The 42,426-nt window shown below is 72.9% G+C and carries 38 protein-coding genes; 13 read left to right on the forward strand and 25 right to left on the reverse strand.

Annotated features, from left to right (window positions below; genetic code table 11):
* Positions 1-603: 603 nt before the first annotated feature.
* Positions 604-2,715 carry a putative bifunctional diguanylate cyclase/phosphodiesterase gene (locus ACLBYG_RS28495; protein WP_100253594.1) on the reverse strand — a complete coding sequence of 704 codons (2,112 nt, stop codon included), beginning with the start codon at positions 2,713-2,715 and terminating at the stop codon, positions 604-606.
* Between the two features lie 246 nt (positions 2,716-2,961).
* Here ACLBYG_RS28495 and ACLBYG_RS28500 point away from each other — a divergent pair, with 246 nt between their 5' ends.
* The gene (locus ACLBYG_RS28500; RefSeq protein WP_056529812.1) at positions 2,962-3,318 is read left to right on the forward strand and encodes a VOC family protein; all 357 of its coding nucleotides are present in this window, start codon (positions 2,962-2,964) and stop codon (positions 3,316-3,318) included.
* Between the two features lie 39 nt (positions 3,319-3,357).
* Here the strand turns inward: ACLBYG_RS28500 and ACLBYG_RS28505 are convergent, their stop codons facing one another.
* Positions 3,358-3,654, reverse strand: coding sequence for a hypothetical protein (locus ACLBYG_RS28505; RefSeq protein WP_234081578.1), 297 nt, complete (start codon positions 3,652-3,654; stop codon positions 3,358-3,360).
* 95 nt (positions 3,655-3,749) lie between these two features.
* Here ACLBYG_RS28505 and ACLBYG_RS28510 point away from each other — a divergent pair, with 95 nt between their 5' ends.
* Complete coding sequence (locus ACLBYG_RS28510) at positions 3,750-4,208, forward strand: hypothetical protein (RefSeq protein ID WP_447683695.1); 459 nt, start codon at positions 3,750-3,752, stop codon at positions 4,206-4,208.
* Between the two features lie 26 nt (positions 4,209-4,234).
* Here ACLBYG_RS28510 and ACLBYG_RS28515 read toward each other — a convergent pair whose 3' ends face one another.
* The 14 genes from ACLBYG_RS28515 to ACLBYG_RS28580 all read right to left on the reverse strand — a co-directional run bounded on the left by ACLBYG_RS28515 (position 4,235) and on the right by ACLBYG_RS28580 (position 16,710).
* Positions 4,235-4,927: a response regulator transcription factor gene (locus ACLBYG_RS28515; protein WP_020096040.1), complete on the reverse strand. Its 693-nt coding sequence runs from the start codon at positions 4,925-4,927 to the stop codon at positions 4,235-4,237.
* Positions 4,924-5,457, reverse strand: a complete 534-nt coding sequence (locus ACLBYG_RS28520; protein WP_056529803.1) for a hypothetical protein — start codon at positions 5,455-5,457, stop codon at positions 4,924-4,926. The genes ACLBYG_RS28515 and ACLBYG_RS28520 overlap by 4 nt, the downstream gene beginning before the upstream one ends.
* Positions 5,454-6,404, reverse strand: coding sequence for a YncE family protein (locus tag ACLBYG_RS28525; RefSeq protein WP_447683696.1), 951 nt, complete (start codon positions 6,402-6,404; stop codon positions 5,454-5,456). The genes ACLBYG_RS28520 and ACLBYG_RS28525 overlap by 4 nt, the downstream gene beginning before the upstream one ends.
* Positions 6,405-6,412: 8 nt before the next feature.
* Positions 6,413-6,967: an SRPBCC family protein gene (locus tag ACLBYG_RS28530; RefSeq protein ID WP_447683697.1), complete on the reverse strand. Its 555-nt coding sequence runs from the start codon at positions 6,965-6,967 to the stop codon at positions 6,413-6,415.
* 2 nt (positions 6,968-6,969) lie between these two features.
* The gene (locus ACLBYG_RS28535; protein WP_447683698.1) at positions 6,970-8,037 is read right to left on the reverse strand and encodes a vWA domain-containing protein; all 1,068 of its coding nucleotides are present in this window, start codon (positions 8,035-8,037) and stop codon (positions 6,970-6,972) included.
* On the reverse strand, positions 8,034-8,663 hold the full coding sequence (locus ACLBYG_RS28540) for a hypothetical protein (protein ID WP_056529792.1): 630 nt from the start codon (positions 8,661-8,663) through the stop codon (positions 8,034-8,036). The genes ACLBYG_RS28535 and ACLBYG_RS28540 overlap by 4 nt, the downstream gene beginning before the upstream one ends.
* Positions 8,660-9,724, reverse strand: a complete 1,065-nt coding sequence (locus ACLBYG_RS28545) for a vWA domain-containing protein (protein WP_447683699.1) — start codon at positions 9,722-9,724, stop codon at positions 8,660-8,662. Before ACLBYG_RS28545 ends, ACLBYG_RS28540 begins: the two co-directional genes overlap by 4 nt.
* A gap of 4 nt (positions 9,725-9,728) precedes the next feature.
* Positions 9,729-10,721 carry a nonribosomal peptide synthetase MxaA gene (locus ACLBYG_RS28550; protein WP_447683700.1) on the reverse strand — a complete coding sequence of 331 codons (993 nt, stop codon included), beginning with the start codon at positions 10,719-10,721 and terminating at the stop codon, positions 9,729-9,731.
* Between the two features lie 2 nt (positions 10,722-10,723).
* A complete protein-coding gene (locus ACLBYG_RS28555) occupies positions 10,724-11,578 on the reverse strand; it encodes a DUF58 domain-containing protein (RefSeq protein WP_447683701.1) in 855 nt (284 codons plus the stop codon).
* Positions 11,575-12,606, reverse strand: a complete 1,032-nt coding sequence (locus ACLBYG_RS28560) for an AAA family ATPase (RefSeq protein WP_026605375.1) — start codon at positions 12,604-12,606, stop codon at positions 11,575-11,577. The genes ACLBYG_RS28555 and ACLBYG_RS28560 overlap by 4 nt, the downstream gene beginning before the upstream one ends.
* A 102-nt stretch (positions 12,607-12,708) precedes the next feature.
* Positions 12,709-12,999 carry a methanol dehydrogenase [cytochrome c] subunit gene (locus tag ACLBYG_RS28565; protein ID WP_012321128.1) on the reverse strand — a complete coding sequence of 97 codons (291 nt, stop codon included), beginning with the start codon at positions 12,997-12,999 and terminating at the stop codon, positions 12,709-12,711.
* Positions 13,000-13,085: 86 nt separating this feature from the next.
* The gene (gene moxG, locus ACLBYG_RS28570; protein ID WP_020096029.1) at positions 13,086-13,673 is read right to left on the reverse strand and encodes a cytochrome c(L), periplasmic; all 588 of its coding nucleotides are present in this window, start codon (positions 13,671-13,673) and stop codon (positions 13,086-13,088) included.
* 82 nt (positions 13,674-13,755) lie between these two features.
* On the reverse strand, positions 13,756-14,664 hold the full coding sequence (gene moxJ, locus ACLBYG_RS28575) for a methanol oxidation system protein MoxJ (protein WP_056529785.1): 909 nt from the start codon (positions 14,662-14,664) through the stop codon (positions 13,756-13,758).
* Between the two features lie 162 nt (positions 14,665-14,826).
* Positions 14,827-16,710: a methanol/ethanol family PQQ-dependent dehydrogenase gene (locus tag ACLBYG_RS28580; protein WP_026605374.1), complete on the reverse strand. Its 1,884-nt coding sequence runs from the start codon at positions 16,708-16,710 to the stop codon at positions 14,827-14,829.
* 381 nt (positions 16,711-17,091) lie between these two features.
* On the opposite strand from ACLBYG_RS28580, the gene ACLBYG_RS28585 reads away from it, so the two are divergent.
* The 4 genes from ACLBYG_RS28585 (at position 17,092) to ACLBYG_RS28600 (ending at position 23,120) form a co-directional block, all read left to right on the forward strand.
* Positions 17,092-17,955, forward strand: coding sequence for a S1 family peptidase (locus ACLBYG_RS28585; RefSeq protein ID WP_331297497.1), 864 nt, complete (start codon positions 17,092-17,094; stop codon positions 17,953-17,955).
* A gap of 168 nt (positions 17,956-18,123) precedes the next feature.
* A complete protein-coding gene (locus ACLBYG_RS28590; protein WP_447683702.1) occupies positions 18,124-19,593 on the forward strand; it encodes a cytochrome P450 in 1,470 nt (489 codons plus the stop codon).
* Positions 19,594-19,618: 25 nt separating this feature from the next.
* Positions 19,619-22,090, forward strand: coding sequence for a putative bifunctional diguanylate cyclase/phosphodiesterase (locus tag ACLBYG_RS28595; protein WP_447683703.1), 2,472 nt, complete (start codon positions 19,619-19,621; stop codon positions 22,088-22,090).
* A gap of 88 nt (positions 22,091-22,178) precedes the next feature.
* Entirely contained in the window at positions 22,179-23,120 is a 942-nt protein-coding gene (locus ACLBYG_RS28600; RefSeq protein WP_447683704.1) for an NAD(P)-dependent oxidoreductase, read from the forward strand.
* A gap of 83 nt (positions 23,121-23,203) precedes the next feature.
* On the opposite strand, the gene ACLBYG_RS28605 is transcribed toward ACLBYG_RS28600, so the two are convergent.
* From ACLBYG_RS28605 to ACLBYG_RS28635, 7 genes are all read right to left on the reverse strand, one after another.
* On the reverse strand, positions 23,204-23,443 hold the full coding sequence (locus ACLBYG_RS28605) for a hypothetical protein (RefSeq protein ID WP_020096021.1): 240 nt from the start codon (positions 23,441-23,443) through the stop codon (positions 23,204-23,206).
* Positions 23,444-23,555: 112 nt separating this feature from the next.
* Positions 23,556-25,001, reverse strand: coding sequence for an adenylate/guanylate cyclase domain-containing protein (locus ACLBYG_RS28610; protein ID WP_026605372.1), 1,446 nt, complete (start codon positions 24,999-25,001; stop codon positions 23,556-23,558).
* Between the two features lies 1 nt (position 25,002).
* Positions 25,003-26,400 (reverse strand): TAXI family TRAP transporter solute-binding subunit, encoded by a 1,398-nt coding sequence (locus tag ACLBYG_RS28615; RefSeq protein ID WP_447683705.1) that lies wholly within the window; start codon positions 26,398-26,400, stop codon positions 25,003-25,005.
* A gap of 12 nt (positions 26,401-26,412) precedes the next feature.
* Complete coding sequence (locus tag ACLBYG_RS28620) at positions 26,413-27,333, reverse strand: DMT family transporter (protein ID WP_020096018.1); 921 nt, start codon at positions 27,331-27,333, stop codon at positions 26,413-26,415.
* Positions 27,334-27,364: 31 nt separating this feature from the next.
* Positions 27,365-28,633, reverse strand: coding sequence for an arsenic transporter (locus ACLBYG_RS28625; RefSeq protein ID WP_020096017.1), 1,269 nt, complete (start codon positions 28,631-28,633; stop codon positions 27,365-27,367).
* Positions 28,634-28,700: 67 nt separating this feature from the next.
* Positions 28,701-29,924, reverse strand: a complete 1,224-nt coding sequence (locus tag ACLBYG_RS28630) for a metallophosphoesterase family protein (protein ID WP_447683706.1) — start codon at positions 29,922-29,924, stop codon at positions 28,701-28,703.
* A 345-nt stretch (positions 29,925-30,269) separates the two neighbouring features.
* Positions 30,270-30,512 carry a hypothetical protein gene (locus ACLBYG_RS28635; RefSeq protein ID WP_427510446.1) on the reverse strand — a complete coding sequence of 81 codons (243 nt, stop codon included), beginning with the start codon at positions 30,510-30,512 and terminating at the stop codon, positions 30,270-30,272.
* Between the two features lie 537 nt (positions 30,513-31,049).
* Here ACLBYG_RS28635 and ACLBYG_RS28640 point away from each other — a divergent pair.
* From ACLBYG_RS28640 to ACLBYG_RS28665, 6 genes are all read left to right on the forward strand, one after another.
* Positions 31,050-31,850 carry a MetQ/NlpA family ABC transporter substrate-binding protein gene (locus tag ACLBYG_RS28640; protein ID WP_447683707.1) on the forward strand — a complete coding sequence of 267 codons (801 nt, stop codon included), beginning with the start codon at positions 31,050-31,052 and terminating at the stop codon, positions 31,848-31,850.
* Positions 31,850-33,016, forward strand: a complete 1,167-nt coding sequence (locus ACLBYG_RS28645; protein ID WP_091683304.1) for a methionine ABC transporter ATP-binding protein — start codon at positions 31,850-31,852, stop codon at positions 33,014-33,016. Before ACLBYG_RS28640 ends, ACLBYG_RS28645 begins: the two co-directional genes overlap by 1 nt.
* 78 nt (positions 33,017-33,094) lie before the next feature.
* On the forward strand, positions 33,095-33,748 hold the full coding sequence (locus ACLBYG_RS28650; RefSeq protein ID WP_020096012.1) for a methionine ABC transporter permease: 654 nt from the start codon (positions 33,095-33,097) through the stop codon (positions 33,746-33,748).
* Between the two features lie 208 nt (positions 33,749-33,956).
* Entirely contained in the window at positions 33,957-35,201 is a 1,245-nt protein-coding gene (locus ACLBYG_RS28655) for an SfnB family sulfur acquisition oxidoreductase (protein WP_447683708.1), read from the forward strand.
* Between the two features lie 10 nt (positions 35,202-35,211).
* The gene (locus tag ACLBYG_RS28660; protein WP_234081597.1) at positions 35,212-36,450 is read left to right on the forward strand and encodes an SfnB family sulfur acquisition oxidoreductase; all 1,239 of its coding nucleotides are present in this window, start codon (positions 35,212-35,214) and stop codon (positions 36,448-36,450) included.
* Positions 36,450-37,823 carry an LLM class flavin-dependent oxidoreductase gene (locus tag ACLBYG_RS28665; protein WP_447683709.1) on the forward strand — a complete coding sequence of 458 codons (1,374 nt, stop codon included), beginning with the start codon at positions 36,450-36,452 and terminating at the stop codon, positions 37,821-37,823. The genes ACLBYG_RS28660 and ACLBYG_RS28665 overlap by 1 nt, the downstream gene beginning before the upstream one ends.
* On the opposite strand, the gene ACLBYG_RS28670 is transcribed toward ACLBYG_RS28665, so the two are convergent.
* Positions 37,824-39,011, reverse strand: coding sequence for a transporter substrate-binding domain-containing protein (locus ACLBYG_RS28670; RefSeq protein ID WP_447683710.1), 1,188 nt, complete (start codon positions 39,009-39,011; stop codon positions 37,824-37,826).
* A 1-nt stretch (position 39,012) separates the two neighbouring features.
* The gene (locus ACLBYG_RS28675; protein ID WP_447683711.1) at positions 39,013-40,068 is read right to left on the reverse strand and encodes a helix-turn-helix domain-containing protein; all 1,056 of its coding nucleotides are present in this window, start codon (positions 40,066-40,068) and stop codon (positions 39,013-39,015) included.
* 380 nt (positions 40,069-40,448) lie between these two features.
* On the opposite strand from ACLBYG_RS28675, the gene ACLBYG_RS28680 reads away from it, so the two are divergent.
* Positions 40,449-42,426 (forward strand): S8 family serine peptidase (locus tag ACLBYG_RS28680; RefSeq protein ID WP_447683712.1); only part of this gene is annotated, 1,978 nt, incomplete at its 3' end.

Genomic DNA, 42,426 nt, shown 5'->3' on the forward strand with positions numbered 1-42,426 from the left:
TCGCCGCTCCGACGAGTTCGCCGTCGTCCGCGCCGGCCTGAACTACAAGTTCGGCTCCTACTGAGACCGACAAGCGACGGTCGGGGTGCGACGCTCGCACCCCGACCGTCGCACCCGACCCGAAACGCGAAGGGGCCGCTTCCCACAGGAGGCGGCCCCTTCGCCGTTCGGGCGGGCCGAACGCGGCCCGCCGTCCTCGCGAGCGCGGCGGCGCGGAAGCTCGACGGCCGGCCGACGATGCGGCCGGCCCGGGATCGAGCCTCAGCCGATCGCCCAGAAGAGCGGCAGGGCGCCCGCCAGGAACAGCGCGGAGGAGATGAGCACGGCGACGCGCTCGCGATGGCGGAGGATGAGGGCGTGGGGCTGGGCGAACATGGGATGGCGGAGCTGAGGGAGCCGGATCGGAGGTGCGCGGTCACGCTGGCATCCGAACCTTGACGGATCGGGGGCAGGTCGCGTCATCCACAGGCGGTCGTCGGCGGGTGTCGCGGCCGTGCCACAGAGGCCGGCGGCAGGGCCGCCGCTCGGCGCTCCGCACCGGTACCGCGACGGGCGTCCGGGCGTCCGGGCCGTCGCCGGATCGCCGGGGCGTCGCGGCGCGCCTCAGGCGACAGCCGAGTCGGGGCGGCCGGGCGGCACGAACGTTTCGGACGCGTCGATCTGCGCGGCGAACCGCTCGATCGGCTGCGGACTGCTGATCAGGTAGCCCTGGACCTCGTCGCAGGCCTCCGCGGCCAGGAAGCGCATCTGCGCCTCCGTCTCGACGCCCTCCGCCACGACGCTCATCCCGAGGCTGCGGCCGAGCCCCAGAACCGCCCGCACGATCACCGCCGCCTGCGGACTGACCTCGACATGGCCCACGAAGGACCGGTCGATCTTGATCTTGTCGAAGGGGAAGGCCTGCAGCGTCGCGAGGGACGAGTAGCCGGTGCCGAAATCGTCCATCGCGATGGACACGCCGAAGGCCTTCAGCCGGCGCAGGATGCCGAGCGCCCGCGCCATGTCGTTGATAATCAGGGTCTCGGTGATCTCGAGTTCGAGCCGCGTCGGCGCGAGGCCCGTCTCGGTCAGGATGGCCAGCACGCGCTCGGGCAGATCCGCCTGCTGGAACTGGCGCGGCGACAGGTTCACCGCCACCTTCAGCGGGTGCGCCCAGCGGGCCGCCTCGCGGCAGGCGGCCCGGAGCACCCACTCGCCGAGCGGCAGGATCAGCCCGCTCTCCTCCGCCAGGGGGATAAAGGCGTTCGGCGGCACGAGGCCGCGGGTCGGATGCTCCCAGCGCACGAGCGCCTCGAACCCGAGAAGCCGGCCGGTGGCGGTGCTCACCTGCGGTTGATAGTGCAGGATGAGCTCGTCGCCCTCGATCGCCTGGCGCAGGTCGCGCTCCAGATCGCGCCGGGCCGCCTCGGCCGCGTCCATCGCGGGCTCGAACACCCGGTGGGTGTTCCGCCCCTCGGTCTTCGCCCGGTACAGGGCGAGGTCGGCGCGGCGGACCAGCGTCTCGCTGTCGAAGCCGTGGCCGGGTGCCCGGGCGATGCCGACGCTCAGGCCCACCTTCAGCCGCCGCTTGCCGAAGGGGATCGGCGCCTGGACGGCCGCGATCAGGCGCGCCGCCAGGGCCTCCGCGCGGGCAGGGTCGTCCGCATCGGCCACCAGCACGGCGAACTCGTCGCCGCTGAAGCGCGCCACCATGTCGTCGGCCCGCAGCACCGCGCGGATGCGATGGGCCACCGCCCGGAGCAGGAAGTCCCCGGCCGCGTGGCCGAGGCTGTCGTTGACGGCCTTGAAGCGGTCGAGGTCGAGGCACAGCACCGCGCAGGTGCCGCCGTTCAGATGCAGGTCGGCGAGCCGGATCTCGAGCCGCTCGTAGAACAGGGCGCGGTTGGGCAGGTCGGTGAGGCCGTCGTGGCGCGCCATGTGGGCGACCTGCCCCTCGGCGGCCTTGCGGGCGCTGATGTCGATCTGGGTGCCGATGAAGCGCACCGCGCGGCCGTCGGCGGCGCGCGCCACCACCTTGCCGCGCGTCATCATCCAGGCCCAGGAGCCGTCCTTGCGGCGCATGCGGTGCTCGGACATGTAGGTCGGCGCCCGCCCGCTCAGGTGCTCGATCAGCGCCCGCTCGGCCGCGCCCGCATCCTCCGGGTGGAGCAGGGCCCGCCACGTCCGCGCGTGGCTCGCCAGTTCGCCGGGCTCGTAGCCCAGGACCCCCCACCAGCGGTCGGAGGACCACGCCTCCCCGGTCGTGAGGTCGCAGTCCCAGAGCCCGTCGCTGCCCGCATCCTGCGCCAGGGCGAGGCGGGTCTCGCTGACCTGCAGCGTCTCCTCGGCCCGCTTGCGCGCGGTGATGTCCGTGAAGGTCCGCACCGCACCGCCGTCGGGCAGCGGCACGGTGCGGATCTCCAGCACGGTGCCGTCGGGGCGCTCGCGCTCGTAGGTGTGGGCGCGGCACTCCAGGCCGCCCGCGGCCACCCAGCGCTGCAGGGTCTCGCTCGCCTTCCCGAACTCGCCCCGCGCGATCTGGTATTGCCGCACCGCCTCGAAGGTCGGGCGGGACCGCATCAGGTCCGGCGGCAGGTCGAGCAGCGCGAGGGCACGGGCATTACAGACCTGAACGACGCCGGCGGCGTCGATCATCATCAGCCCCTGATCCATCGTGTCGAGAACGGTGTCGAGGAGCTTCGCCTTCTCCCGCAGCGCGACCGTCCCACTGTTCATACCCGGGGATCCCAATCGTCCGCCTGGGCGAACATTCTGCTGGACGGTGCGAGGTCCCACCGGCGCGGACGGTACCATCGGGGAGCTTTCCGGATTCTTTCCGGAGGCCCGCTTTCAATCGCTGCGTGCACTTCCGGGCGGCGGACCGCGACGAGGCCGGGACCCGGATTCCCGAGGCGCCGTCCCGGGCCTTGCCGGGCCGCCCGCGGAGCCCTCTGATAGGCGGCGCGCAGCGGGGACCGGGCCATGGCCGTGAGGCGGATCGTCACCAACATCCGGACCACGCAGGTCGAGGCGGCGCGGTCCTTCTACGCGGAGGTGCTCGGCCTGGAGGTGGTCATGGATCACGGCTGGATCCTGACCTTCGCGGCCCCCGGGATGTCGGCGACGCCGCAGATCAGCGTGGCCAGCGCGGGCGGCTCGGGCACGCCGGTTCCCGACATCTCGGTCGAGGTCGACGACCTGGCGGAGGTCCTCGCCCGCGTGAGGCGGGCCGGCCTGCCCGTGCTGTACGGCCCGGCCCGGGAGCCCTGGGGCGTGGAGCGGTTCTACGTCCGCGACCCGTTCGACCGGCTGGTCAACATCGTCGCCCATCTGGCGTGAGGCCGCGCGCGAGGCCCTCCGTGAGGCCGGGCCGGCCGCTCACTCGGCCTCGTCCCGGACCAGGGAGATGCAGGTCCGCACCATCTCCTCGAGCCGCAGGTCCTTGGTGTCCCCGATATTGGCGGTCTCCTCCAGACAGCGCATGAAGTACGCCGCGTCCAGCTTGGGCGACAGCGTGTGGAAGGCCCGGCCCATCCGGGTCGAGAAATCGATCTTGTCGGTCGCGCTCGCCCGCGGCCACAGCGAGGCCTTGTCGTCCACGGTCAGGCGGGCGGCCTTCGCCGGCAAAGTCGCGCAGGCCAGAGTCACTAAGACGATTATAAGCTTGGTCTGCATTGTAAATCTCCGATCCAGCGGCATAGAACTGCGCGACTCTTCGCAGCGGTGACGGTCGACGGACGCGCTGCTCCTGCGACTGGATGGGAGAAGCGATGCGCGCGATCCGTCTTTCCGGCCCGATCTCGGCCGGCCTCCTGGGTCTTCTGACGGCCCAGGCCCACGCTCAGGCGCCCCCCCCCGCGCAGCCCATCCCGCAACCCCCGATCCAGCCCCAGGGACAGCCCCAGGGACAGCTCCAGGGACAGCCTTCGATGCAGGCGCAGGACCCGGCGGCCGCCGATCCGCGGCGCAATCAGGCCGCGAAGCTCGCGGGGCTCGCCGGTTTCGTGAACCTCGAATGTCCCGGCCTGCGCAGCGATCCGGCGCGCCTCAAGCAGACCGTCGAGGCCCTGGGCGTCGACGCGGCGAGCCTGGAGACCGGCGACCTGCACCTGACCGCGACCCGCTACATCGCGGCCTACCAGAAGGACGTCGCGGCCAATTGCCGGAAGGCCGAGGCGACGTTCGGGCCGCAGGGATCGATCGTTCCCGGCCTGATCGTGCCGCGGTAGCCCCGGCCCGCTGACGGCGGTCGTCGTCACACCGGGCGCCCGTCCCGCGACAGGGCGATGCGCAGGAGGTCGGCGAGGCTGCCGGCGCCGAGCTTCTGCTTCATGCCCGAGACGACGGCCGACACGCTCCGGTGGCTCATCGACAGGCTGTCGGCGATGGCCTCGTTGGACTTGCCCGCCCCCAGCAGCGACAGCACCTGAACCTCCCGCGCGGTCAGGCGTGCCAGGGGCGATTCCAGGAGCCCGGCATTCAGCATCGCGATCTTGGTCGCGACCTCGTGCGGCAGGTAGCTGTGCCCGGCCGACACGGTCGCCAGCGCCTCGTGGAAGCGCGTCACCGCCGTGTCCTTCAGGACGAAGCCGTGGGCCCCGCCCTCGATGGCCCGGGCGACGATCACCGGATCGTCGTGCATGCTGAAGGCGAGGATCCGGGTCGCCGGCTCGAGGGCCCGCACCCGGCGGATCAGCGACAGGCCCGACAGCCCCTGGTCGCGGAAGCCCAGGTCGGTCACCACCAGCCCGGGCCGGTGGCGGTGGAAGGTGCGGTAGCCCGACACCACGTCCGCGGCCTCGTGGACCGCCCGGACGCCGGCATCCTCGGCGAGATGGCGGAAGCCGCGCCGCACGACCGGATGGTCGTCGACGATCAGCACCGCGTCGAGAACCCGCGGGCCGTCCCGCCCCGCCGGACGGTCGGCCGAGGCCCGGGCGGCGCTCACGGCGTCCCCTCGCCGACCGGGTGCGGGCCGGCGAGGCGCGCCAGCGCGGCCGCGTGGTCGGCCCCCTGCATCCGGGCGTTGTAGTAGTGCTGGCACATCTCGCCGTAGAGGCTCTTGCGGCGGCCGCGCTCCGCCGCGATGCCGCCGAGACCGTCGAGGATCGCGCCGTAGCCCTCGCCGATGCCGGCCTCGGCCAGCATCTGGCCGAGCTGGACGGTGCGGTTGGCGATCATGCGCGGGTCCTCGATGAAGCCGTCGCGGGCTCCGGCCAGCGCCGTCGCCATCGCGCGCACGCGGGGATCGTCGGCCGGCAGGGCCTTGCCGGCCTCGCGGCCCGCGAGCCAGCGGGCCGGGTCGGTCCCGTCGGTCGGCGCGAGCCAGGCCGGCAGGGTGCCCTCGGCGGTGGTGGCCACCACCGCGCCGGCCTCGTCGGCGCGCGCGTCGGCGCGCTCGTCCGCCCCGCGGTCGCAGGCGCCGAGGGCCAGCAGGACCAGCCCGGACGCGATCCCGATGCGGCCAGCCCGTCTCATCGCGCGGGCTCCCCCGCCAGGACCGTGCGCGGGCCCTCCGCCACCTTGATGCGCGTCGTCTCGCGCCACGTGGCGAGATCGATCACCGAGACGTCGTCCGAGAACCAGTTCGCCACGTAGGCAAGCGGACCGGCCACCGCGATGCCCTCGGGATAGGGGCCCACCGCCACGGTGGCGACGATCTCGAGCCGGGCCGCGTCGATCACCGTCACGGCGGCGGCGTGCTGGTTGGTGACCAGGATGCGGCTGCCGTCCCCGGTGACCGCCACGCCGTAGGGCATCCGGCCGGCCGGAACCGTGGCGCGGGCCCGCAGCGTCGCCGTGTCGATCACCGTGAGGTCGCCGCTACGCACGTTGGCGACGTAGAGGCTCGCCTCGTCCGGTGCGAGCGCCAGGGCGAAGGGCGCCTCGCCGGTCGGGACCACGGCCACGCGGGCCATCGTCCCGGTGTCGATCACGCTGACCTGACGACTCTCGCGGTCGGCGACGTAGAGCCGCCCGCGCCGGTCGAGGACGAGGTGGGCCGGGTCGCGGCCCACCGCGGCGGCGCCCTCGGCGGCGCCGGTCGCCGCGGAGATCTTCAGGACGCGGTCGCCCGACCAGTCGCCGACGTACAGGTGCGCCCCGTCCGGGCTCGCCGCGAGGCCGAAGGCCTGGCCGGGGACGGGCAGGCGGCGGGGCGGCGCGCCGGGCGCGACGACGGTGACGGCGTGCCCGTCCGGGTGGGTCAGATAGAGGCGGCCGGCCCGGTCGGTCGCCGCCGCCACCGGCGCCGGTCCGAGCGGGATCCGCCCGGCCACTTTCCCGGCCTCGATCCGCGCCAGCTCGGCCCCCTGCTGGCTGACGACCCAGACCGGGTCGCCGGCCGCGGACGCGTCACTGGTCCCGGCGCCGGTCCCGGCCGCGACCGCGACCGCGAGCGTCGCGATCAGCCACAGGTGGCGCATGCGGGGCCTCAATGGGTCGTCCGGCCCTCGACGGCCGCCTTCAGGCCCTTGAGCCCGTCCGCGAAGTAGCGGTTCATCGCCGCGCGCCCGGCCTCGTCGCTGAGAGTCTCCGGCGGCTCGTTGCCGGTGTCGCCCCGGTAGAAGCGGCCGATCCACGACACCTTGGAGCCGGTCCCGTCCGGGGTCACGGTGAGCGTCGCCGAGTAGGAGGAGACGGGGAGCGCCTTCAGGTCCGGGTCGGACATCCGGTACGAGTAGGTCCGGCCGTCGGCCAGCCACTCGTCCAGCCCCTCGACCAGGGTGCCGCCGGCCTTGAGGGTCACCCGGCGGGTCGTGCCCTCGACGTTGCCGCCACTGGCCTCGGCCTTGGCCACGTCCGGGTGCCAGCGCCCGATGCCGCCGAAATCGCCCACCACCTTCCAGACCGCCTCCGGGGGCGCCTGGATAGTGATCGACTGGTCGATCTTCTGCGGCGTCGGCCCGTGGGCCAGCGCCGCGCCGGCGAGGCCGACGACGGCGAGGGCCGGGGCGAGGGCCGGAAAGAGGGCGAGGGGCATCCGCATGGTCAGGTCCTGATCGCTCCGGTTGGAGCAGGGGTTGGAGCAGAGTGGCCCGCGCGCCCGCGGAGCGCGCGAAGGGCGCGGGCGAGGGGTCCCGCCAGGAGGGCCAGGAGCGTCAGAGCCAGGGCCGCAGCCAGGAGGGCGGGCCGCGGGTCGAGGCGGCCGGGCAGCGGGCGCGGCGTCGCCGCGGCGCGCAGAGGGGCGGCGAGACCGCCCGGGCTGTCGAGATGGACGTAGCCGAGGCCGGTCTCGGCGGCGAGGCGCTTCAGGTAGGGCTCGCGGACCGACGAGAGGTGCTCGGTGCCGTGGGCGGCCTGGGCCCCGAAGGGGGCGTTGCGCGGGTTGTAGCCCTCGCGGGATTCCGCGTCGGCCGGGGGCGGCCCGGAGCGGTTCTCCTGCTGGACGTCGCTCTCGCCGAGGAAACCCGTCTCGCGCCCGCGATCGTCGAAGCGCGGGATCGGCGACAGGCCGTAGCCGCCCGCGCCGACGATCAGCCCGCGCACCGCGCCGGGCCTGCCGTCGAAGGTCGGGCCGCCGGAGGCGGGCAGCGGCGGCGTCTCCTGGCCGTCGGTGAGGAACAGGAGGTCGGCGTCGATCTCCCCCGCCATGGCGATCGACCGGAACAGGCCGGCCGCGATGCGGCTGTCCCCCTCCCAGGCCATGCGCGGGTCGAGGGCCGCGATGGCGCCGTCCAGCGGCGCGAAGTCGGCGCAGACCTCGACCGGCGTGAACAGCAGGAACGGCCGCCGGTCGGTGAACAGGCCGACCGCCACCCGCGAGCCGCAGGGGAGGTCGGGCAGCGTCGCCCGCAGCGCCGCCTTGACGGTCTCGAGCCGGCTCACCGACCCGCCGGCGGCGGGATAGTCGCGCACCGCCATGCTGCCGGTGATGTCGACCACCGCCAGCACCGACACGCCGGTGCGGGTGACCGGGATCGGCGGCGCGACCAGGGCCGCCAGCGCCAGCGCGAGGGCGGCCGCCAGGGCGCGGAACCGCCCGTCGCGCAGGTTGCGGGCGACGAGGGTGGGCAGGACCGAGGGCAGGACGGGGGGAAGGACGCGCCGCGGGCTCACGGGCCGCCCCGCGGCTGGCCGGGGATGTCGGTCCAGATCTTCTTCGGCTCGGCGCGGAGCTCGTCCCCGGTCTTGCGGTCGAATTCCGGGTAGTCGCGCACGAGGCGCGAGGCGACGTCGAGGTTGTACTTGGCGTCCCAGAATTCGGGCCGGGCCTGGAGGGCGCGGCGGTAATCCTGCCGCGCCAGCGTCACCTGGGGCGCGGCCTTGTCGAGGTCGCCCCGGCCGATCAGCGCGAAGGCCTGCCGCATCCGCGCGTTGCCGATGACGTACCGCGCCCGGGCCGCCTCCCGCACCGCGCCGGCGCGGTCGAGGGCGTCGAGGAGGGGCTCGGTCTCGCCGAGACGGTCCCGGGCGGCGAGGAAGCCGATCCGCGCCGCCAGGAGGGCCGGCCGCGCATCCGGCTCGACCGGCCGGTCGCGGCCCGCCTCCAGGGCGGCGATCCGGTCGTCGTCGCGCGCGGCGCTCCAGCCCGAGACGGCGAACCACAGGGCGGCGGCCGCGAGGACCAGCGGCAGCGCGACCAGCAGGGCCGGCCGGACCCGGCGCCACGCCGCCGCCAAGCCGAGGCGGGGGCGGGCGGTGCGGCGCGGGGCCGGGCCGTCGAGGAGGGCGCCGGCGCTCATGCCGCCCTCCGCGCCGCCGCGCCCGCGGTCTCGGTCTCGGCCTCCGTCGCAGTCTCCGCATCCGCCGGTGCCGCCGCGAGGTCCACCTCCGCGAGCTTGGCCAGGACCAGCAGCGCGAGGCCCAGGGCGGCGAGCGCGGCGGCGAGCCCGGTCAGGTCCCGGCGCGGGCGCTCCTCGACGTAGGGGATCGGGTCCCGCTCCAGGGCCTCGATCTGCCGGATGGCGGCGGCCACCGCCTCGGCGCCCTCGGCCTCGAAGGCGCGGTAGGGCACGCCGAGGCTCTTGAAGAACAGGTCGAGATGGCGCTCCGGCGCGGCCTGGGGCGTGTCCTCGCCGGCCGGCCGGTCGGCGATGCCGGGCGATCCCTGGGTGCGCAGGAACAGCCAGTACAGGTTCGGCCGGATCCGCGCGACCGCGGCGCGCAGCTGGTCCTGGATGCGCGGGTCGATCACCGCCGCGCCGTCGGAGACCAGGAGGAGGACCCGCGAGGCGCCGACATCGCTTCCGAACTGCGACAGGGCCATGCCGAGGCCCCGGCCGATATTGGTGTAGTCGAGGCCGGGCCGGTCGATGGCGGCGATCGCCGCCCGCACGGCGTCGTGGCGGTCGGTCATCGGCATGACCAGCATCGGCGCGGTGGAGAAGGCCGTCACGGCGAACAGGTCGTGCGCCCGGGCGCCGACGAAATCGGCCAGCAGGCGCCGGGAGGCCGCGGCCTTCGATTCCTCGGCGCCGGAGGGCTGCCGGCCCGCGAAGGTCTCGTTCATGCTGCCCGAGCGGTCGATCAGCAGCGAGACCTGCGCGCCGATGCCGAGGCGCTCGATCCGCGCGCCCGTCCGGTAGGGGCCCGCCAGGGCCACGATCAGGCCGGCGACGGCCAGGACGCCGGCGAGCGTCAGCGCCCGGCCGAGCCAGGCCGAGAGGGGGTCGGCCGGGGCGGCGGCGACCGCCGGCACGGAGGTCCGGCGCAGGGCCGAGCGGGCCAGCGGCAGCAGCGCCAGCGGCAGCAGCCACAGGACCCAGGGATCGGTCGCGCCGAGGCGGGCGAGGAGATCGGTCACGGCCTCACGCGCTCCGCTCCGCCGCCGCGAGCCGCGCCAGGAGCGCCTCGGCCTCGGCGCGGGGCCAGGCCGCGCGCGCGGCCGGCAGCCGGCCGCCGAAGAACGCGAGGCGCGAGGCCTCGAAGAAGCGCGCGAGCCCCGCCGCCTGGCCCCGGAAGGCCCCGTGCCGGGCGAGGAAGGCGCCGAGATCGTCGGCCAGCACCCGCCTCCCGTCGGTCAGGTCGAGGCCCCGGTGCAGGGCCAGCAGCGCCGCCCGGTAGGCCTGATCGGGCCCGGCCCCCGCTCGCTGCCGCCGGAGCGCGCGCAGAGCCGCCGCGAAGGGCCGGCCCCGCCGCTGCCGGAACGGTCCCCAGGCCCGATCGTGCGCCAGCGCCAGCGCGGCGAGGCCCGCGAGGGCGCCGAGACCCGCCGCCGCCGCGACGTCCGGCCCGGGATCGATCCGCCCGCTCCAGCCGTCCGGGCGCAGGTACTCGGCCGGATCCTCGCGCCGCTGCGGCTGCACCTCGCGCAGGGGCGAGACGCCGAGGCTCCAGCCCGGCACCTGGACGGCCGCGGTGGTGAGCCCGGTCGCCGCCTCGCTCGCCAGCGTCAGGGGGAAGCCCGGCACCTCCAGGGTGCGGGCGTCGAGGGCGGCGTAGAAGCTCTGGTAGGTGAGGCGCAGGCGCACCCGCCGGCCGCCGGCCGCCGGGGCCTCGTCGACCGCGACGGCGCGCAGGTCGAGCCAGTAGGTCACCGGACCGGGCCGGGGCAGGGTCGCGCGCTGCAACCGGAAGTCGGGATCGGCCAGGATCTCCACCTGCGCCTCGACCAGGTCGCCCAGGAAGATCCCGAAGGGCCGGGGGCTGCGCACCTCGACGGAGCGCACCTGCGCGGCGGCCGGGCCGGCCGTCAGGGCGAGCGGCGCGGCCAGGATGCCGGCCAGGACACCGGCGAGGACGCCGGCGCGGAGGCTGGCGAAGAGGCCGGCCGGCAGGAGGGCGGGACCGCGCGCGCCCATGCTCAGGTCGTCATCAGGTGGCGGGTGAGCGCCTGGGCGTCGAAGCGCCCGGTGAGCTGGAAGACGCGGCGGGCGAAGGGCGCGGCGGCGCGCTCCAGGGCGGCGATCCGGTCCCGCTCCCGGGCGATCCAGGCCCGGCGCAGGCTCGGGCGCAGCAGGACCACGCGGCGGCCGCCGCCCTCGAGATCGTCGAGTTCGACGAGGCCGAAGGCCGGCAGCGCCTCCGCCTCGGCGGGGTCGGCGAGCAGGATCGGGACCGTGTCGTGCGGCGCCAGGGCGGCGAAGACCCGGGCGATCAGGGCCTCCGGCCAGCGGAAGTCGGAGGCGAGGAAGACGAGCTTCGGCCGCCCGGCGAGCCGCCGCGCGGCCTCGAGCATGCCGGCGCAGCCGCGCCCCGCGCGCGGCGCGCCCGCGACCCGCTCGGCGGCGGCGACGGCCGCGCCCCGGTGGCGGGTGGCGGGGAGGGTGAGGTCGTCGCGCAGGGTCTCGTCGCAGCCGATCAGGCCGAACCCGTCGCTGATCCGGGTCGCCGAGACGGCCAGCGCCCGGCAGAGATCGCCCGTGAGCCGCGCCCGGTCGGCCGTGCCACGGAAGCCCATCGAGGCCGAGAGATCGACCAGGACCCAGGTCTCGACCGCGGTCCGCGCCTCGAAGCGGCGGACATGCACGCCCTCGAACGGGTCGCGCAGCGTCGCGCGCAGGTCGATGCGGCGGGCATCCGGCAGCTGCAGGAACGGCACCTGATCGCGGAACGGGCCGGCGCCGCCGGCGTCGCGCCCCCGGTGAAGGCCGGCCCGGCTGCCGCGCGGCCGCCAGCGCGGCAGGTAGACGATGTCGGCCGTGCGCGGGTCGCTCACGGCGCCGGCACCGTCTCGAACGCGGCCCGGCACAGGGCGGGCACGATCGCGCCGCGCTGCAGCTCGTGGACGGGCTCGAGGAAGACGCGGTGGGCCATCACCTCGGTGAAGACCGCCCGCACGTCCTCCGGCACCAGCCACTCGCGGCCCTCCAGCCACGCCCGCACCCGGGCGGCGCGCACCAGGAAGGCGACGCCGCGCGGGGAGGCGCCCCCCTGCACCAGGGTGGCGGTGTCGAGGCCCGGGAGCCGGATCCCGGCCTCCGCGGGGCGGACCAGCGCGTCCCAGAGGGCCACCACGTAGGCCTCGATCGACGGCTCCGCGCGGACGGCGTGCTGGATCGCGGCCGCGATGCCGCCGATCCGGGCGTGGTCGAGCACGCCCTCGGCGACCGCGCCGACGAGGGCGTCGGTGTCGTGGAAGCGCGGGTCGAAGACCAGGCTCCGGCGCACCGCCGCGTCCCGGGGCGCCTCCAGCCCGATCTCCATCAGGAAGCGGTCGCGGGCCGCGGCCGGCAGCTCGAAGGTCTCCTCGCGCTCGACGCGGTTGCGGTCGGCGAAGACCTGCAGGTTCGGGAACGTGTAGGTGCGGCCGAAGGCCTGGACGCTGCGCTCGGCCATCAGCCGGAGCAGCAGGGCGTGGACCTGCGGCCGCGCCCGGTTGATCTCGTTGAAGAAGAACACCGAGAGATCCTCGGCCCGGGCCAGGACCGGGCCGGGATCGACCCGCGGCCGGCCGTCGGGGCCGAGATAGGTGTGGTAGATCAGGTCGGTCGGCATCATGTCGACCGTGCCCTCGACGCGCTCGTAGGCCCCGCCCAGCGCCCGGGCCACCGCCCGCAGCAGGGTGGTCTTGCCGACGCCGACATCGCCCTCGAGCATCACGTGGCCGCGGGCGAAGATCGCGATCGTCACGAGGCGGATCGCCCGCTCCTGGCCGACCACCGCCTTGGCGACCTCCGCCTCGAAGCGGGCCGCCGCCGCCCGCCAGTCGGTGAGCATCGTGTCTCCGGAACGGAGGGTGTTCATGAGGCGGTGCCTGCGCGTGTCGATGCGGCGTGCGCTGCCGAGCGTCGCTGTGGGCCGGCGCCGCGGCGCGGGCCGGCCCCAGGACGGTCGGATCGGTCGCGATCAGTTCGAAGAGATCTTGGCGACGTCGTACTCGAACTTGCCGGTCTTCTTGGCGTTCTCGATCCGCTTCCTGTTGCGCTCCTCCATCTGCTTGATGGATTCGGCCTGCTTGCTGACCTCCTTCGGGTCGTGCTTGGGATCGTACTTGGTCCCGGCGACCTTCTCGGGGAAGCCGGGCTTCGGCTGCCAGCAATTGCCCGGCGCCTTGCAGGTCTGACCGTCGTAGGCCAGCGCCGGCACCGCGAAGGCCGCCCCCGCGATCAGCATCGCCGCCGTGATCACTGTGCGCATCGTAGATTCCTCCGTCTCTTCCTGGGGCGGCCGGTCGGGCCGCCGGTTCGCCCCGTCTTGCGCGGGGCGCGACTTGCCGAGAACGGCTAGTCCAGCGGCTTGCACTGGCCGGGCACGTCCTTGGCAAAGGTCTCGCCCTCCTTGAAGGGCTTGTAGGTCTTCTTCTGCTCGTCGGTGAGCCACTCGGCATCCTTCACCGGGCCCGTGTAGAGATGACGGATCCAGGCGATGACCTGCAGCATCTCGTCGGGATTGAGATCCTCGTTGTGCGGTCCCATCATGCCGTTGGCGCCGCCCCAGAGGGTCGCGAACAGGCCGACATCGGTCGTGTTCGCCGGGTAGGTCCAGTAATCGTCGTTGAGGCCGGGCCCGACCTTGCCCTCGCCGAGATGGCCGTGGCAGCCGGAGCACGAGGTCAGGAACAGGCTCTCGCCGTTCCGCAGGCAGGACTTGTCGTCGATGTAGAGGTTCTTCCCGGTCTGGAAGAAGGTCTTGACCGCCTGCGTGTCCCGCCCGCCCGGCTTGCCCTCGGCCGTGTCCATCGCCTCGCCGGTGATGGTGTTGCGGAAGACGATGCCGGTCTGCGGGCCGGACTGGGGCTGCGCGCGGGCCGCGGCGGGCATCGCCACGGCGAGGGTGAGAAGGGCGACGCGGGCCGAACGTACGATGTGCATCTGTTGAGCGGGTCCTGATGTCCTGATCGATGGCCCGGACGCGCCGGGCCGGTCTCGGTGGGGCGGTCTCGGTGGGGCAGCCTCAGTTCGAGGCGACGACCGGCACACCGTCCTGCTTGAGGATCGCCGCGATGGCGGGCCGGGCCTTCTCGATCCCGGCGTCGAGGGCCTTGCGCAGGGCCTCGTCGTCCTTGCGCACGCCCATCGACTGGTCGAAGACCTGCGGGACCTTGCGGCCGTCGCTGCCGACCGTGTCGGCCGGGACCAGCGTCATGCGCAGCGGCGTCGGGGAATCCTTGACGTAGCGGGCCACGTCCGGGCCGAAGGCGACGCCGACATCGGCCTTGTCGTTGGCGACCTCGCTGACGATGCGGGCCGGGTCGATCTGGGTGTACTGGTTGCGCGGCGAGCGGAAGTTCACCAGCGAGTAGAGGTAGGCCATGTCCTCCTCGTAGCGGCCGATATCCTTGAGCATCGCCTCGCCGGGGGAGCCGAACGGCACCACCATGTGGTCGAGGGTCTTGAGCCGCGGGTCGGACCAGGACTTCACGTCGAGATCCTTGTCGGCGCGGGTGATGAAGACGTAGCCGCTCCGGTAGTACGGCCGGGTGGTCAGCACCCGCGGGTCGTCGCTGTCGAGGCCGACGACCACGTCGCAGGTCCGCTTCTCCAGACCGTCGCGGACGAGGTAGATCGCGGGCTTCTCGAGCCAGACGAAGACGGGCTTCTTCCCCATCGCCTCGGCGACGGCGACCGCGACGCGGTTCTCGAGCCCGGAGCCGTCCTTCATCGAGAGGGGCGGCTGCTTCTCGGAGGCGCAGATCCGCAGGGTCGCGGGGTCGGCCGGCGGGGCGGCCGGGGCCTTGCCGGGATCCGACTGGATGGCCTGGGCCTCGGATTCCTGGGCCGCCACCGGCCCGGCGGCCAGAGTGGCGAGCGTCAGGACGGCGGCGAAGCGGGCCGCCAGGATGCGTGCGCGCGGGCGCGGCATGGACGTTGATCCCTGTTGTCGAAGCGTTTCTTGATGGCGTGTCCGGATGGCGTGTCCGGAGGGACAGGCGGGGCGCCAGAGGGCCCCGCCTGTCGGGATCTGATCCCAGAACCCCGCCGGCCGAGGGGCCGACGGGATGAAGGCGGCGGTTACCGGGGGCCCTTACTTGGCGGCGTGCTGCGCGTACTCGCCGACGTTCGGGTCGTCGTACGGGCCCTTGCCGTCCAGCGAGAACACCATCACGCCGCCGCCCATCTGGGTGTAGTTGGCGAGCTTCTTGAAGGCGCCCACCGCGCCGAGACCGGCGGTCGGGTCGGCGAGGTCGAACACCAGGCCCACGCCCGGCCAGCCGCCGACGCCGTAGTAGATGGCGACGTACTGCGTGCCCTTGTGGGTGTAGGTGATCGGGTAGCCGATGGCGCCCGACGGCAGCTTGAACTTCCAGAGGAGGTCGCCGTTGTCGGAGTCGCGCGCCTTGATGAAGCCGTCCAGCGTCCCGTAGAGGACGAGGTCGCCGGCGGTGGCGGTGGTGCCGCCCCAGACCGCGAAGCGCTCCATCTTCTCCCAGTTGAACTTGCCGGTGATGGCGTTGTAGCTCTTGATCTGGCCGAGGCCCTCGTAGTTCTGCCGGTCACCCTTCGGGCCCGGATACATGTTCAGCGTCGCACCGACGAAGAACTGACCCGCCCGGTAGGGCAGCATGAAGGGCTCCCAATCCATGCAGATGTGGTTGATGCCCATGTAGAAGGCTTGCCGCTTCGGGTCGTAGGAATCGTGACCCTGGTTGTGGTAGCCCATCGCCGAGGGGCAGATGTCCTTGGCGAGATGGTCCATCCGGGTGCCGTATTCCGGATCGCGCACCGGCGTGCCGGTCTTCAGGTCCACCGACTTGAACACGTTGACGGTGTCGTCGATCTTGTTGGCCGAGACCAGCGTGCCGTCCGTCCTGTCGAGGGTGTAGACGATGCCGTTGCGGTCCGGGTGGGTGAGGAGCTTCCTCATCTTCCCGTCCTTGTCCTTCTGGTCGGACAGCATCATCACGTTGACGCCGGCATAGTCCCACTCGTCGTGGGGCGTCTTCTGGTAGCCGAACTTCGCCTCGCCGGTGTCGGCGTCGCGGCCGAAGATCGTCATCGTCCACTTGTTGTCGCCGGGACGCATGGTCTCGTTCCACGGCGCCGGGTTGCCGGTGCCGAAATAGATCAGGTTGGTGCCCGGATCGTAGGCGTACCAGCCCCAGTTGGTGCCGCCGCCGATCTTCCAGGCGTCGCCCTCCCAGGTCGAGGTGCCGAGGCCCTTCTGGCCGTAATGGGCGTTGTGGATGTTGAAGTCCTTGGCGAGCAGCAGGTCCTCGTCCGGGCCGGTGGCGTAGGCGCGCCAGACCTGCGCGCCGGTCTTGACGTCGTAGGCGGTGAGGTAGCCGCGTACGCCGAGCTCGGCGCCCGAGGAGCCGATGATCACCTTGTCCTTCACCACGTAGGGGGCGATCGTGAGGGTCGAGCCGACCTTGATGTCGGAGTTCTCGACCTTCCACACCGTCTCGCCGGTCTGGGCGTTGAGGGCGGCGACGTTGCCGTCGAGCTGGGTCTTGAGGATCAGCGCCGGGGTCTTGCCGTCGCCGGGCCAGTAGGCGAGGCCGCGGTTCACGAGATCGCAGCAGGCCACCGAGCGCGCGGCCGGGTTCTGCTTGGGCTTGTCCTGCCAGAGGATCTTGCCCGGATCGTCGAGGCCGAGGGCGAAGGTGTTGTTGGGGAACGAGGTGTGGATGTACATGACGCCGTCGACGACGAGCGGCGCGCCCTCGTGGCCGTTGAGCAGGCCGGTGGAGAACGTCCAGGACGGCTTGAGCTGCTTGACGTTGCTCTTGTTGATCTGCGTCAGGTCGCTGTAATTGTTCGAGTCGTAGTTCTTACCGGGCATCACCCAGTTCTCGTCGCTCTTCGATTTCTCGACGAGCTTGTCGTTGGCCTGCGCCACGCCCGCCATGGCGACCGGCGCGAGCGCCATGATCGCCAATGCCGAGACGGAATTCCGGAGCCTGATCATCCTGCGTCTCCTCGCCGGACTGCCACGCCGTTTGGCCTCGCAGTCATCGTGGTGTTGATTCGATGGCGACACGACTTTCACCGACAAATCCGCCTCCAGCGTCGCGATAACCGGGCTATTTCCAGTATTCGCTGAGCTTATGAAAGACTTATTATCGTTGTGCGCCACTTGATTATTCGCACGGCTTGTAATGCGTGTCTTTGCAAAACGAAACATTTCTTTTCGGGATGATTTGGCAACAGAACACCGGAGATCTGGTAAGATCACGGAGACCTTGACCGAGAGCCGGCCGCTATCCCAGACAGGTGGGCCAGACAGGTGGGAACGATACGCGGGCGTGCGGGCCCGGAGCCGTCCGCCGACCCGTCCCGGGAGGACGCCATGGGTCATGTCACGGGCTGCGCGGCCCGCTCTCCGGCGCTGGCCGCCTGCTGGGCGGCTCTCGCCCTGGCGCCTGCGGCTCTGGCACCCGCGACCTTGGCGCCTGCGGCCCTGGCGGCCGGGACCGGCGGGGAACGCCGTCTCGCGGCGCTCTACCAGCAGGACGGGCGGCGCGAGCTGACGGGGGCCGACCTGGAGCGCTTTCCCGGCGCGGGCGTCCTGTGGTGCCGGCGACCGGACGGGATTCCCCAGAAGGCCGCCGCCGCGTGGCTGATCGGGAGCCGGTCCCTCGTGCTGATGAACGCGCACAATTTCCGCAATCGACAACTGGAGGTTACTCGAAACGTCGCCGACTGCTACTTTCAGATAGCAGGTCGGAACTACGCCTTCGTGCCCGAGATCCTGGAACTCGGCGTCGAGCCCGAGGCGCGGCGCCTGCACATCACCGACGACTGGGCGCTGCTGCGCCTCGCCGAGCCGGCCGAGGCGCGGCCGCAGCCGATCCCGGACCCGCCCACCCTTCCGACCGGCGACCTGACGCTCCCGGTGACGATGGTCTCACCGGCCGGGCACGAGAACTACCGGGGGCAGAGCAGCCGGGAATCCTGCGCCGTTCGGCGGATCGATCCGCCGAGCGAGGGCGCGATCCGCCGCGCCCGCCACGATTGCAACGACGGTTACGGCGGATCGGGCTCGGGCCTGTTCGACGCGGAGGGCCATCTCATCGCGATGCAGAGCGCGTCGCTCTCGATGAACCAGCGCCACGCCTTCGACATCGAGTTCCACTACGGCTCGGCCCTGCTGATCGAGGGCCGGCTCCACGAGGCCCTCGAGGCTCAGGCCCGCGCGACCCGGGACCGCTAGGGCGGGCCGCCCCCGGGTGTCCGCGGCGCCTCCCCGGGAATCCGGTAAGCTCCCGGTAAGCAAGGCGGCGGTTTCCGCCCCGGCGCCGGGGGAAGCGCTCGACGGCGCCGCGGCGGCAAGCCAAAACTTAACGTTGAACCTCGAATCTGGTCCCGCGAGGGAGCCGGTATGCCCGCTGTCGGAACGTTCAGGGTCTGCGCGCCGGGACGGCCGCCGTTCGCGGCGGCCGTGGCAGAGGGCGTGGCCGAGGCGGTCGCGCTGCCATCCGTGCTCGTCACGATGCTGGGCAGCCTGATCGAGGCCTGGCCCCGGCAGATCTACACACAACCCCTGGTGACCACCCGCTTCCTCGGCCAGCGGACCACCTACGTCTGCGATCCCGGTCACATCCGCGGCCTGATGGTCGACCAGGCCGAGGCGCTGGAGCGGGAGCCGTTCATGCTCCGGGCGCTCGCCCCGGCCCTCGGCGCGGGGGTCCTCACCGCGGACGGGGACCACTGGCGGCGTCAGCGCAGGACCGCGACCCCGATGTTCCGCCCGGACCGGGTCCGGAGCTTCGTGCCGGCCATGGCCCGGGCCGCCGCGGCGACGCGGGCGCGCTGGCGCGACACCGGTCCCGCCGGGAGCGAGCGGGACATCCTGCGCGAGATGATGCGCACGACGTTCGACGTCATCGTCGCCACGATGGTGTCGGGCGATCCCCACCTGGAGGTCGGGCCCTTCGGGGCCGCGATGGACGCCTATCTCGGCCAGACTAGCTGGAAGATCGCCCTGGAGATGCTGCGGGCGCCGGCCTGGGTCCCGCATCCGGGGTCCCGGGCCGGGGCGGAGGCGGTGCGCTACCTGCGCGGCGAGGTCGCCCGCACGATCGCGCGCCGCCGGTCCCGCGGCGAGCCCGGCTCCGACCTCCTCGGCCTCCTGCTGCAGGCGCGGGACCCGGAGACCGGCGCGCCGCTCACCGAGGCGAGCCTCGTCGACAACCTGCTGACCTTCGTGTCCGCCGGCCACGAGACCACCGCCCTGGCGCTGGCCTGGACCTTCCGGGTCCTGGCCGAGCACCCGGAGGTGGAGGAGCGCGTCGTCGCCGAGATGGCGCGCCTCGGCGCCGATCCCGAGTCCGATCCCGGTTCCGTGGACCGGCTCCCCTACACGCGTCAGGTGCTCCTCGAGGTGATGCGCCTCTATCCGCCGGCCCCGCTGATCGTGCGGCGGACGCGGGCCCCGGTCCGGCTCGGGGACACGGTCGTGCCGGCCGGGCAGTCGGTCCACGTGCCGGTCTACGCCCTGCACCGGCACGCGCTGCTCTGGGACAGGCCGGAGGCGTTCGACCCGGGCCGCTTCGCGCCGGAGCGGGCCGCCGCGCGCGACCGCTACGCCTACCTGCCGTTCGGCGCCGGCCCGCGGGTCTGCATCGGCATGGGCCTCGCCCTGACCGAGTGCCTCGTCGTCCTCGCGACGCTGCTGCCCGCCTTCCGCCTCCGGCCGGTGACGGCGGAGATGCCGGGGGCGCAGTTCCGCGTGACCCTGCGGCCCAGGGGCGGCCTGACCATGAGGGTCGCGCCCCGCCACGGGACCGGGCAGGGGGCCGGGCAGGGGGACGGGCACGGGGCCGAGCAGGGGGCGGCCCATGCCGCCTGAGGTGCCGCCTGAGGTGCCGCCTGAGATGCCGCCCGAGGTGTCGCCCGAGATCTCCGCGGGCGCGACCGGGCCGGGCGCGCGGCGGGGGACCTGGCCGGACCGCCGGCCGGGATCGCTGCTCGGCCGCCTCTTCGGTCCCGACGCCGACGACGCGCTGCCGAGCCGCTACCGCCTGCAGGTGCGCGCGGGGCTCCTCGACGAGACGCTGAAGCTCGCTACCTACTCGGCGGTGACGCACCTGATCATCGCGCTGGCCGTCGCGTACTTCTTCTGGGGTTCGGCCTCGCACACCTACCTCCTCGGCCTGCTCGCCGTGGTCGCGGTGCTGATCACGGCGGCGACCTACGCGACCTGGCTCTACTGGCGCACCCACGGCGACACCGCCTCGGCGCACACCGTCCGGTGGGGCTGCCGGATCTCCGCCGGCCTCGCCTTCGCCCTGGGCCTCGCCTGGGCGACGCTGCCGGTCGTGCTGTTCGCCCCCTCCGGCGGCGACGCGCGGCTGCTCGTCGTCGCCATCGTGGCCGGCCTGATCTCGGACGCCTACGTGGTCGGCCCGCTCCTGTCGGTCTCGTACCTGTTCGCGGTCCCGGTCATCGCCGGCAGCTTCGTCGGGCTGGCCCGGTCCGGGGAGCCGGTCGCGCTCAGCATCGGCTTCCTGCTCGCCGTCTACGCGATCTTCGTGGTGACGAGCGTGAGCCGCATGAGCCGCCTGTCGCGCCAGCGCATCCTCGACCGCGTGCGGGTCGAGGACCAGAGCGAGACGATCGGGCTGCTGCTCAACGCCTTCGAGGCGAATGCCAGCGACTGGCTGTGGGAGACGGACGGGACCGGACGGTTCCAGCACGTCTCCACCCGGATGGCGGACGTGCTGGCCTGCCCGGTGCAGAGGCTCCAGCACGCCTCGTTCCCGGCGCTGCTCGCCGGCCGGGCGGAGGCGCCCCCCGAGGCCGACCAGAGCGCCGACCTCGTGGACCGTCTCCGGCGGGGCGTCGCCTTCCACCAGCACCTGATCGCCATCGACACGCCGGCCGGCCGGCGCTGGCTCCGGCTGAGCGGCAAGCCGTTCCTCGACCAGAAGGGGCGCTTCGCCGGGTTCCGGGGCGTCGGCTCCGACGTGACCGAGGCCCGCCGGGTGGAGGCGCACATCGCCTATCTGGCCACCCGGGACCCGATGACCGGCCTGTCGAACCGGGTCATGTTCCACGACGTCGCGTCCGAGGCCTGCGCGGCCGCCGCGCAGAACGCGCCGCAGAACGCGCAACCGGCCCCGGACGCGACGGTCAGCCTGCTCTACCTCGACCTCGACGGCTTCAAGACCGTCAACGACAGCATCGGCCACGCCGCGGGCGACGCCCTGCTGGGGCAGGTCGCCGATCGCCTGCGTGCCCTGCTCCCGGCCGACGCGCAGGCGTTCCGTCTCGGGGGCGACGAGTTCGCGATCCTGCAGCGCGGCCGGGACGGTACGGCCGCGCAGACCCTGGCCGAGGCCACGATCGCGACTCTGCGCGAGCCCTACCTCATCGACGGCGTCCGGGCGGAGATCGGCGTCAGCGTCGGGATCGCCTGCGCCCCCGCGGACGCGACCGAGCCCGAGGACCTGCTCCGGAAGGCGGATCTCGCGCTCTACAGCGCCAAGCAGGGCGGCAAGGGGCGCTGGCGGGGCTTCGACCGCGACCTGGACGTGCGCGTCCAGCGCCGGCACGAACTCGACGAGGCGATGCGCCAGGCCCTCGCCGACGGCGAGATGGCGCTGCACTACCAGCCTTTGGTCAGCCTGCAGGACGGCCAAGTGGTCGGCTGCGAGGCGCTGCTCCGCTGGACCCGGCCCGGTCTCGGCCCCGTCTCGCCCGCCGAGCTGATCCCGATCGCCGAGGGAACCGGCTTCATCCTCGCGCTCGGGCGCTGGGCGCTGCGGCGGGCCTGCGCGGAGGCGCTGACCTGGCCGGCGCGCCTGCGCGTCGCCGTCAACATCTCGTCAGTCCATTTCCGCCGGCCCGACTTCTTCGCCGACGTCGCGGCGGTGCTGGGCGAGACCGGCCTCGCGGCGGACCGCCTGGAGATCGAGATCACCGAGTCGATCTTCCTGGCCAACACGCCGCACGTGCTGGACAATCTCCGCTCCCTGCGGGCGCTCGGCGTGCGGATCGCCCTAGACGATTTCGGGACGGGCTACTCCTCGCTGAGCTACCTGACGCAGTTCCCGGTCGACAAGATCAAGATCGACCGCGCCTTCGTGCGCGACCTGAGCAGCCGCCCCGAATGCCTGACGGTGATCGAGGCGATCATGGTCATCGCCCGCGACCTGCGCATCGACGTCACCGTGGAGGGCGTCGAGACCGAGCAGCAGGCCGAGCTGCTCCGGCTGCGGCGCTGCAACAGCGCGCAGGGCTTCCTGTACAGCCCGGCCCGGCCGCCCGAGGAGATCCCCGGCCTGATCGAGAGCCTGCCCCGGCGGGCGCTCCCGACCGAGCGGGCGGTCCGCGCGGTCGCCTGAGGGCGGGCGAGCCCGGATCCGGGTTGCCACGCGGGCCGGAACGGCTCTAGCGGGAGACGATCACGCGGAACCGGGACACAGGCGCGCCATGCCCAAGGTCGTCATCAGCGAGTTCATGGACGAGGCCGCGATCGCGGCCGAGCTCGCCGGCCTCGACGTGCAGTACGATCCCGGCCTCGTCGACCGGCCCGGAGACCTCGCCGCCGCCGTGGCCCAGGCCGACGCCCTGATCGTGCGCAACCGGACCCAGGTCCGCGGCCCCCTGCTCGACGCCGCCCGCGACCTCAAGGTCGTCGGACGCCTCGGCGTCGGCCTCGACAACATCGACGTTCCGGCCTGCCGGGCGCACGGCATCGCGGTCTACCCGGCCACCGGCGCCAACGACGGCGCGGTCGCCGAGTACGTGGTCGCAACCGCGCTGCTGCTCCTGCGCGGCGCCTACGGGGCCACGGCCCGCGTGGCGGCCGGCACGTGGCCGCGCAACGCCCTGATGGGCCGCGAGATCGCCGGCAAGCGCCTCGGCCTCGTCGGCTTCGGGTCGATCGCTCGCGAGACTGCCCGGAGGGCCGCGGCCCTCGGCATGGCGGTCGCCGCCCACGACCCCTTCGTGGACGCGGGCGACCCGGCCTGGAACCCGGCCTACGGCCCTGTGCGGCCCCTGGCGCTCGACGCGCTGATCGCCCAGAGCGACGTGCTCTCGCTGCACGTGCCGCTCACCGATCAGACCCGCGGGTTGATCGACGCGGCAGCGCTGGCCCGGATGCCTGCGGGCGCGATCCTGATCAACGCGGCCCGGGGCGGGGTGGTGGACGAGGCCGCCGTGGCGCAAGCCCTGCGCTCCGGCCATCTCGGCGGCGCGGCGCTGGACGTGTTCGACCGCGAGCCCCTCGACGCGGCGGCGGGCGCCGTCTTCGCGGACGTGCCGAACCTGATCCTCACGCCGCACATCGCCGGGGTGACGCAGGAGTCGAACGTGCGCGTCTCCGCCGTCACGGCCCAGGCCGTCCGCCGCCACCTCACGAGGGACTGAACCGGGAGGGCCCGCGCGCGGCTGCACATCGACGGCAACCTGCGCGCCGCGCGGGTCGTCTTCGACGGGCTCGACCAGGAGGCTCAGCGCAGGGCGAGCACCTGGGCAGCGTGCGAGGCGACGGCCTGCACGGCCGGGAGATCGTAGGCGTAGACGCGGCCGGCCAGGATCGCGAGCGCCAGCGTCCAGAACACCGCACCGCCGACGCGCCGCGCCGTGCGGTCGCCGGTCGAGGTGGCCGGGCAGGCGCCGGCGACGCCGTCGGCGACGGGCTCGCCGAACGGATCGAAGGCCGGCGACTGGTTTTCAGAAGCGCTGCGCATGGTGCCGAATGTCGCGCTCGGCAGGTCCGTTCGCAATGGACACGTCTTTCGAATTTCGCTGCGCACGGAGATGCTTGTTCTCCATTCGATCCCCACGACAGGCAGGTTCTTCTCAGAGGGCCGGTTCGACCGCCGGGAACGCGATATCTTCTTCCCGGCGGGGGCCGGGACCGCCCGCTCCCGGGGCGGCGGGCGTGTGGTAGGCCATGCGCTCGCGGCGCCCCCGCAGGGGCTCGCGGCTGACTTCGCGCCACGCCTCGGCCGGCGCCCCCGCGGCCCGCCGCGCGGCCTCCGAGACCAGGATCGGGACGCCGTGGAGCTTGGTCGCCTGCTCGAGGCGGGCGGCGACGTTGACGGCGTCGCCCAGCACGGTGAACTCGTAGCGCGCCTCCTCGCCGATGATCCCGCAGAACACCTCGCCGTAATGGACGCCGACACCGATGCGCACGGCCTGCGCGGGTGCGGCCCTGTCGGTCCAGCGGGCGATCACCGCGACGAGGTCCTGCGCGAAGGCGAGGGCGCGGGCCGCGTCGTCGGGCCGGGGCTCGGGCAGGCCGAACACCACCAGGGCGCCGTCGCCGATGAACTTGTCGACCACGCCGCCCCGCAGGCGGGCGAGGCGCGTCACCCGCCGCCGGAAGGCGGACAGGAACTCGGAGAGCCGGTGCGGATCCAGGCTCTCGGCCAGGGTGGTCGAGCCGCGCATGTCGACGAACACGATGGCGGCCTGCTGGCGGCGGCCGGCCTTCAGGCTCCCGTCGCCGTCGGCGAGCCGCAGGACCAGCTCCTGCGGCAGGAACCGCGACAGCCGGTTGCGCCGGGTCGCCTCCCGCAGTGCCGACACGGCGAACAGCACGAACAGCACCGCCAGGGCCCCGACCATGACCCAGATGGCCAGGGCGATCCGCGACACCGTCGCCTGCCGCCGCTCCATCCGCCGCGCCTCGTGCGCCTCCATGCGGCGCACCCGGTCGCGGATCGCGTCCATCACCTGCTTGCCGCGCCCGTCCGCCACGGAGGCGCGGGCCGCCGCGCCGTCGCCGGCGCGCATGAGGGCGACGCTGGCGCCGAGCTCGTCGAGCTTCCGGCGGATCAGCCCGGCCAGGGTGTCGAGGTCGCCCCGCTGGTCGGGATCGTCCTGGACGAGGTCGCGCAGGAGATCGAGCTGCTGGTCGACGTTCAGCCGCCCCTCTGTGAAGGGCAGCAGGAAGGCCTCGTCGCCGGTGAGCAGGTAGCCGCGCTGGCCGGTCTCGGCGTCCTGCACCGCCGACAGGACCCGGGCGAGGCGCCCGTCCACCGCCACGGTGTGGCGCACGGCGTCGACGCCGCGCTGCTGGTACACGAAGGCGCCGAGCGCGATGGCGGTCATCACCAGGATCGTGGCGAACCCCACCGTCATCCAGGTCACGGTGCGCGAGCGCAGGGATCGCTGCACCCGCGCCCCCACGCGCGCGCCGACACGCGCCCTGACCGAGGCGGCGTCCGGCGCGGCGTCGCTCCGGTCCGATTCTGTTGCGGTGGCGGGCACGGTGGCGGGCGCGGGCGCTGGGACGGACATGTCAGGCCCCGCCCGCGCCGTGCAGCCGGACGGGCCGCCCGGTCCGCCCCCCGTCCTCGGCCGCCCGCGCCCGGCAATCCGCGATGGTCGCCCGCGCCGTGTCGATCGCGACGGACGCCGCCGACATGGTGCGGGTGTCCGGCTCCCGCTCGCGGGCGTAGCGGACGACGTCGATGGCCAGCGCGTCGACCTCGACGGTGAGCGCCTCGATCGCCGCCGGGTCGCGCAGCGCCCTTGCCTGCCCGGCGATCTCGAGGAGCCGGTCCATGATCTCGTCGATCCGCTCGCGGCGCAGGCTGGCGAGGCGCTGCCGGATCCAGGCCAGCACCGAGACGAGGCCACCCGCCAGCGCGCCGAGGAGGTAGAGCGTGTCGCCGTAGCGCTCGATGAAGCCGTGCTGGTCGCGCTCGTAATAGTCGATCGCCCCCGGATGGATCGGGATGCGGGCGCTGGTGGCCGCCACGGTCGTGTCGTAGGCCGGGGCCTGGACGTACTCGGCGGCGTCCGTCGCCAGGGCGGCGGCGCCGCGCTTCTCGAAGAGCTGCTGGGTCACGTCGGCCGCCACGACGCGGCTTAAGGAGGCCCGGGCCATCAGCCGGTACGAGGCGCCCACCGTCTTCACGTCGTCGGCCGGCAGCTTCGGGCGGCCGCCGAACAGGCCGCCCGGGACGGTGACCGCCTGGAGCCGCGGGAAGCGCTCGATCACCGCGCCGTCATCCTCCACGGCGACGAACGCCACCTTGCCGCCGCGGGCGACGCCCTGCACGGCCGAGACCAGGGCCAGCGCCTTCGGCGCCGAGGGCGCGATGATGCTGACGAAGGCGTCGATCCGCTTCTCGCGGAAGGCGCCGGCCACCGCCTCCTGGTCGACCGGGACCAGCAGGACCGTCGAGTCCCGGGCCGGGCCGGCGGCCTCCTCCAGGGTGAGCCCGTAATAGCCGAGGAGATTCCGGAGCAGCCAGAGATCGGCGTCCCGGTGCGCCGCGATGCCGAGCCGCTTGCCGGCGAGCTTCGGGAAGCTCGTGATCCCGGCCTGCTCGGGCGAGGCGATGACCATCGCCTGGTCGCGCAGGATCGCCAGGGTCAGGCCGTTCGTCGGCAGCAGCACGTCGGGGCGGACCACCGCGAGGTCGGCGCGCCCGTCCTGCAGGGCGGCGGCGCTCTCGCGCACGTCGTCGAAGGACAGGATCTTCAGCCGGACATTCTCGTGCGCGGCCTCGAGCGCGTCCGCGTAGGCCTTGATCAGGCCGGGCTCGGTCCCGTCCCGGGGGGCGACCGCGATGGTGAGCACCGTCGCCTGGAGCAGGTACCACGCCGCGACCCCGCCCGCGCCCAGGAGGGCGGCCCCGGCCAGGAGCAGGGTCTCCCGGCGCAGGATCCAGGCGGGGAGGGTCCACATCGCCCCGGCCACTCAGAACAGCGAGATCAGCACGATGCCGCCGACCATCAGGGCGGCGCCGATCAGGCGCGGCGGGCCGGCCTTGACCCGCTTCATGCCGAACCAGCCGAAATGGTCGAGCGCCACCGAGGTCAGGAGGTTGGCGGTGATGAGCAGGCCGTTGAAGGCGCCGGCCCCGACCTTGTCGACGAAGAGCAGCCCGGCGAAGACCGCGACCGCCCCGGTGAGGCCGGCCAGGGGCATCCACCAGCGGACGCCCGCGACGTCGTCGCGGGTCGGCAGCGGCGACGGCCGCAGCAGGAACATCAGCGCGAACACGAACACGACCGGCACGAACGACACCGTCGCGGCGAGCCAGGGATTCTCCAGGGCCCCGCGGAGCTGCGCGTTCCAGACCACGCCGATCGCCATCAGGGCGCCGGCCACGAGGATGAACGGGTAGAGCAGCTTGCCGCCGACCCCCGAGCCGCCGCCGTCGCTCTTGCCGCCCGAGCGCGCGATGAAGGTGACGCCCACCGCCATCAGCAGGCCGCCGAGCCAGGGCATCGGCTTGAAGCCCGCCGCCTGCAGGCCGAACAGGCCGAGCGCGTCCATCGCCAGAGAGGTGAGGATGTTGGCGGTGAGCGTCAGGCCGTTGAACGGCCCGGCGCCGACCTTGTCGATGAAGGCGAGGCCGCCGAACACCGCGACCGCGCCGGCGAGGCCGCCGAGGGGCGCGTACCAGGGCATCTTGCCCAAGCTGTCGAGGCTCGGCAGCGGCGTCGGCATGGTGAGGAACAGGGTCGTGAACACGAAGACGATCGGCAGGAACGACACCGTCGCGGCGAGCCACGGATTGACCATGCGGCCGCGCAGCTGCGCGTTCATGGCGTTGCCGATCGCCTGCAGCGCGCCCGCCACCAGGATGAAGGGATAGAGGAGGGCAGCCGTCACGCGCGCGGACCTTCGGGTTTGCGGGGAAGGGTCAGACGAGGAGCAGGCCGGCGAGCGCCAGCGCGAGGGCCGGCGGCATCACCAGCAGGCCGAGCTTGAGGAAGGTCCAGGCGCCGACATCCTGGCCCTCGCGGCGGATGGCGGTCAGCCAGAGGATCGTGGCGAGCGAGCCCGTCACCGACAGGTTCGGCCCGAGATCGACGCCGATCAGGATCGCGCCCGCCACCTTCTCGGGCACGTGGGCGGTCTGGACCGCGGCGCCCGCGATCAGCCCGGCCGGCAGGTTGTTGACGAGGTTGCACAGCACCGCGACGAGGCCGCCCGCCCCCCAGGCGGTGGCCTCCGGGGCGGCGTGGGCGTAGCCCTTGAGGAGGTCCGCCAGCATCGCCAGGACGCCGGTCTTCTCCAGGGCCTCCACGAGGACGAACAGCCCGGCCACCAGCGGCAGCACGCTCCACGACACGTCCTTGGCCACCTCGACGAGGCCGCCGCGCTTGAGCAGCAGCACGACGATCGTGGTGGCGAGCCCGGCCACGAAGGTCGGCAGGCCGAGGTCGAGGCCGAGCGCGGAAGCCGCGATCAGCACGCCGCCGGTCGCCACGATGCCAATCCCCGCCACGAGGCCGGTGCGGGACAGCGGCACAGCCTCGACGTCGGTGGCGACCTCCTGCCCGCGCAGGGTCTTCGCCTGGGTCAGCCGCAGCACCGCGTAGGTCGTCGCGATGGCCAGCAGCGAGGGCAGGGCGAACAGGCCGAGCCAGCGCACCAGCGGCGGCATGTGCTCGGCGAAGACCACGAGGTTGGCCGGGTTCGAGATCGGCAGCACGAAGCTCGCCGCGTTGGCGATGAAGGCGCAGATGAACAGGTAGGGGAGGGGATTCTCCACCTTGGCGGCCTTGGTGGCCGCGTAGACGGCGGGCGTCAGCACCACCGCGCAGGCGTCGTTGGACAGGAACACCGTGACGACGGTGCCGACGAGGTACACGAGGGTGAACAGCCGGGTCGCCGAGCCCCTGGCGGCGCGCACGGCGATCGAGGCGAGCCAGTCGAACAGGCCCTCCTTCCGGGCCACCTCCGACATCAGCATCATGCCGACGAGGAACAGGTAGACGTCGGTCCCCTTCAGCACGCCGTCCCAGGCGGTGGCGGGGGCGAGCAGGCCGAGGGCCACGAGGGCGCCGGCCCCGAGCACGGCCCAGATCGCCTCCGGCCACGCGAACGGCCGCAGGATGACGCCGAGGGTCGCGAGGGCGGCGATCGTCCAGGTCGCGATGTTGGGGGTCAGCGTCAGCGCGCCCATCGGTTGCGGTGGTCCTCTGGTGTGGTGGATCGTGCGGTGCGGTGTGCCGCGATTCGGGCGGGACCGGCTACCAGTGCCGGCCGTTGCGGTTCGGCCCGAGCTGGTCGCCCCGGAGCCCCTTCTCGGGCCAGGCCGGCAGGCGGAACGCGTCGCTGCCGGGCCGCTCGTGCGCGGGCGGCGGCACGAAGCTCCGGTCCACGGGCTCGATCACCTCGGTGTCGGTGTGGCCGGTGCCGTCCGCGACCGTGACGGCGAGGCGGCGCGCGCCGTCCCGCCAGGGGATGCGGGCGTGGACCGTCCGGGGGCCGTCCGGCACCATCGGGTGGGCCGGGCCGCCATCGACGCGCAGGTGACAGCGCCACTCGGCCCGCGGCCGGTCCGACAGCACGAGGGCGCGCACCGAGACCGTGCCGTCGGCGGCGTCGAGGGGCGCCGTGGCGAGGCGCCGGTCGGCGGGGCTCGTGACCATCACGAAGGGCAGCGCCCGGTCGAGGGGCTTGAACCGCCAGCTCGCGACCGGCCCGTCGATCGCCGCGACCGCGTAGCCGACCGAGCCGTCCTCGTTCTGGCCGACCGAGCGGGCCGCGGCGTAGAGGGTGCGCCCGTCCGGGGCGAGCTCGTTGTAGTGGGTGTGGCCCATCTCGACGAGGCGGACGCCGTAGTGGCGGATCAGGCCGGCGAGCGCCGCCCGCTCATCGGGCACGCAGAGGTCGTCCGGGTAGGTGTGGGCGAAGACCGCGCAGGGCTGGCCCTCCCGCTCGGCCCGGGCCAGCTCCTCGCCGAGCCACGCGAGCTGGTGGGGGCCGAGGCGGAAATCGAGGCCGAAGCCCTTCTGGCCGTAGCCGGGGCTGACCATGTCGAGGAACAGGCAGCGCACGCCCGCCCAGGTCTCGGCGAAGTAGTAGTGCGTCACGGAGACGGGGTCGCGCGGGCGCGGCAGGTCGTGGCGCCGCGCCGCGTGGCCGCCGCCGCGCGGGCTGCCCGCCACCGCGGCGAACAGGGCGTCGAAATCCGCCATCGTGCCGTGCTGGCGGTCGTGGTCCCCGGCGATCAGGCGCACCGGCAGGTCCGGGTGCCGGTCTAAGGCCTCGCGCAGGACCGCGTACTGCTCCGCCCGCCCGTCCTCGGCGAGGTCGCCGGGGATGTAGACGAAGTCGAGGAGACCGTGTCGGTGCAGCCCCGCCACCTCGGCGAGCATCGCCCGCAGGTCGGCGGCGTGGGGGTCGGAGGCCCGCTCGAGATGCAGGTCGCCGATATGCGCGAAGGCGAACACGCCGTGGCTCGCCGTCATGGCGCGCCCGCGCGCCGTCTGTGGTTTCCCTGAGCCATCGTGCCCCCCGGACAGGCCCGTCCGCCCCGGCCGGGAGATCGGCCGCGGTGGTCGCGACCGGCCCGACGTTTCGGAACCGGCGGGGTTCCGGCCCGGAGGGGAGACGCGCGCCGGTGGGGCCCTACATTTTCGTGAGCGCGGGCCCGATCCGTGCCCGGCGCCGCGAAGTGTCGTGAAAACAGACACTCGCTGTCCTCTCAGCCGACAGATCCGGGCGATGTCGGCCCAAGGTCAGCCCGGGGTCAGCCCGGGGTCAGCCCGGGGTCAGCCAATGACTCCGCCGGCCGGCGGGCCTGTCGGCGCGCCTCAGTGCACGCGCCGGAACAGATCCGGCAGGTAGCGTTCCAGGGTCTCGTGTCCCTCGAACTGCACGTCCACGGTGGCGGCCGCGCCCCATGGGCGGTGGAGCCCCACGACCCGGCCGCGGGCATGGCGCCAGATCCCGAGGATCTCGGCGAGGTCGAGCCGGTCGAAGACCACCTCGTCGCCCGGGGCGAGGACCGGCGCGGCGACGCCGGACCAGGCCTCGGGGACCGGGCGGCGGGGCATCTCCGCGACCCGGGAAGGCTCATCCCCCGGATCGAGGATGGGGGAGAAGGTTTCGTTCGCGGAGTGCTCGCGGAAGAGCATGATCTTCACTAAGCCGTTGCGATGACTGGATAATCGCAGGTTCAATCCGATCCGACAAGGCTTGTTCCGGCGCTCCCCCCGCCGGACCGACCTGTATTCGGCGCCCGGTCCGGGCGACCGGGATCCGCCCGGGCGCCGCGCCCCGTCCCCGGGGCCGGACCGCCCGCGGGACCGCGCGCGCGGGGACGGAGCGGAGCCGGAGAGGAGCCCCGAGGGGGCGCAGCATGCGCCTCTCCGGTTCAGGGGTATCGGGAGATCGTTCGTGTCGTCGAACGACGATCTTTAGAATTTCGGGGCGGGCCGCGCTGATCTAAACCTGACGCGAGACAATCATCCACGTGAGACGGCGCCTGTCGACTTGATGGATCGTGTCCGCATGCCTTCGGATGCGGAGCGAACCATCGCGGCCCGGCAGCCGGACTTGCCCCCGTCCATCCCGATCAGAGTTCCCGCCCGATGAAGTTCCTGCGTCTCCTCGCCGTCGCGGCGCTCAGCCTCGGGGCCGTGCCGGCCGGGGCGGAGACCCTCCGGGTCGGCGTCGTGCCCGGCGCCTACGGCGACGCCGTCACGGTCGCGGCCCGGGAGGCCAAGGCCGAGGGCCTCGACGTCAAGGTGGTCGAGTTCAGCGACTGGACGACGCCCAACGTCGCCCTCGACGCCGGCGACATCGACGTGAACTTCTTCCAGCACCGCCCCTTCATGGAGAACGCCGCCAAGCAGAAGGGCTACGCGTTCGACATCGTCGGGCTCGGGATCCTGTCCAATATCGGCCTGTACTCCCTGAAGCATAAGAGCTTCGACCAGATCCCGGCGGGCGGCACGGTGGCGATCGCCAACGACCCGGTGAATCAGGGCCGCGGCCTGCTGCTCCTCCAGAAGGCCGGGCTGATCACGCTGAAGGACGGTGTCGGCTTCCTCGGCACCCTCGACGACATCGTCGAGAACCCGAAGACGCTGCGGTTCACCGAGGTCGAGGGGCCGCAGCTCGCGCGGATCACCGGCGACGTCGACCTCGCCCTGGGCTACCCGCACTTCATCGTGGCGGCCGGCAGTTTCGACCCGACCAGCGGATTGATCTATTCCGGTATCGAGGACAGGCGCTTCGCCGTGAGCTTCGTCACCAAGGCCGCCCGCAAGGAGGACCCCGTGATCCGGAAATTCGTGACGCTCTTCCAGAACTCGGAGGCCGTGAAACAGCAGATCCGCAAGTCCTTCGCCAACAGCGACAAGCTGTACCTGCTGGCGTGGCAGAACTGATGGTCGGCCTGATCTTCGACAGCCTGCGCGATCCGGGCACGCCGGCCGCGGCCGGGCGGACGAGCCCGGGCGCCGCGACCGCCGCCCGGACCCCGGTCGCCGCGCCCGGCAGCGAGGCCGGCCGGGAGACCGGAACGGTGCGGTTCGAGTCCGTCTCGAAGACCTACCGCTCGGCCGCCGGACCGGTGCAGGCGCTCGACCGGGTGGACCTCGCGATCCCCGCCGGCGCGATCTTCGGCATCATCGGCCGCTCGGGGGCGGGCAAGTCGAGCCTCCTGCGCACGGTCAACCGGCTGGAGGCGCCGAGTTCGGGCCGGGTCCTGGTCGACGGCGCCCCGATCGACGCCCTCGACACCGACGGGCTCGTCGCCCTGCGCCGGCGCATCGGCATGATCTTCCAGCACTTCAACCTGCTGGCGGCCAAGACCGTCCGGCAGAACGTGGCGCTGCCGCTCACGGTCGCGGGCGTCCCGCGGCACGCGATCGGCCCGCGGGTCGCGGAGGCCCTGCGCCTCGTCGGCCTGGAGGACAAGGCCGACACCTACCCGTCGCGGCTCTCCGGGGGCCAGAAGCAGCGGGTCGGCATCGCCCGGGCGCTCGTGAGCGATCCGGAGATCCTGCTCTGCGACGAGGCGACCTCCGCCCTCGACCCGGAGACGACGCTGGCGATCCTCGACCTGCTGCGCGACATCAACCGGCGGCTCGGGATCACCATCATCCTGATCACCCACGAGATGAGCGTGATCCGCGAGATCTGCAGCGACGTGGTGGTGCTGGAGGGCGGCCGGGTCGTCGAGACCGGGCCGGTCTGGCGCGTGTTCGGGGCGCCCGAGCACCCGACCACCCGGGCGCTGCTCGAACCCCTGACCCGCGGCCTGCCGCCGGATCTGGCGGCCCGGCTGCAGCCGCGGCCCGCGCCGGGCGGCTGGGCGATCCTGCGGATCACCTGCTCGGGCCGGGCCGCGCCGGATCTCTCGGGCCTCGCGGGGGCCGGGGCGCCGGTGCGCCTGCTCCAGGCGGGCATCGAGCGGATCCAGGGCCACGCGGTCGGCCGGATGCTGGTGGCCGTCCCGGCCGAGGATCCGGGCGCCGAGGCGCGGCTGCGGACGCTCGGCGGCGACGTGGAGCGGGTCGGCTACGTCCCCGCCGACCCGGCGGAGGGGTGAGACGATGCGGGACCGCTCCTCCCCCGATACCCCGACCGCTGCACCGCCGCCCCTGCACCCCGAACCCGGAGGCCCGCCATGTCGCCGCAGATGATCGAACGCCTCTGGCAGGCCTTCCTCGACACCGCGCTCATGGTCGGGGTCTCGGCCGGGATCGCCGTGGTCGCCGGCATTCCCCTGGCGCTGTTCCTCGTCACCTCCGGGCCTGGCGGCATCTTCGCGGCGCCGACGGCCCACCGGGTGGTCGGGACCGTGGTCAACGGCTTCCGGGCCGTGCCCTTCATCGTGCTGCTGGTGGCGCTGATCCCGTTCACCCGGCTGGTGGCCGGCACCACGATCGGCGTCTGGGCGGCGATCGTGCCGCTCTCGGTGAGCGCGACCCCGTTCTTCGCTCGGATCGCCGAGGTCTCGCTGCGGGAGGTGGATGCGGGCCTGATCGAGGCCGCCCAGTCCATCGGCTGCCGGCGCCGGCACATCCTCGCCCACGTGCTCCTGCCCGAGGCGCTGCCGGGCATCGTGGCCGGCTTCACCATCACGGTGGTGGCGATGATCGGCGCCTCCGCGATGGCGGGCGCGGTGGGCGCGGGCGGGCTCGGGGACGTCGCCATCCGGTACGGCTACCAGCGCTTCGACACCACCGTGATGGTGGTGGTGATCGCGATCCTGATCGCCCTCGTGTGCGCGGTCCAGTTCGCGGGCGACACCGCGGTGCGGCGGCTCCGGGCCCGCTGAGCGAAACCGCCCGATCTGGGCGATCCGACCGGGAGCCCACACCGATGGATCGTCCCCGGTCGACGACCTCGACATCGCCGTCCGCGCGCGCGGAGCGAAGCCGTCCAGGCCGCGCCGCGTCTTCCGACCGCGCGCGGCCCCCGGGGCGCTTCGCAGCGCTCGCGATGACGGCGGGACGTCCCAACCCGAGCGGTCAACCGGAAACCGTATGAGCCTGCACCTGGACGATCCCGTCACCGACCCGGTCGAAGATCGGCTGCCGCCGCCGCCGTCGCCGCCGCACCGGATCCGCTCGGATGCCGAGGCGATCGCGGCCGCGCGGGCCGTGGCCCGGATCTTCGCGGCGGGCGCGGCCGAGCGCGACCGCGACCGGCGCCTGCCCTGGGCGGAGATCGCGGCCTTCACGGAGAGCGGGCTCGGCGGCATCACGGTGCCGCGCGAACACGGCGGCGCCGGGGTCTCGCACGCGACGCTCGCGGAGGTCTTCGCGATCCTGGCCGCCGCCGACGGCTCGGCGGCGCAGATCCCCCAGAACCAGTTCGGCGTCCTGGCGCTGGTCGCGGCCGCCGCCAGCCCTGCCCAGCAGGCGCGGATCTACCGGGACGTGCTCGCCGGCCACCGGATCGGCAATGCCGGCCCCGCCCGCAACGGCAAGGCGATCACCGGCGTGGACACGCGGCTGACCGCCGGGCCGGAGGGCCCGCGGCTCAGCGGCACGCGCTTCTACGCCACGGGCGCGCTCTTCGCCCACTGGATCCCGACGCGCGCGGTCGGCCCCGACGGCGGGCCGCTCCTGGTCTTCGTGCGCCGGGACGCCCCCGGCGTGCGGGTGGTGGACGACTGGCAGGGCTTCGGCCAGCGCACCACGGCGAGCGGCAGCGTGATCTTCGCGCAGGCCCCGGTCGAGGCGGAGCTGACGATCGACCTCGCGCCCCTGGCCGGGCGCCCGGGCCTGTTCGGGCCGGTCTCGCAGCTGATCCACGCGGCGATCGACGCCGGGCTCGCCCGGGGCGCGGCCGCCGCCGCCCTCGACTTCCTGCGCACCCGGACCCGGCCCTATCCCTTCACCGCCGAGACCGTCGCGGAGGATCCCCACATCCTCGGCGAGGTCGGGCGGCTCACCGTCGACCTGCACGCCGCCGAGGAGGTCCTGGCCCGGGCCGGACGGGCGCTCGACCGGATCGCCGCGGCCCCCGTCACCGCCCAGAGCGCGGCCGAGGCGTCGGTGGCGGTGGCGCAGGCCAAGATCCTCACCACCGAGATCGCCCTGGAGGCCTCGGAGCGGCTCCTCGAGCTCGCCGGCGCCTCGGCGACCCGCGAGACCTACAATCTCGGCCGGTACTGGCGCGACGCCCGGGTCCACACCCTGCACGACCCCGTGCGGTGGAAGTACCACCTCCTCGGGAACCACGCCCTGAACGGCGTGCTGCCCGCCCGGCACCAGTGGAACTGAGGACCGGGCGATGCCGCTCCAGCCCCACGAGACCGCCTTCACGCAGGCACCCGCGCCGCCGCGCCCGGTGCCGGTCCTTCCGGACGCCGCCGCGGCGCTCGCCGTCGCCGACCGGCTGGCGGAGGCCTTCGCCGAGGCCGCCGCCGAGCGCGACCTGGAGCGCCGCCTGCCGGTCGCCGAGATCGCGCGCTTCACCGAATCCGGCCTCTGGGCGATCACGGTGCCGAGGGAATACGGCGGCCCCGGCCTCGACAGCGCCACGGTCGCCCAGGTGATCGCCCGGATCGCCGCGGCGGACGGCTCCCTCGGCCAGATCCCGCAGAACCATTTCTACGCCCTGGAGGTGCTCCGCAACGGCGGCACCGAGGCCCAGAAGCGCGCCCTCTACGGCCGCGTCCTGGCGGGCGAGCGCTTCGGCAACGCGCTCGCCGAGACCGGCGCGCGCGACCACACCCGCCGCACCCGCCTCGTGCGTGACCCGGCTGGCTGGACTGTCGAGGGCCGCAAAGACTACTGCACCGGCTCGCTCTACGCCCACCGCATCCCCACCCTGGCCAACGCCGAGGAGGACGGCCGGGCGGTCGCCTACCTCGTCTTCGTCCCCCGGGACGCGCCGGGCGTGACCCTGGTCGACGACTGGGACGGGTTCGGGCAGCGGCTCACCGGCTCGGGCTCGGTCCTGTTCGACCGCGTCGCCGTGGAGCCCGACTGGGTGGTGCCGTTCCAGGCCTCGCTGGAGCGGCCCACCGCCCTCGGCCCCTTCGCGCAGATCCTGCACGCCGGGATCGATCTCGGCATCGGCGCGGGCGCCTTCGCGGCGACCTTGCCCTTCGTGCGCGACCGCGCCCGGCCGTGGATCGATTCCGGGGTCGCGCGGGCGAGCGAGGATCCCCTGACCCTCCACGCGCTGGGCGACGTCCAGGTGCGCCTCGCGGCGGCCGACGCCCTGCTGGCGCGGGCCGGCCGCTACGTGGACGCCGCGCAGGAAGCCCCCGACGCCGACAGCGTCGCGGCCGCCTCCGTGGCGGTGGCGGAGGCCCGGGCGGCGAGCCACCGGGCCGGCCTGCTCGCGGCCAACAAGCTCGTCGAGCTCGGCGGCACCTCGGCCACCGACCGGGCCGAGGCGCTCGACCGCTACTGGCGCGACGTCCGCACCCACACCCTGCACGATCCGGTGCGCTGGAAGTACCACTGGATCGGCGCCTACCACCTCGACGGCCGGCAGCCGCCCCGGCACGGAGCGCTCTGATGGCCCTCGGAAAGAAGCAGATCCTGTTGAACGCCTTCAACATGACCTGCGCGGGCCACATCAACCACGGGCTCTGGACCCACCCGCGCGACCGCTCGGCCGATTACAACACGCTGTCCTACTGGACCGAGCAGGCGAGGCTCCTGGAGCGCGGCCTGTTCGACGGCCTGTTCATCGCCGACATCATCGGCGTCTACGACATCTACGGCGGCGGCATCGACGTCACCGCCCGGGAGGCCGTGCAGCTCCCGGTCAACGACCCGACCGTGATGATCTCCGCCATGGCGGCGGTGACCGAGCATCTCGGCTTCGGGGTGACGATCAACGTCCACCAGGAGGCGCCCTACACCTTCGCCCGGCGCCTCTCGACCCTCGACCACCTGACGGGCGGCCGGATCGGCTGGAACGTCGTCACCGGCTACCTCGACAGCGCCCACCGCGCCCAGAGCGGCGGCACGCTGCCGGCGCACGACCGGCGCTACGACTACGCCGACGAGTACCTGGAGGTGCTCTACCGGCTCTGGGAGGGCAGCTGGGACGATGCGGCCGTGCGCCGCGACCGGGCGGCCCGGGTGTTCAGCGATCCCGCCCATATCCGCAAGGTCACCCACCGGGGCGCGTTCTTCGCGGTCGAGGGCTACCACCTGTCGGAGCCGTCGCCCCAGCGGACGCCGGTCCTCTACCAGGCCGGCGCCTCGGGCCGCGGCCGCGCCTTCGCGGGCCGCCACGCCGAGTGCGTGTTCATCTCGGCCCGCGACCCGGCCACCGCCCGCGACTCCGTCCGCGCCATCCGGGCCGAGGCGGTCGCGGCCGGCCGGGAACCCGACGACGTGAAGGTGTTCGTCGGCCTCGCGGTGATCCCCGGGCGGACCCGGGCGGAGGCCGAGGCCAAGCGGGACGAGTACCTGTCCTACGCGAGCCCGGAGGCGGGGCTCGCGCATTTCTCCGCCTCCACGGGGATCGACTTCGCCCGCTACGGCCTCGACGAGCCGATCCCCTACGCGCCGGGCAACGCCATCCAGTCGGCCACCGCGGCGGCGGCCAGGCGCGGGCTGACGAAGCGCGACCTCCTCGGCGAATTGCAGCTCGGCGGCCGCTACGCGGTCCTCACCGGCGACGCCGTGACGATCGCCGACGAACTCCAGGCCTGGATCACGGAGGGCGAGGTCGACGGCTTCAACCTCAGCCGGATCGTCGTGCCGGAGAGTTTCTCCGACTTCATCGACCTCGTGATCCCGGAACTGCAGGACCGCGGCCTCTACAAGACCGCCTACGCCGAGGGCTCGCTGCGGGCGAAGCTGTTCGGCCAGGGGGACCGGCTGCCCGCGCGCCACCCGGCCGAGGCCTACCGCGGCGCGCCTCGGCGGCCCTGATCAGCGACCCTGGGACTCGCCGCTCTCGGAGCCGAACCAGCGGCCGTAGATCTCGTCGTAGCGGCCGTCCTCGCGCAGTCCCAGCAGGGCCTGGTTGACGCGCTTGCGCCGGGGGTCGTTGGCCGGGAACAGGATGCCGTAGGATTGCCGGTTGAACGCGGTGCCGACCAGGCGCAGGGCCTCGTGGCCGGGCCGGGTCGCGTAGTAGCTGAGCGCGGGGGCATCGTAGACCACTGCCGCGACCGTGCCGGCCTGGAGCGCCGCGCAGGCCTCCTCCAGGGTCGCGAAGCCCACCGGCGTGGCGAAATGGTCCGCCAGGTAGGCGACCGAGGTGGTGTTGGCGACCGTGCCCACCCGCTTGCCCGGCAGGTCCTGCGGGCCGTTGATCGCGCCGCGCAGGCGCTCCACCGTGGCCGTGCTGGTCAGGCCCGCGGTGAACCACGCCACCAGGGCGATGCAGGTGAACAGCCAGAGCACCGTGACGGCCCGCGCCAGCGGGCTGCGCGGCATCTCCTCCGCCTGGGCGGCGAGGCTGCTCAGGGCCCACCAGACGACGTGGGCGAAGCCGCGCGCCGGTCCCGAGCGCGCCGCCATGCCGCCGGGGTGGCGCCGCTCGAGCCACCAGACCAGGGCCGCCACAGCCAGGATCAGGGCGGCGAGCCCCAGCAGGACCTGCAGGAAGGCGGCGTCGCTCAGGAGCGCCCGGAGAGCCCGCGCGGTGGCCGAGCCGGTCGCGTCCGGCTCCGCCCGGACGGCGATGCGCAGGCCGGTCTCCAGCATCGTGACGGAGAAGTCGAAACGCCGCTCGCGCTCCGCGGTGATCGACACCGCCGCGATGGCGAGGTCCGCGCGCCCGTCCGAGACCGCCGCGAACAGCGCCGGCAGGTCGTCGACGCGCAGGTAGGCCGTCCGGACGCCGAGCTCCCGCGCGATGGCGTTCCAGATATCGATGCTGAACCCGCGCAGCCGGCCGTCCTCGTCCATGACCAGGGGCGGCACCGGATGGGTCGCGACCCGCCACGTCTCGGGCTCGCCGGTGCGGAGGGCGGGCGCCGCCTCCCGGGTCTCGGCCTGGACGGGGCCCGGGGCGAGCGGCGCGGCGGCCGCGAAACACAGGGAGAGGCACAGGCAGAGGGACAGGACGCCCACAGCGCCGGCGCGCCGCCGGCCGGCGGACCGGCGCGGCACGTCAGAGGCTCTCGATCCAGTTGCGCAGGACGGCGCCGGGCGCGGGTTCGGGGCCGGTCTCCAGGCGCTGGGATGCGTCGCTCGGGATGAAGCCGAACCGGCGCTTGAACGCCCGCCGGAAGGTCCGCTCGTCCGAGAAACCGACCGCGAAGGCGACCTGCGAGATGCGCAGGGGTTTGGGGGCATCGTCGCGCACGAGCATCCGCATCGCCGCCATGAGGCGGCGGTCGCGGATATACGCCACGATGCCGTTGGGGGCGAACAGCCGGTACAGGGTCGAGCGCGACAGGCCGAGCCGGGTCGCAATCAGGGCGGGCGTCAGCTTCGGGTTGCCGAGTTCCGCCTCGACGAGGCGGCGGACCCGGATCCGGATGTCCTGGTGCTGGGAGGGGCGCCCCTCCTCCTGCCCGCGCAGCCAGCTGGCGCAGAGCTGGGTGATCGCCGCCGAGGCCGCCAGGGCCTCGCGGCGGTCGAGGAGGTCGCCGCAGGCGACGACGTTGGCGACGAAATTATGGACCAGGCGCCCGAACGGGTCGCCGTCGTGGTCGAGGGGGCGCCCGTGCAGGGCGTCGGGGTGGCAGCCCTGCTTCTCCAGCAGGGCGCGGGGGATCACGACGTTCGTGGCGTCGACCGCGCCCGCCACGATGCGCACGGGCTGGGCGAGGTCGAAGACGATGCACTGCACCTCGTTCACGGGGCCGGTGCCCTGCTCGGTCTCCACGCGGCTCTGCCCCCGCCGGTAGAATTGCAGCAGGATGTGGTCGAGGCCTTGCTGGCCGATCATCTCCCGCGTCCGCACGAGGGTGTGGGCCGGCGCCACCACGTCGCCGACCAGTAGGTCGCCGAGATGGTAGCTGCGCATCGCGATCGGGACGGTCAGGTCGGTCTCCGGGCGGAAGCTCACGTCGAAGATGGGCGCGAGATGGTCCTGCCACGCCCGGCCGAGCGCCACGGGATCCCCGGGCGGCTCGAACCGCAGGCAGGCGACCTCGCCGCCCGGAGCCTCGCCCCCGGCCGGCGCCGCGTCCGGGTCCTGGTTTCTCTCCTCGGAAGACATACGTAGAGCCTGACACCTGCTGTTCGCGCGACCGATGAAGAACGAGGGCCTGCCCCAAGGTGACGCGTGGCAACGCGGTCCGGTCGTCCCGCACGTTAGCCGCGCCCACCCGGACAGTCTTCCTGTCTCCCGCCGACCCAGGCGGCTGTACACTGTCGTTTGCCCGGGCGGCGTGCGATTCGACGCGGGGGCCGCCGGATCGGGGCGCCGCGCGCGGCAGCGTCGGACCACCATGACACGCGAGCCGCGGAATGGTTCCTTCCGTCCCAGAAAGGGGGATTGCCGTTTCAGCCTGTCGCGCGCGGCGCCGAGTGTGGCCGCAATGTGATAGTTCGTTAAAGCCGCATTTCCTAACCCCCCGTACACAGTTTGCGACAGGCATGACGGGGGTCAGTCCGGTGGTCCAACAGTATAGCGATGTAGAGCGTGTGACCGGATCCTGTGATCCGAGCCGGGGCGCGCGCGCCGGAACCCGGCGGCGCGGCCCCGTACGGCTCGGATTGCTGGTCGGCAGCTCGCTCGCCACCCTCACGCTGGCTCTCGGACCTGTTGCGGCGCAGACCGTGCCGGCGCGCTCGCCTTCGACGTTCGATGCTTTTGGCGTTCCCCTGACCGCGGCGCAGTTCGACACGCCCGAATACAGAGCCGACTGGGGCTTGTCTGCGATTAATGCCGCCACCGCTTACGCCCGAGGCTTCACCGGTCTAGGCGTATTGGTTGCCGTGATTGACTCCGGGATCGACCCCACGAATCCAGAATTCCGAGGACGGATCTCTCAGCAATCAAGAAATTTTATTCCCGGACTAAATCAAACCCTTATATTCGATACGGACACTGCATCCAGTCATGGAACCCATGTGGCCGGTACAATTGCGGCTGCCCGTGATGGCGTCGGGATGATGGGGGTCGGTTTCGACAGCAAGATATTGGCGTTATTCAATTTACGCAATACAATCTCTGCAGTGGAGGCAGCAACTCAAAGCGGCGCCCGGGTCCTGAATGGCAGCTATGGACCGAAGACCTCTTCTCCGATTGTCGATGGATTTTTGAATCCTAACTATAGAAGAATGTCAATTCAAGAATTCGAGATATCAGATGAAAGAGAGGCCAGTGCGCTTCTTAGGGCCGCACAGTCAGACATGCTCATGGTCTTTGCCGCAGGCAACGATCGAAGAAGTCAACCCGATGTAACTCAAAACCCAAGCGGCGCCGCATTCTATCCATTCATCAAGCCAGCGAATGCGAATAGCGGTCTCTACCAATTTTATACCACCTACGGGACTGACCCTAATGGCGATTTCAGCCCCGACTATGCGCCCACCGGCCCCGTCGATCAAAGCAAAATCGATTTTTCTAAACTCGACGGCTTTATAGTTTCAGTAGTCGCAGTCAACGAAAACAAGCAGATCGCCAATTTCAGCAACTGGTGCGGTGTTACGGCAGCGTGGTGCATCGCGGCACCGGGCGTCAATATCTATTCAACCGTGCAGGTCGGACAGGGCTACAGCGGCTTCGACGCCAACAACAATAAAATTCTCGATGGTTCAAACTATGGGCCTCTGCAAGGCACCTCAATGGCCGCGCCGCACGTGGCCGGTGCTGCGGCCGTATTGCGTCAGGCGTTCCCGTTCCTGACGGCGCCGCAGATCGCCCAGACCATGTTCACCACCGCCACCCATCTCGGCGACGGGCCCGCCAACGCCCCGAACGCCACCTTCGGCTGGGGCCTGCTCAACCTCGGCAAGGCCATCGACGGCCCGGGCCAGTTCACCTCCGACTGGACCGTCAACACCACCTACAATGGCCAAGCCTATTACGGCCGCTTCGCCAACGACATCTCGGGCGTCGGCGGTCTGATCAAGGTTGGTCTCGGCACACTCGAACTCGCCGGTACCAACACCTATGCCGGCGGCACCGCCGTCCTCGGCGGTACCCTGGCCGTCTCCCGCGACGCCAATCTCGGCGCCGCCGGCACCGGCCTGACCCTCGGCGGCGGCACCCTCGAGGTCCTGGCCGACGGCCTCGCCACCGCCCGCCCGATCACGCTGGCCGGCCCCGGCACCCTGCAGATCGACCTCGGCACCGCCACCTTCGCGGGGCCGATCGCCGACGGCAGCCAGCCGGGCGTGCTCGTCAAGACCGGCCCCGGCACCGCCGTGCTCTCGGCCGCCAACACGTTCACGGGCGGCGCCCTGGTCGGCACCGGCACCCTGGCCCTGACCGCCACCGGCAGCCTCACCGCGCCCGTTCTCGTCGGCTCGGCGGCGAGCTTCCTCAATGCCGGCCTCGTCTCCGGCAACGTCGGCAACTTCGGCGTCCTCGCCAACAGCGGCACCATCACGGGCGGCCTCGCCAATG

The organism is Methylobacterium sp. D53M, assembly GCF_053345625.1.

Coding starts and splice junctions, on each gene's coding strand:
- ACLBYG_RS28560 (WP_026605375.1), bottom strand. CDS start 12,606: ATGAACACCCTCCGTTCCGGAGACACGATGCTCACCGACTGGCGGGCG.
- ACLBYG_RS28635 (WP_427510446.1), bottom strand. CDS start 30,512: ATGCCCCGCCGCCCGGTCCCCGAGGCCTGGTCCGGCGTCGCCGCGCCG.
- ACLBYG_RS28600 (WP_447683704.1), top strand. CDS start 22,179: ATGCCCAAGGTCGTCATCAGCGAGTTCATGGACGAGGCCGCGATCGCG.
- ACLBYG_RS28585 (WP_331297497.1), top strand. CDS start 17,092: ATGGGTCATGTCACGGGCTGCGCGGCCCGCTCTCCGGCGCTGGCCGCC.
- ACLBYG_RS28590 (WP_447683702.1), top strand. CDS start 18,124: ATGCCCGCTGTCGGAACGTTCAGGGTCTGCGCGCCGGGACGGCCGCCG.
- ACLBYG_RS28630 (WP_447683706.1), bottom strand. CDS start 29,924: ATGACGGCGAGCCACGGCGTGTTCGCCTTCGCGCATATCGGCGACCTG.
- ACLBYG_RS28610 (WP_026605372.1), bottom strand. CDS start 25,001: ATGTCCGTCCCAGCGCCCGCGCCCGCCACCGTGCCCGCCACCGCAACA.
- ACLBYG_RS28525 (WP_447683696.1), bottom strand. CDS start 6,404: ATGCGCCACCTGTGGCTGATCGCGACGCTCGCGGTCGCGGTCGCGGCC.
- moxJ (WP_056529785.1), bottom strand. CDS start 14,664: ATGCCGCGCCCGCGCGCACGCATCCTGGCGGCCCGCTTCGCCGCCGTC.
- ACLBYG_RS28650 (WP_020096012.1), top strand. CDS start 33,095: ATGTCGCCGCAGATGATCGAACGCCTCTGGCAGGCCTTCCTCGACACC.
- ACLBYG_RS28675 (WP_447683711.1), bottom strand. CDS start 40,068: ATGTCTTCCGAGGAGAGAAACCAGGACCCGGACGCGGCGCCGGCCGGG.
- ACLBYG_RS28645 (WP_091683304.1), top strand. CDS start 31,850: ATGGTCGGCCTGATCTTCGACAGCCTGCGCGATCCGGGCACGCCGGCC.
- ACLBYG_RS28520 (WP_056529803.1), bottom strand. CDS start 5,457: ATGAGACGGGCTGGCCGCATCGGGATCGCGTCCGGGCTGGTCCTGCTG.
- ACLBYG_RS28595 (WP_447683703.1), top strand. CDS start 19,619: ATGCCGCCCGAGGTGTCGCCCGAGATCTCCGCGGGCGCGACCGGGCCG.
- ACLBYG_RS28550 (WP_447683700.1), bottom strand. CDS start 10,721: ATGGGCGCGCGCGGTCCCGCCCTCCTGCCGGCCGGCCTCTTCGCCAGC.
- ACLBYG_RS28580 (WP_026605374.1), bottom strand. CDS start 16,710: ATGATCAGGCTCCGGAATTCCGTCTCGGCATTGGCGATCATGGCGCTC.
- ACLBYG_RS28505 (WP_234081578.1), bottom strand. CDS start 3,654: ATGCAGACCAAGCTTATAATCGTCTTAGTGACTCTGGCCTGCGCGACT.
- ACLBYG_RS28640 (WP_447683707.1), top strand. CDS start 31,050: ATGAAGTTCCTGCGTCTCCTCGCCGTCGCGGCGCTCAGCCTCGGGGCC.
- ACLBYG_RS28530 (WP_447683697.1), bottom strand. CDS start 6,967: ATGCGGATGCCCCTCGCCCTCTTTCCGGCCCTCGCCCCGGCCCTCGCC.
- ACLBYG_RS28665 (WP_447683709.1), top strand. CDS start 36,450: ATGGCCCTCGGAAAGAAGCAGATCCTGTTGAACGCCTTCAACATGACC.
- ACLBYG_RS28660 (WP_234081597.1), top strand. CDS start 35,212: ATGCCGCTCCAGCCCCACGAGACCGCCTTCACGCAGGCACCCGCGCCG.
- ACLBYG_RS28540 (WP_056529792.1), bottom strand. CDS start 8,663: ATGAGCGCCGGCGCCCTCCTCGACGGCCCGGCCCCGCGCCGCACCGCC.
- ACLBYG_RS28625 (WP_020096017.1), bottom strand. CDS start 28,633: ATGGGCGCGCTGACGCTGACCCCCAACATCGCGACCTGGACGATCGCC.
- ACLBYG_RS28655 (WP_447683708.1), top strand. CDS start 33,957: ATGAGCCTGCACCTGGACGATCCCGTCACCGACCCGGTCGAAGATCGG.
- ACLBYG_RS28510 (WP_447683695.1), top strand. CDS start 3,750: ATGCGCGCGATCCGTCTTTCCGGCCCGATCTCGGCCGGCCTCCTGGGT.
- moxG (WP_020096029.1), bottom strand. CDS start 13,673: ATGCACATCGTACGTTCGGCCCGCGTCGCCCTTCTCACCCTCGCCGTG.
- ACLBYG_RS28565 (WP_012321128.1), bottom strand. CDS start 12,999: ATGCGCACAGTGATCACGGCGGCGATGCTGATCGCGGGGGCGGCCTTC.
- ACLBYG_RS28605 (WP_020096021.1), bottom strand. CDS start 23,443: ATGCGCAGCGCTTCTGAAAACCAGTCGCCGGCCTTCGATCCGTTCGGC.
- ACLBYG_RS28500 (WP_056529812.1), top strand. CDS start 2,962: ATGGCCGTGAGGCGGATCGTCACCAACATCCGGACCACGCAGGTCGAG.
- ACLBYG_RS28615 (WP_447683705.1), bottom strand. CDS start 26,400: ATGTGGACCCTCCCCGCCTGGATCCTGCGCCGGGAGACCCTGCTCCTG.
- ACLBYG_RS28495 (WP_100253594.1), bottom strand. CDS start 2,715: ATGAACAGTGGGACGGTCGCGCTGCGGGAGAAGGCGAAGCTCCTCGAC.